This is a genomic window from Pedobacter nyackensis, from assembly GCF_032678475.1.
GTDB lineage: Bacteria > Bacteroidota > Bacteroidia > Sphingobacteriales > Sphingobacteriaceae > Pedobacter > Pedobacter nyackensis_A.
Window position 1 is genome coordinate 1 of record NZ_JAVTSF010000011.1, and the last position, 57,671, is coordinate 57,671.

Below are 57,671 nucleotides of genomic sequence, written 5' to 3' on the forward strand. Positions count from 1 at the left end.
GGTGTAGTCGGTAAAGAGTATTTTTGGTTTGCTGGTGTATATAATGACTGGTTTGACAAAGACGCAGGACAATGGGTAAGAACGGTTGCATTTGCAACTACAGCCGCAAACCTGATGATGCAGCAAATTCACAATTCAAAAAAACGTATGCCAACCATCTTGACAGATGACCTAGCCTGGGAATGGTTAATGGAAGAACCCAGCGAGGAACGTCTGACAGAAATTGCCTTAACACAAATACCTTCGAAATTAATGGAAGCATGTACGATTGATAAGGACTACCGATATGCCGGGGAAGCAAAGCCCGTAGAATATCCAGATCATCCTGCACTGGACTTAACTTATGTGGATCAGGAAAAGCTGGACTTTGATTACTGGCGTGTTGCCTAGCAGCTACGCATAGTGACCATCAATAGCAGCCCCAATAGCATCTACCTGTTCCTGATCCATATTGCCTTCTAATAATTTCCAGCAATGGTCGGCATCCGGACGAAGCACAGCTATCGTTTTTTTGTCCCGCATCACCTTGAAATTCAATATGTTTTCTGGCGTTCTGGTATCCTCAAAAGGACTGATGCTAAAAGTTAAAGGTTCAAGCCCGTGATTGATATCCACCGCTATTTCAAATATTTCTTCTTCTTCCTTCATCACTGTAAGTTTATTTTTTAGAATAACAGTTTGATAATGAAATTGTTGGTTCCTTAAATGGAAAATTAATTGATAAGAATCCCGTACTTTTCCTTATGCTGCCAGCAGTCGTTAAATCCTTTAATTTATGAATACACCACATTTTTATTTTCTTCAGCAGGAATTTCAGACGGTAAGTAAATTTGTTTCCTGTATTTTTCCCGAATGAATCTGGCAAGTTCTTTACCTTCTAACTTTTCAGATGAAGAAAGGTTCCTCACATATATATGTTCCGATCGGTTTCCTAAATCGTCTTTTAATAAATAAACCTCCTCTACACTAGGGCTAACCTCTATAATTAATACGTCGCCTTCAGGGAATTTTAAGAATTCTTTTGATAATAAAATTGATGAAAAACTATCTCCAAAGTATTCATTTAATTTTGCATCGAAGAATTTGCCAAATCCGTCTCTAGATCTGTCCTCTTGCTTAAAGGTATTGTAATCATCCTGCAGGCCGTAAATTTTCTTGTCGTCAGATACACCTAACAGTAGAAAGCCTCCGGATGTGTTTGCGAATGCAGCAATTGTTTTAAAAGCGCTGTGGATGATTGCTTTTTGTGCGGTTAAACCATTAATCTCCTCAATTCGTTGTAGAATTGAGGAAGGGTCAGCGGCTGTTTCAAGGCTTTTTGTTAGCGAATCTATCTGAGCTTTTCTTTTTTTGTCGGGAACTGGTTTGATAAAAGTAGACTTGAACTCTAATGTAGCACTCTCATCTTGACCAATTTTGTCTTTCCAGTATTTTCGCTTGACTTGTTGTTCACGTTCAAGCCGATCTGATTCCGATTCATTCAAAGAAAATATTCCATTCCTAATAAAGTCCCCAATTCGTTTTAGGTTATTTTTTGAAAATTTATCATCTTTAAGCGTCTCAGACAACATCAAATTGTTCGAAAGAGTGATCTTTGCAATTGTTGTTAGAACAGTCTCATCATCATTTTCGGAGTATTTATTAATGTACCCAATAAGCTCATTGAAGGAATCATTTGTTGTTTCATTAAATAAGGTTAGGATATTGATGAAATAAATTAAGCGGTCTATTCTTGAAAAATTTTCAAGGGTTTTAGGCTTAATTTTATTTTTTACTTCATTTAGCTGTTCTTTAAGTCCGTTATATCGTTCAAATGAATAATTATTTATAATTTCTTCAAGCAGTAAAATGCTATTGAAATAGTCAATGTATATATTTAGAAGATATGACCTTGCATTTTTGTGATTGACATAGAATTGCTTTGCAAGTTTGATGTAATTAATTTTTTCGTTTAAATCATTTAATCCTGCAGCATATTGTTCTAAAATAAAACCTTTTTCGGTTTCCACTTCATAGCTGGGACCTGATGCTTCTCTGTCAGGAATATCCTCTTCATCAAATTGGATATCAAATAAAAGTGATTTTATTCTTTTTTTAAGAGTCAGATACTCTTCCTTATAAATAGTGTCTGAAAGCGCCATGACGCTAAAGCTAAGCTTTTCAGTGCTTGCAATTTGAACTTTCAGTTCATACCCAGGTTTAAATAATTTTTTGAGTTCTGGCTCTTTTAAGGGCTCAGAATAAATTTTACTATTATGCAGTAAACCGTCCCCGTATTTAGTTGAGAGGAAGACACCATAGTCAACAACAGTCTTTACCGCGGCGTTGACTATTTCATACAATACTGGTTGGTTTTTAAATTGATTTTCAGAATAGTAATTAGTATCTTCTTGGGGCAGTTGCCTTGCTACGAAATATTTGAACTCTTTGGAATAATTGATCATCTGGACATTTGTCCTCCAACTGATTTCTCCGATTAGATGTTTTTTTAGCTCGAGATCTGTTACATGGTTTGATGGAAGAAAACCTGTCAGACCTTTATAATTAATAACGAAACCGTTAATATCTTTTGAGTTGATAGATACTTCTAAGAACTGACTATTAGTTAATTCTTCAATTATTTCTAAATTTTCATTTGAAATATTTTTTGGCTCGAAGTTCTTGAGTAGTCCTTGATTAACCTTTAGAGAACGGTTACTTAAAATTAGGGGTAAATCGAACTCCTCATTGTTATACTCCGTAAGTATTTGAAAAGCACAATGTAATAACGAATTTCTAAGTGACGGTTCTGGCTGGATAGCGGCATAGGATCGCAATAACTGGGCTTTTAGAATATTTGCTTCACTTCGATTTTGTAAGTGCTGAAGTAGCAAAACCTGCAGATAGGTCCATTTATTATAGTGATCAAAATTTGTGTTGTTTGATATATCTGTTTTCTCGAAAAGAGCTAAAAAATCTTCTTCGTTCCGTTTGGTTAGAAACTCTCTTTTTCTACTCCTAAGTATAGCATTGAATTTTGTTAATACTGAAGTCCTAGACTCTAAATCTAAAGAATCGATGGATGTTAGTCGAGACTCGATAAATTTAATGAAATCTATAGCGTCCAATAATCTGATATCTGAGTATAAAAATATGTAGTATGCAGATTCAATGGTCGTTTGTAGGTCTGTGACAATTTGTTTTATTTTCCCATTTTCTATTGCTGGTAGTATTTTAGCTCTTACTTCAGCTCGCTCTATGGAATATTTCACTTTTTCCCGGGTTGTCTTTCTTGTTAACTCATTCGGGAAAGCTTGAATAATGCCGTTTTTTAAAATCCATTTTTCAATATCGATTATGAGTTGATTTATCTCAATGGCACTTTTATAATCGCGCCTGTCTATTGCATTTCTAAATAGATTTGGTAATATTTTATTACAAAATGTTAAAATGTAAAATCCACTTCTAGATTCGTATTGTCCGCGCATCTGAAGTGTGTTGACATCATTAGTTTGTAACTCGAATTGAGGTGAAAAGTATTTTTTTTGATGGTTACTGTTTTGAATAATATTTTTGAAATCGTAAAAATAGGGATCATCATGAATAACTTGTTTAAGGTGAACATGATGGCTAATACGCTCCACGCGGCAATCAATGTGTTCCCCTATTTTTAGCTTTTCTACTTGATGTGGAAGTAGTATGACTTCGTGACTGTAATTATACTTATCTTTTAATGTAATCAGGCGGATTATTGGTTCCCCTTCTATTTTTCGCTCCTTAAAACCTGTCACTTCAAACTTGATTATGTCACCAACTTCAAAATAGGGGTGTCGTTCATCAATGTTATGTACTTTGGGAATTTCTCCTTGAAAATAACCTGAAATTTTACACTTTAAATTTTTGTATTTCCATAGTTTCTCAGTTTGCCACTTTTTAGCGCGCACTTGAATTTCATTGTCATTACGATCTTTTAATATTACTGTATTAACTGATAGCCCTTTCTTATCAATAAATGTCCCAAACGTAACTATGTCAAATAAATAATCATTGTCAAGTAAATAATGATGATTATCAAAGTCAATATTGTTTAATATTGGTTTACCAAAGCGGTAATTTATAACCTGGCACTTGATTGTTCTGTGTTGTGATTGAAAACTTAAAGATTTAACCTTTAGATCCAAACCTAGATCGTTTTCTAGTATGAAGAATTTTCCATTATTAAGATTTAATGTTTCTTTAATAACTAGTTCCTTTGTTTGGCCGATTTCAAAACCTGGTTGTATAAAACTAATTTTTGGCCCTTGACCAAGTCCGTTGTGTTCTTTGTAAAACTCATAGGTTTGTCCTTTAATAAGTTTTGCATTATGAACTTGATTGATTGGTAAACGATATTCATACTTCGTATCCACCTCCCTTAATTCTAAAAGTTCATTAACACCACTGCAAGTGTCTTCCACTACACAGTAAATTTTTTCAAGTTGCGTCATTTAAGTTTGTCGGTTTGGTTAATTATGAAGATAATAATAATGAAGTGCAAACAAAATTTATAAAAAAAATAGTTCCATTAATCTACGTATTGATTGGGCTGGGGCTGTCTAAATCCCGGTGCAGTTTTGGGAAATATAAAAACCTAAAGGCTTATTCACAAAAACCGTATAATTTTAAACATTTCATTATTTACTAACAAAATTAGCTATATATTTGTTGTGTAATTAAAATGCTAAAATAATTAGTTGTTTAGTTGGAGGTGGATCATGGATGCTAAAAAGGAAATATTAATCAAACTGCAGCAGGATATCCTGCTTTGGCAGGGATTTAAGCCACAGGCTGCGGCTAAAGCCGAAAGGGTTGGACTTGGTGAAATAGAGCAGGCATTTCCCGGCGGGGTATTTCCCAAAAGGGCTATCCATGAATTTATCACCGTTTTGCCAGAGGATTCAGCATCCAGCGGCGGTTTCATTGCTGGGTTGTTAGCTGTTCTGATGCAGGATGGCGCGGCTTGCGTTTGGGTGAGTACATCCCGCAAGTTGTTCCCCGCTTCTCTGAGTACATTCAATGTTGAGCCTGAACGGATCATTTTTATGGATGTCAAAACGGAGAAAGATGTGCTTTGGATTACAGAAGAGGCATTGAAGTGCGAAGGGCTGGCAGCAGTAGTTGCTGAGTTAAATAACCTAAGTCTAATAGAATCCCGCAGGTTACAGCTAGCCGTTGAAGAAAGTGGAGTAACTGGTTTTATTCTTCGAAAGGATGCAAGTAAAGCAACCAGTACAGTCGCAACGGCAAGATGGAAGATCAGCCCTTTGCCAACGGACACGACCAGTGGTCTACCCGGTTTGGGGTTTCCAAGATGGCAGGTAGAGCTGCTGAAAGTACGCAACGGTAATCCGGGAAGCTGGGTACTGGAATGGGCAGGAGAAAATTTTGCAGCAGTTAATAAGGTTAGCGGGCAATCGGTGTGGACAGAAAAAGAGAAGAGAAAAATTGGATAGGTATTATGCAAAGGCGTTTTGTTTCCATATGGTTCCGCCAGCTCCTGGCTGACTGGCAGCTGATTCGCAGGCCTGAACTCGCTGATGTGCCCTTTGTATTTGCTGCGCCTGATCATGGTCGTATGATGATCACCGCGGTGAGTTCGCTAGCTGCCGAATCCGGTGTGGAACCAGGTATGCGGGCAGCAGATGCCAAAGCGATTTGTCCCGGACTCGAAGTTTTAGACGATAAGCCAGGCAGACCATATAATTTACTTCGAGGGCTTGGGGAATGGTGCGTGAGGTATTCACCTATTGTTGCCATTGATGAATTTGGTATGGATGGTCTGCTGTTGGATATCAGTGGCTGCGCACACCTCTGGGGTGGAGAAAGAGAATATTTAAAAGAGATCGTTTCAAGGTTAAAAAGTAAAGGCTATACCGTTCGGGTGGCGATCGCTGACACCCCAGGTGCTGCATGGGCGGTTTCCCATTTCGGAAAAATTACGCCTCTGATTCCTGTAGGAGGTCATCCTGAAGCTTTACTTTCTTTGGTGCCTGAGGCTTTGCGCTTAGAAAATATGGCCCTGGCTAAACTCGGTAAGCTCGGATTTTACCAGATTAAAAGTTTTATTGGCATGCCTCGGTCCGTACTGCGCAGACGTTTCGGCGAAGGTTTTTTATTGCGCCTGGCTCAGGCCTTGGGAACAGAAGATGAGGTGTTAATTCCTTTGCAGGTTCCTGTACCATTTCAGGAACGCCTGCCTTGCCTGGAACCGATAAAAACCCGAACCGGGATCGAAATCGCCATCACTAAAATGCTGGAAAGTTTATGTAAGCGTATGCAGGCTGAAGGAAAGGGGTTGCGGACAGGGGTGCTAACTGGCTACCGGATTGATGGAAAGATTGTTCAGGTGGCGATTGGAACCAGCGGTGGGACGCATAGTGTGAGTCATTTATTTAAGCTATTTCAGTTAAAGATCGACCAGATTCGCCCTGCGCTGGGAATTGAACTTTTTGTTTTGGATGCGCCAAAGGTAGATGATGTGGAAGTTCCACAGGAAGCAATGTGGACCACAAAGCCCGGATTGGACGACCAGAGTGTCATCAGATTATTAGACCGGGTTGCGGGAAGGGTTGGTGCTGAGGTGATCCACCGGTACTTACCTGCGACACGTTACTGGCCGGAGCGTGCAGTTTTACGGGCGGGATCAATTGCAGAAAAACCTGCAACGGATTGGCGGGTAGAGCAGCCTCGTCCAACCGAATTACTGAAGCGACCAGATCCGATAGAAGTCATGGCACTGATCCCTGATCATCCGCCTAAGTTTTTTATTTACAAAGGGATCAGGCATCAGGTGATCAAAGCTGACGGCCCGGAACGCATTGAGCGGGAATGGTGGCTGGATGTAGGAGAGCATAGGGATTATTACCAGGTGGAGGATGATCAGGGTGGACGGTACTGGCTATTTCGTTCAGGCCACTATGGTGGTGATCAGAAATACCAATGGTTTATTCATGGTTTTTTTGCCTAAAGGAATAGTGTTATGGAATATAGTGAATTACAGGTGACTTCTAATTTCAGTTTTTTGCGCGGTGCTTCCCATGCGCATGAGCTGGTGACTCAGGCTGAAACTTTCGGGTATAAAAAGATCGCCGTAACAGATCGGAATACATTGGCAGGTATTGTTCGTGCACATGTGGCTTGTCGGGATAAGAACGTAAAACTGATCCCAGCTTGCAGGCTGGATCTGCTGGATGGACCTAGTCTACTGGCATACCCAACAGATAAGGAAGCTTATGGAAGACTATCCGCTTTACTCACATTAGGTAACATGCGGGCAGAAAAAGGTTCCTGTCATATTTCCCGCTCGGATGTATATGCGCATAGCAAGGGGGTAATATTTACTTTGGTGATGCCAGGAGTCCTTAACCGCAGGTTTGAATATGACGCAAGTTTCATTTCAGCAGCAGCGCAATACCGGGAGGCGCTGGGCGGACAACTCTACCTTGCAGCCACCAGAACGTATCTGGGCAATGATGACAAGCTCATTTTTCGAACCAGGCAGCTTTCTGAATTTTACGGAATCCCTGTCGTAGCCACTAACGATGTACATTATCATGATCCATCCCGCAGGGAATTACAGGATGTGCTGACCTGTGTCAGGGAAAAGTGCACCATTCAGGAAGCGGGATTTCGTTTGCACCAAAATGCAGAACGCTATATGAAAGAGGTGGCCGAGATGCAGCGCCTATTTCGTAAGCATCCTGAGGCCATTGAAAATACGATGGTCATCGCTGAAGCCTGTAATTTCTCTTTAGATGAATTGAAATACGTTTATCCCGAGGAAATCAATCAAAGTGGGCGCTCTCCTTTGGAAGAGCTCGAATACCTCACCTGGAAGGGGGCACATGAATTTTATGGAGAAGTGATTCCTGAAAAAGTAGTCAACATGATCAATCATGAAATGGCTTTTGTCAAGCAGATGGACTATGCCAATTACTTTTTATTCGTAGAAGATATCGTTCGTGAAGCCAGGTCCCGGGGAATTCTTTGTCAGGGCAGGGGATCGGCAGCAAATTCTGCGATCTGCTTTGTCTTGGGCATTACTTCGGTTAACCCCATGAAATTCGATCTGCTTTTTGAAAGGTTTATTTCTCCAGCCAGGAATGAGCCTCCCGATATTGATGTGGATTTTGAGCATGAACGCAGGGAGGAGATCATTCAATATATTTATAATAAGTACGGACGTGACCGTGCCGCCATCGTAGCTACAGTTACCCAACAACACCAAAAGGGTGCGATCCGGGATGTGGGTAAAGCGATGGGATTATCCGTAGATACCATCAACCGGCTTTCAAGTTCATTGTGGGAATATTCCAATGAATGGTTTGAAGGTGAACGTGTAACCGAATCAGGACTAAACCCCAATGATCCGCACTTGAAAAAAACACTGGAGCTGACTGCTCAAATGATGGGTTTTCCAAGACAGTTAGGCCAGCATACGGGTGGTTTTGTAGTTACCCAAGGCAAGCTTACCGACCTTTGTCCGATCCTGAACGCCAGAATGGAAGACCGGACAAACATCGAATGGAATAAAGATGATATTGATGCCTTAGGTTTTTTGAAGGTGGACGTATTGGCTTTAGGAATGCTGACCTGTATACGAAAGGGCTTTGATCTTTGCCGGGACCATTATGGTAAGCAGTTTACGCTGGCCAATATTCCGCAGGACGATCCGGATGTATATGATATGATCTGTCTGGCAGATACGCTGGGCGTATTTCAGATTGAAAGCCGGGCCCAGATGTCGATGCTACCCCGGTTAAAACCCAGAGAATTTTATGACCTGGTCATTGAGGTTGCGATTGTGCGTCCAGGGCCAATCCAGGGAGATATGGTGCATCCATATTTACGAAGGAGGAATGGAGAAGAGCCTATTGTTTACCCTTCGCCGGAATTGAAGGAGATTCTGGGTAGAACGCTCGGCGTACCACTGTTCCAGGAGCAGGCCATGAAGATCGCGATTGTTGCGGCAGGTTTTACGCCTGCAGAAGCGGATGGCTTGCGAAGGAGTATGGCCACCTTTAAGTTTAAAGGGGCTGTCAACCAGTATGAGCAGAAGCTCATTGATGGTATGGTGGCCAAAGGATATACGGTTGAATTTGCAAAACGAATTTTTAAACAGCTGGAGGGATTCGGAAGTTATGGCTTTCCGGAATCTCATGCAGCAAGTTTTGCCTTACTGGTCTATGTTTCCTGCTGGCTGAAACATTATTATCCTGATGTTTTTGCTGCGGCACTATTGAATAGCATGCCGATGGGATTTTATCAGCCTGCACAGATTGTCATTGATGCGCAGAAACATCATGTCGAGGTTCGTGAGGTAGATGTCAACCATTCTTTTTGGGACAACAAATTGGAAGAGAAATCAGGAAAGTATTTCGCGCTTCGCTTAGGATTCAGGGAGATTAAAGGAATCCGTGAGGATGAAATGGAGATTCTGGTGGAGGTCAGAGGTGATGGTTACAAGTCTATAACTGCTTTGCGAGATGCAGGTGTATCTCTCGGTGCTTTGGAAAAACTAGCTGATGCGGATGCCTTCCGGTCAATGGGAATGGATCGACGGAAAGCATTATGGGAAGTATCCGCTTTACAGGATATGCCGGTTGAATTGTTCAAAGGACAGGCCTCAGAAAGTGTGCTGGAAACTCAGGTAGAATTGCCATTGATGAGTAAGGGTGAACATGTCGTGCAGGATTATGCAACCATCGGATTGTCGCTAAAAGCGCACCCTGTAAGTTTCGTTCGGTCTCAGCTGGATATGTTAAATATCCGCACTTGTCATACAATTAACAACGATTCTACAAATGGACAGCTGGTAAAAGTAGCCGGCTTGGTATTGGTTCGTCAGCGTCCAGGAACAGCAGGAGGGGTCTGTTTTATTACGATTGAAGATGAATCAGGTTATTCCAATCTGGTGGTGTTTGAAAAACTGTTTGAAACCTACAGAAAGGAGATTCTGCATTCGAGATTGCTAATGGTTGAAGGCCGGTTGCAGCGGGAAGGTCATGTGGTACACGTGATTGTGAGTAAGTGTTTTGATTTCACCAAAATGCTGGGTAAACTGGTACAACGTGAAGCAGATGACCTGCCTGTATTGACTTTAGCCCGGGGTGATGGGAAGACGACACCTTATCCGGGTCACAATAAAAACGAGCAAGATTCTGAAAATGTTCCAAAAGGCGCGTTTCACGGGGGCAGGAATTTCAGGTAATATGCAGCTAACATATATGAGGATGAACGAGATTATCGAAAGGTAACCTTTGCGTGTGTCGCTTACTAGAAGAATTAATTGTTACTTACAATTTCATCGTAGGCCAGGCAGACTTCACATATTTCGTCGTTTGTCACAAATTCACTCAGGTTGCCACAGATGGTGCACATTCTATCAGGGACAATTTTAAATTCTCTCAAGACAATTTTGACCTTTGGATCTCGTAGCTGATGAAAAATGAAGTTGTAGGAGCAATGGTCGCAAGAAAACACTTTATCGGGCGACCCTACATCTATAAGTTCGTCACAATTGGGACATATTATATAGTGTGTGCCACAGTCGCATTCATATTCCCTTATTTCAATATAAGGGTCTTCAAGATTCACTTCTAGGTCGTTAAATAACGGAAGTTGCTTCTCGTCCATGCTGCCACCCTTAACTTTAGATGGGTCGAAGACCCTGATAGGCTTGGAAAAGTCGTCCTTAGATATATCAGCATCGCATAGATCGCAGTACCACCAATATTCTGCGTTTTCGATCTGCATTTGTTCTTCGTGACTGAGCAAAGTGTTTTCAATTTGAATTACCAACTTATTGAGTGCATATGAAAACTCAATAAGTTTGCTTTCAAAAATGGGGACGAGATCTGGATGCAGCGTTTCTCTATCATCTTTCGCTGAAAAATCACCAGAATTACTAGATACAAAGAAAGCGTCAATAGCCTCGGAGAATAACTCTGCATCTTTATCTTCTTCTTGCCGGACTTTATCCATATAGTCGATGAAACTAAGTAGATGTAGGGCATCTGCCATACTATTTTTCTTTTCTCCGATAAAAGGAGCCTTTTTAGCAAGAGCCATTTCGCTGGCTGCTATTTTATGATCATTTGTGATCGGTATCAGAAAAGTCTTATTAATCAAGAAATCTTCAACCTCAATTATATGATCTTCTAAATGCGATATTCGTGTAGCAGCCTTTTTCAGAATTTTCTCTGACACAATTTTTACTTCCAAATCGTCACCTTCCAAAAAGTCTGTAATTGGCTTCAGACTTCCGATATAACCTTTGATTTTTTGATTAATGTCTTTGATTTTAGCTTGTGTCTGGGACTTATTTCTATCAAATTCTTCAAGAATTATTGAGTTTATCAAAAAAATAACTTCACCACTAAGAGCCCTATTTTTAACGAATTCGAAAACTTTCAAATGCACATCCTCGTGTTTGTTCGAATATGGATTGAATCCATTTGCAAGGTAAATCCAATTGTTTGTATCTAGGAAAACGTAACTAATCATCTGAACGGCTTTTAACAAATATATCTAATTCGGTTTAGAAGTAGATTTGCCAGAGCTTGTTTAAGTCTTTCTAATTTTTCTGCCGTCATTGTAATCGCGTTTAATTTATATAAAGGTAAGAATTCATTTTGGTAGTATTTGAAAGGGGGTCGCGTTTGAAAATGAGCCCATGGATATTCATAATCAATTCCATTGTGAAAGGACATACACATTGAACTTGAGAAATGATTAAATTTGTTAATCAGCAACGCTCAAACAAAATGGTAAAAGGCAAGCAAAAAAATACTTCCAGAACTACAGAAGAAATACAGGAATCCGGCAATATACTACTCGACAACGTACTGGAAAGCGTTAGAGCAAAATATCAGGACCTGAAAATTAATAAAACCTCTGAGGAACATCAAAAAGATCGTGGAGTGGATTTTCAAGTCGAACTCATCGGCAAGCCAAACGAGAATACACTGGATATGTTCAAATTACAGGTTAAAGCAACCGATGAGCCTGTAAAACTTCTAAAAACAACCACTAATAAAGGATTGATTTCTTTTCAGATTGATAACCGCCATATCCGCTATTATCAGCAGGAAATGCCCTGGGCGCTACTGTTTCTCCTTTGCGACAATTCAACAAAAACCGTGTATTGGCATGCCATTCAATTGGACAATTCTCTCGAAGAACGCCTCAATGAATCGATTGCTAAAAAAAAGGAATCCATACAGATTTTCATAGACCCAAAAAATGTCCTAGAGCCAAACAGTTTCCTGGATTTTATCAGGGATGCCGAAGAGTCAAAGTCACTTCAGTTTTTTAGGGCCTCCGAAGGAAATGAAAATGCGCTGACTGCTGGTTCAGACTTCCAGGTTGACCAGAACAAACCGCTTCTGGAGCAACTGTTTACCTTGCTTGAATATCTATTTGAGGAGGTGCAATACCTTCCAGTCCATCTGCTGAGCCAATACCGACCATTCAAGGTTTCAGAAGTTCAATCATCTTTCTACCAGCAGTTCAAGCTTTACACTGAAAATGATGACCTCGTGGCGATGCTCGACACGTTCAAAGTCCAACCTAATGGAACGATCACCTTCACCAATCCTTCGTACATCCAGGATGTTGATGAATATGAAAAAAAGGCGATAGCCATACTATCAAAACTTAGTCAAAATCACATTTATACGATCATCTCTCAAAAGTCAAGGAAAGAGGTTTCAACCCGTTACTTTACACACGGTAACTGTAATTGTGTCGCCTGCTGCTATAACAGACTAGACATCCCGCAGACCATTAAAAAACTGCAGGAACCAAAAGACAAGTCTCTGGATGATCGGATGAAGACTGCTTACATGCACTATGAAATGGGCAATTATCTAAAATCAGCAGAGGCTTTCCAGAGCATCGGTAAGCAAGCAACTAAGGAAAACAAAAAGACGTTGTTCCTGATTACCCAGTTTAACCTGATCAAGCTAGGGAGGTTAATCAAAAACAATTATTATGATTACGAAACGATTGAGTTCGGAAAAACTTTAATGAATATTAATTTGGATAGAGCTGTCTATTCTGCCCGAAATAGAAGTCATCATCGCAAGCTCTTCAATTACATTAAAGAGGTCCGATTTTATTCTGATAGTGCTTATGAAGTCCAGACTAATGTGTCAAAATTAAGAAACGAATACCAGAGTTTTATAGGTGGTGGGATTTTCAACACACACTCTTATGACCAATTGCTTAATGGTTTTGCCAAACTGAACTCCTTTATTGGTGGAAACCGGATCGTTTACGACCGCTTTGGTGAGTTCAGCCTGCAGATGGATGGATTCACTGAGGGTGTATTTATTGCTCTAGCACTTCGAGAGACCAATAGTTACGTAATTTCCACGTTTAATGACTATCATATCCAGCGTCTGATCTTCGATGGGGAACATAAAGTTACCTGGCGTTATTTCAATAAATACCTTTTCAAATCAATTCCCTATAAGGAAAATGATGGAAAATTCTTTGCCATGATTAGCAATCTGCTAGCTAATCATCACCTAGTTAATGACGCATACAAGGCCTATTCACCAGACGATGGTTCATTTTGGCGGAACCAGTACCCTGAGGTCTTTGCTAATTGTCTATGTCTTGCAGCAATGATTGAAATGACTGATAAACAGGCAGAAACAATCAGTAGGGAAATTATGGATTGTTATTCTAAGGCAGATTTACCAAGCCCAGATGCTTATAGTCAGGTCAACAGCTTTTTCAGAGGGAAACGCAGTCAGTTTTCTACAGAACTCCTGAAGGAATTTATCACATTTTTTCTACAATATAAAGATATACACCTGGAAAAAAGGTTGAGCATTTTCACCGCAGAATTGAAGACCAGGAAACAGACTATTAGCCTTTCTACTGTACAGCGCAAACAACTATTTAAATATGCATTTGGAGAAGATAGAGATGAATTGCGTTATTTTAATACTCTGGCACTTTTTCATCCGGTAGCGGATAACTCACTTAAAAAGGAAATAGAGAAACGTATTACGGCACAGCTTCGTGCTAAATTTGATGCCTACCACTATTATTACGCAGTGATCACCGATACATTGCCGTTCCAAGGATCCGAATTCTTGGATAAATTTATAGAAGAAACGTATCCAGATCCCAGTAAGTATTCCTTCAGAAATAACTTTTACGGTCCTCAAGATAATGAATACCCATTGTTTGATATGTTTTTCAACTTATGTTTCAAATTTGGGCTACAACCTCGAGAAATTACCGATAAAAAAATGGATGGCTTCGGAGATTATTACGACTGGTTACTTGATATCGGTGGATTTGACTATAGTAAGTTTAAAATATCCTGGTTGGGCTTATATCCTACAAAATTCTATTTGCAGGAATTTGCAAAACCTCTAATCTTAAGAAAAACTGTAGAAAAATACCTCCGGAGTAATCGAGACTTTCAGATGGAGCGGCTATATTTTGACATTTATAACCCTCAGATAGACGAAGTTGAAGCAGACTACGAATAAAATTAATAGGTTATTAGCCGAATATAGTAGAAGCCTTTATCGAGGTCCTGCCCCAATTCCACACCCCAAAGTGATGCTTGGATCTAAAACCGTGTATGAAATTCACTTTAGGATGCATTATGAAAAGAGATGTTTTTTGGATGGAGAGTAGTCAAATTAAGTTTACTGGCAACGTTTTGAAGTCGCCTAGAAAATAACGAGTGAAAATTGGAATAGCTTTGATTATTAAATAATGCTTTTGAAGAAAAATATGAAAAGATTATACTTTGACGAGTCCGGATTTACTGGTTACAATCACCTTGATCGGGAACAGCCAATCTTCGCTCTTGCAAGCCACGATCTGAATGAAGAACTCGCCCAATCGATTATGAAGAGATCCTTTCCAAATTATAAAGGTGAGGAATATAAATTTTCAAGTCTTTGGAAATCCAGTAAGCCACAGTTTCTAGGCCTAGCTAAAAATTTAAAACCCTTCACTAACGGAATCCGGTTTTGGATCATTGACAAGCATTTTGCGGTACTGGTGAAAATGGTCGATTTTCTCATCGAACCTGCCACAACGGCTTCTGGTTACAATTTCCTTGCAGGGGGATTTGGAAGGAAATTGGCCAATCAAATATATTACAATTTCCAAAGTAACGCCACGCCAGGAATGCTTGATGAATTACTAAACCAGTACCAGTTTTTTAGTCGTAATCCTTCAAAGGAAACACTAGCCACGTTTTTAACAAACATTGAACATCTCTATAATAAGCAATCACTCGCTGTAAAGCACCACCTGGCTTTGATGGTTGAGGGGGTTAGGAACTTTGAGCATTTTAATAATCTTGACACATTTAAATCCACTAATGATCTCCAGTTTACCGCTATGCTCGCAATGATCGTTGATTGGCGGAAAGCGACATCAGAGGATTTTACAGTCATTCACGATGCGTCTTCCAATTTTTTAAGACAAAGACAGTTGTGGGACCAGATCACCAGTCATGATGTGATATCACAAGATTTTCCACTTGGTGATGGATCAACGGTAGCTTATCCATTAAGGGTATTAAATACAAAGTCAGTTAACTCAAAAGACAGTTATGGTGTACAGTTATCCGATTTGCTTGCTGGTTATGCTTCAAAACACTTTGACCTAACCCGCCCTAAAGAAGAACGTGAGACTTTAGATGGGATGGTTACTGCAGGATTGTACGGTAGTAATTTTAATAGCATCAGGCCGGCAAAAGATTTTCCTTCCGGTGCGCCCAGTAAGCTAACTGGGCCGGATGCGGTAGATCTGCTCATAAATATTATGAAAAAGAATTAATCACCTACAGTTTGATTTTGATCATAGGCTTAGATGCAATAATCAATATCTATACTAGAGATCCCGATTTTTTCGGGGAGTTCTTGTAAATAAGTATGTTTGTTAGACTGATCGCCATCTCATGAGTAAACCAAAACGACATCACTACATCCCAAAATCATATCTAAAGAATTTCGCGTTAAATCAAGATAGTAAATTCTTTGTCGAAGCAAAGCTTACCCATGAGGGCAAGATTAAACCTGAACTTATCAGCACTGTAGACATGTGCGTTGGTAAAAATTTATATACTATACCAAATGTCGAAGGAGACGATAAATACGCTATTGAAAGATATTACGCTAAAGAAATTGATGAAATATATCCTGATATTTACGAGCTATTAGTCAATAATGAAATTTCTGAATTGACAGAAGACCAGCGTAGAAAGGTTATTCTTACAACAATGAGCCTGTTTTTCAGAACACCTAAATTTCTCAATCTTAACGCAAAATATTTAGATGAAATATTGGAATATGCCGTTGCAAATCATATGGATTCAAATGGCGAGGTAAAATTTAAGAACGATACCTACGATTTGAATTTCCATATTTCAAGTATTGCTGAAATTAGAGAAGAACTAGCTATACAAAATAAGCTGGATTTCCTTACCAATCACATGAACGACTTACATGATTTCGTTGAATATAAAATGCAAGCGGGAATGATGGTAGTAAATATCACAAGCGATATAGATTTGATCACTTCGGATAATCCAGTGATCATGAGAAGTCATGTTGGTAATGAATTTAATCTATTTGATCCGACAAATATTATACATATTCCAATTGACAATAAGCATTATCTGATGATAGCTCCGAATACTGAAGGTGCGCTGCGAGATCAAGTTTTTAGGGCTGTTCATTGCGATGTTATGTTTGCACTTACTACTAATCTGCAAGTGGAACAAAATGCCGAATCTTGGATTTTTGGTAAGCCGGGAACGGTTTTGGCACATATAAAAGATCAAGCACAATATGGTGAATTCACACCCGAGAACTTGAATCATGTGTCAGAAATGGAAGCAAAGTCCAAGAACCTTAAAAAACTTGGTGAGATGCTAGATAATTTTGGAATAACAGATCAAAGGTCTATTTCATTTTTAGAAAAACTATTAAAGGATCCGCTTCACAGAGACGATCCCAATCTCCTAGACACTCATCGCGAATTGAGAAAACTGGGGTGGATTAATTAATCGAAATTATTATGGAGGAACTACTGACCGAAAATGAAATTGTAAAGATTTTAGAGGAAGCTAGAAAACCAGAATATCAAGAGGATTATCTATTTTCTCTGACTTCTGATAAGCTACACATTTTCAAAGTTTCCAAAAAGGGTTTAATTTTCATTCATGGAGATAATCACACTGGAATGGAACATATCCAATTGCGTCATAGTATAACCTCTCGGAAATTATTTGAAAAGGATGGGAGTTTTGATAATCCAACGAAATTTAACCTCGCGCCAGTTGAGTATTCTTTTGTTGCTGATTCCATTTATGTTCCTGAAAATCTTAACAGCGAGAAGAATGTTCGGCCGGAAATGTTTGATTTATATATTGGAGACTTCAAACAACGCGACGGTAAAGTCTTCAGTTATAGGTTAATTCTTTATAGGTCGACAAAAATTGTTCATACTTTTTTTCTGACTAACAGTTCAAAACCCTTTAATAAAAAAATCAACTTACCGGTCAGGCAAGGCTGGAGTAGCGGCAAATGGGACACTATGAGTGGTTTGCAGACATTTTCAATCAATTATTTAGATTTGGCTAACATTGTTAGGTTTACTATATTTTTACGGTGTATTCCAAAAATCAGAAAGGAACGTTGGTATCTTATTGTCAATGATCATTTTGGAACACCGACTTTTACCCATTATTTACATGAGGAGGATATGAAAAATATTATAGATACTCCATTCCGAATGGAGATTTTGGATTTTCAAGACCTTTCTGCAATAGATAAAAAAATCAAAAATATCATCAAGGGAACGTATGAATTTGAAAAGAACTTTAGTCTTTACAGTGAATACAAGTATCAATAAAAACCTCCGCTTTATTAAAGAAGGTCCTAGATTTGTATAGCAATCAGCTCAATTAAAGCAAATTTAATGGACCAGTGTCAAAGTTTTCAAGCTTATCTATATTGGTATTCTTATTTCTACCTGTAGTGGGATAGGCCGTGGCCAATAGTTTTCTTGTTCTTGGTGTACCATATTTCTCAATAGCGTGCCCTAGTGAATGCTGATCTAAGCTCATCACTTTTTTAAAGACCTTTTCAAGTATTTTCGGTTGATCTTCTGCCAGGTAATCCAGGTTATTGATCAGATCAACTATTAGAAACTCCTTGCTTGGTTTCTTTGGAAAGGCTGATTTTTTTTTGAAAGTGAATAATTTGTTACCTAGTTTAATATCACCACTACGCAGATGGTTGTATACGGTCTGTGTATTATACAGCTGTGTAGTTCCCACACCCAATGCATTAAAGGAGTTGAAGGAAGTAATCAGAAAATTGTCGTTGTCCAAAAACTTCTTAATCAGCAACTGATCAGAAGGCGGCTCAAAACCGAAAGCGTTCTTCTTCGGAAAATGGTATAATCCCGGGCCAACCTTTTTCAAAATACCATCGCCCGTGAGCTCAGAAAGATGTCTATCAATAGAACTTGACCACTTTTGCAGTTCATCCCTCTTGTAGATATTTCCTTTCTTTAAATGGCTTTTTAAATCATCTAATTTTGACATAAACGTTGGGTGGGTCTATAAGTTGTTATATTGTATATTCGAATATGACAATCGGTAAATTTATGTGTGTAACCGCATCGCTATTCTCTTTTTTACTTCGTTTTGAAGGTCGAGAAACAATGCACCACTAATGTTTTTTAACTTCACTTGCTTTTGCTTTATTGTTAGAAGTTCATCCAAAGCTTTCAAAAAATCCCTATCCTCAAGCTCAAAATTTCGGTCATATGTGCTATATAAAACTACAAAAAGCAATATAATTTTCGACTTCTTTTTATTGTCAGCCTTATTGAATACGTTAAAAATCATTCTAGGGTTAATTCCTGATAAGGAAACATTTCCGTCTTCATTTTTTATCTGTTGCATGATGCTTTCATGGAATGCATCATAATTGTTTTTAAACTCTCGTTCAGCAAATTCTGAATTTCTTTGATTTATGATTTCTCCTGCCTTCCTGTTAACCGATTCCATAACCTTAAAGAGTTGTTCATAGTATATGTAAAACGGTCCGTCTGTAGAGACATGATTGTGTCTCCTTAGTATTTCGGGATGCGTATATCTATAAGTCATTTTTTTAAGTGTACGAATGAATCGATCTGTTAGCTTTTGTAGGTCAAGATTTAGGACATTGCCATCCCGAACTATCAGATAAAAAAGAGAGATATACATTTCTAAGTCATAGTGCCCTGCAAATGCAAAATCCCTTAATTTTCGGGTTAAAATTAGGTATTCATTGTCTGAAAGGTTCTTATATTTAGCTGCAGAAAGGGCGTTGTAAGTTTTATAAGCCTCCGGTATATTATTTGTTCTTACATGATAGATTTCACATAGCTCGTTAAAGAACTGGTTCTCATCAAAATAATCACCTCCGGTAAGATAGTTGAACAAACTTTTAAAATGTAAGTAGTCTTCATCTGGAAAGTAATCTTCCATAATTTGTTCACCATAGTTTTTTGGTGTGGCATTTTTGTTTGATTCATACAATTTCCTTAAGGCATAATCCGCATTATTATCTAGTCCTTGCTTTTCGTTATAATTTAGTTTACCCTTTTTATGCTCTACACAAATCATTAGGCAAAACCTCAATACTTTGAATTGAATTTCATGTTTTACCTCATTCAAGTCGCTAATTGTGAAACCTTTTTGTATATAATGGCATATTGCACCGTAATTTGAAAGAAAATAACTGAGTGTCCTATAATTGATGTGCTGGCCATTCTCTTTCATTAAAAAATTCAAGATCAATGATTCATTTGCACGAAGGTGTTCGACGTAAGCATTCGTTGAGAATTGCAAACCTTTTATCATCGCTTCAAAAGTAGTGCTGAAGTTTTGTTGAAAGTGTATAGTATTTCCAATAATCTTTTCTTTGATTTCCTGGAAACTGGCAGGCATGTTCTTCCCTTCATTAGCCAGGATAATTACTTTTATATTGCTTTCTTCGACAAGGGAATTTATATATCCCAGGATTTGGTTTTCTTTAAGAAGATTTGGATCTGCCCGCTCAAGGTCGTCAAAACAGATAAGTAATTTATCAAGCTGTAGCCAATCTCGTTTTTGTTCCGACATTTCTTCGTTTAAGTCCTCGAAATTTTCATAAGCAGCATCTATTAATCCCTGTCCAAAAATTCTGGTGACATCAACGGATTTTAAGATGAATTTCGCAACTGTAGCTCCAGCTTTTAATTTCTTATTCTCTAGGATTGGATACAAAGCAAGAAAAATCTTGTCTTTCAGGTCGTCTATACTACTCACGCCGAATAGCGAAATTATTAAGCCTTTATAACCAGTATCACTTATTTTAGGTAAAAACGTATTCCTCAGGTAATGCGTTTTTCCAGCGCCCCAACTGGCAGATAACATGACAGCATAGTTTGTTTTTTTATATAGATATTCTTTTAATTGGATCTCAAGGCGATCAACAGGTGGATTAGTCTCTTCGTTCACGTTAATTTGTATTAAGGGCTAAACAAATATACCAAGAAATACCATGTTTAAATAGAATCGGTAGCTCAATGTCATCCACGTATTGTTTTGTTATAAGGTATTCTGTATTTGTTCGTAACTAGAATTAGATAGGAAATGTACGTGATTCATAAGTAGATTTATATCTTTTAATTTTTACTTATTTACTAAAATTGAATCCATATCTTAGTATAGATGAAATCGGTAGATAATATAGCGGTAATGTTCCCTAAAGAACTTTTCTGGGACTTAAACGTGTCTCGGTTAGATATTCAGGGAGATAAGGATCTAATAATCCCTAGGGCACTTTATGCTACAACTGAAAATACATTTTCTCAAGATATCAGCCGTTTAGAGTGTCTTTATAAGCGAAGTGAAATAGTTAAGCAACTTAAATCTACAAAAGAACGGATTAGTAATAAGGTTTGTACTATGGTAGCACAACGCTATCACGTAAGGCACTTTTCTAGGTACTAGTGGTAGCTGTTTATACAGAGTATTTAAAAATTTCATCGAACTTCATTAGCTTTTAAGTCTTAGAAATGCGATAGTGTTCCGCGGAACGGGTCTGCAATTCATTGTGATGATAAGAATTTGTGGATAGAGCTAATTTTCTTTGTGTAATAGCGTGAAGAATTGCCAAAAAAGTGGTCATATGGTCGGAAGATTTTTAGATAGATCAGATGGATAATCACGATGCTTACGTTTGTATGTTAACCAGTAAATCTGAAACTGAAACATTGGTTAACTGCATTGAACACTGACGCAAGCCAGAAATAACAACACAATAATAATCTTATATTTGATAATAAAAACCAGATAAACCACAACAGTACCAATATGGAATTAATACCCTCACAAGCGGCTGCACTGGCTGCAATTGAAATAGCCTTGGACATTGAATTGACAGAGATAAAGAATACCCGTAAAAATGGATTTGAACAAAAGGAGGGTATTATCGTTGAGCTGGTGATCAATGGTGTGGAAATGGAAGTGCTACCTAAAGAACTCGAACAGCTTACCGGACTTGAAAAATTTTCTGCCAGTAAAAACTTTCTGGAATCTATCGGAGCGCTTCAAAATCTGGATCAGTTGAAAGAACTTAACTTGAGTGATAACAAGTTGAGCGACATCAGCGTCTTACAAAACCTGACAAACCTCGATTATCTTAATCTGGATACCAATCAGATTACCGACTTGGAACCGCTTGCACATTTAAACGAATTAACTGCTCTTAAAATCAGTCAAAATTTAATACATGACCTGAGCCCACTCCAAAATCTCAAGATGCTTAACGCATTGGAAGCGTCAGAAAATCGGATTACTGAACTTCCAGAATTGGCTGGATTGCAGAAGCTAGAAATACTGGAACTTGCTACCAATAAGATCAAGGATATTCAGCCCCTTTCTATTCTCCAAAGCCTTCGTTTTCTGAACTTATACCACAACGGTCTCACAGATATCAGCCCGGTCAGGCACCTGAATCAGTTGGTTGCCCTTAATCTTGTGATTAACGATATTGTAGATCTGACTGGACTGGAAAATTGCACAATGATGAAAACTTTGGAGATTTCTTATAACCAAATATCCGATTTAAGGGCCTTGACAAAGATGCAGAAACTGGAAGCGCTGACCATGACCAAATTGCTTATTCCGGATCTTTCGCCACTTGTCGAGCTAAGCTCACTTACTGAACTCGGCCTTCGAGATACCTCGATCCTTGATTCTGCCTCATTAAGTAGATGTACCGGGTTGCAGAAGTTGTATCTCTCGGGTACGAAACTCAGAGACCTACATTTCCTATCATCACTAGTCAACTTGCGAACACTTCACTTAGGTTCCACGGGTATTTCAGACATTAACGCCATCAAAAATCTTAGTCAATTGGAATATCTAGATATCTCTGGTAACCAGATCAGCATTTTTCCAGCTTGGCTCTGCGAATCCGAGATGGAGATCACAAGGGACATTTACTCAGGTTATAATATTGAGAACAATCCAATAGAAAACGTACCCAGCATCTTTTTGCGGCAGAACAACGGCGCAATACTGGATTATCTGAAATCTCTGGAAGGCGGATCAAGAGCCATCAACGAAATTAAAGTCATCATCCTCGGAGAAGGTGCAGCTGGGAAGACCTCGTTTGTGAAATACCTGAAAGGAGAGGAATTTGACCCTAATCAATCTCAGACCCATGGTATTAATATCGCGGAATGTATGCAGGATCTTGCTATCACCATGAAGATATGGGATTTCGGTGGACAGGACATCATGCACCATACCCACCAGTTGTTTCTCACCCAAAACAGTGTATACATTCTGCTACTAAATGCCAGGGAAAAAACAGATACTGAAAAATGGCTAAAGATGATTAAAGTCTTTGGCGGTGACTCCCCAGTAATGATAGTTACCAATAAGATAGATGAACACCCCTCAGACCGTGAAAATATCCGTTTCCTGGACACTAAGTACGATAATCTCAAAGGTAGATATGCCCGCATTTCCTGCAAAACAGGTGAGGGGCTAGATGACGTACAGAAACTACTTAAAAATACCATCTCTGGGATACTGCATGCCCGGACGCTCTGGAGCAACAGTTGGCTTGCCGTGAAAGAAGAACTTGAGGACATGCGCAAAGGAAGCCTGCTGAAAGATTATATCCATTACGATATGTATGAACAACTTTGTGATAAACACGGGGTATTTGAGAATCACCGTGATACATTGATCGGCTGGCTCAATGAACTCGGCGTGGTCACTTATTTTGCTGATGCACAGCTCAATGAAACCAATGTAATTAATCCGTCCTGGTTGACTGAAGCATTCTATGCGATCATCAACTCTAAAACCGTTGCCGGGACTTTTGGACGATTCAGCCTCTCAGACCTTGGTCAGATCCTTGATCCTGTAAAATACCCGCACCGCAAATATGCCTTTCTGATGGCCCTGATGACCAAGTTTGAATTGTGTTACGAATTTGATAAAGGCAATTATCTGATACCTGACCTGCTGAAAAAAGAGGAACCATATATCAACATGAATATGAGAATGCCACTGAACTTCAAGTTCAAATATTCCACGTTGTTGCCGAAAGCCGTATTGCCGAAGTTCATGGTCAGAAGGCATCTGGAAATCTCAGATGATTTGATGTGGAGGAGTGGTCTTGTCATGGGAGACAAAAGTTACGGTGCTGCAGCGCTGGTCAGGTTGGACGAAGAAGAAAAGGAAATTGCGGTCAGCGTCTCGGGCGAGGACAAAAAGGGTTATCTGGCCAGTATCCGCTCAACATTCAACAATATTAATAACCTGTATGAAGGACTGGAATTTGAAGAATTGGTTCCATGCTATTGCAAGTTGTGCGTCAAAAGTACAAAACCCTTCTACTTTAAATATTCCCTGCTCAAACGACTCAGGGACAAAAGCGATAACGTCTGCATGTGCGAAAATTCTCTGCAACGTATGCAGGTAAACGAATTGCTGGGCGTCATGCTCAGCAAGGAAGACCTGGAGAAAGAAGTCAAAAAGATAATTGGAGCAGGCTCATTCTCTATTAAAAAGAGTTTAGAAGAAGGTGATGTTAAAAAGTTCATTAGGAATGTTGAGCACTTGTTTAGTTGTGTTTCTTACTTCTTGTTTGAAAAGAATGAGAAGTCTTATCACGTGCCACTGCTGATGGTATTACGTTCAATATTCAGCAATCAGGTCAAGGGTGATGAAGTTCAGGCAACAGGACGGGCAGACATTATCCTGAATCTTGAAGATTATGTATATATTCTAGAACTGAAGTTGGACGGGAGCGCTGAATCTGCATTGGAGCAAATCCATCTTAAGAAGTACTATACTCCCTACGAAATTGAAGAAAAACACATTGAATTAATTGGAATCAATTTCTCCAGCGAAATACGTAATGTTACTGATTACCGGTACGAGAGATTGCCTAGGACCGTCGATGAAATCGATTTTTAAAAAGAAATTCCTGACAAATTCTTGACTATAATCTTAAAAACGATTAATTCATTGATATGCGGATTGAATAACGTTTTAATGTAAGGTAGCTTGTGGCTATCTTTGCCCGGAGATGAAAAAGCAGCACATTCAGGACACTTTTGGAAATATTGACATTTATTTATTTGACCAGATACTTAAAGGCACTTACGACGATTGTGACATGATCTTAGATGCCGGTTGCGGGACAGGTAGAAACCTGCTGTATCTATTGAAAAGCGGAGCAAATGTTTTTGGCATAGATCAAAGCCCAGATGCCATCACGCATCTAAGAAGCCTCGCAGCCCGATTTCCCCAAGTTGATCCACAAGAGAACTTTAAGGTAGCTTCTGTGGAGCAACTGCCCTTTAAAAATGAAACCTTTGATTTAGTCATAAGTAGTGCTGTATTACACTTTGCAGAAAACCTCAGTCATTTCGAATCCATGCTGCATTCCATGTGGGATGTGCTTAAACCCGGTGGATATTTTTTCTGCAGGCTCGCCTCGGAGATTGGTATTGAATCACTAGTTAGATTTATAGGAAACGGGCGGTATTTGCTTCCGGATGGATCAGAGCGCTTTCTGGTGAACCAGGAGATGCTGCTCAGATTGACTAAAAAAATTGGTGGCGAACTTCACGAGCCCATCAAGACCACTAACGTTCAGAACATAAGAAGTATGACTACCTGGTGCGTGCGAAAAGCGAGTTCAACCTGATTTTTTAAGTTAGGTATATAAACTAAGAAATGGCTTCCTTTGCAATACACACATAATTTCGGTATTTTTGAACTGCATTTTATTTTATAGTGTTTTATGAACCCAATAGATCGTATTTCCAGAAGAATAAATACACTAATTCAATTACCAGAAAATAAAGAAGTAATCTTCATTACTGATCTTAGAAAGGAATATCGTCAGGATCTGAAAAACTTCATATTTGGTGAGACATTAGCAGTCAAGGATGGTAAAATAGTAATTGGGAAAAATCTTTATAAGAGGTGGCTTCAGAAAATTAAGACCAAAGGTTTTGATTATGATGTAAAGTTTATCTAAATGGCTATAGAAGATCAATTTAAAATAATAAACAAACTTCATAAGCAAATTCTTAAGCTTGAGCCGCATCCAGAACTATGGGATAAAGAATATCTAGAGAAAGTAAAAGTCGATTTTACTTATGCGTCGAATAATCTTGAAGGTAACAAAATATCTCACGGACAAACGGTGCAAATATTAAAAGATTTTGTGAGCCCAAAGGATGCTGCAATTTCCGATTATCTGGATATCTTGAATCACAAGAAGGTTCTGGATATTGTATTTGAGAATTATACATCAGAGCAAATCACCGAAGCTAATATAAAGAAACTACACAAAGAGCTAATGAAAAATCCTGCCCAGTGGGGGGATGACGTATATTATGATCCAGGGAAGTATAAAATATTTGAAAATAGAACTTACCGGTCGGACGGCAAAGAGCATATGTATTTAGAGCCGAAGGAGGTAGCTTCTGGAATGGCTTCTCTGATAAAAGAAACAAATGAAGCTTTAAAAAATGTGAATTCCAAAAGCATAGAAAGCCACCCATTAACTATAGCAACTAGGTTTCATTTTGTGTTTTTAAATTCTATACATCCATTTGGTGATGGAAATGGGAGGATCGCACGGATTTTTATGAATCTGATTCTATTACAAAGAGGTTTGCCACCAATTTTTATAAACCAGGTAGATAAAAAAATATATCTGGATTGCTTTACCCAGGAAGAGAAAAAAGTAGGGGCAATGCTTGAGTTTATGGCAATACGATTAATTGAGAGTTTAAAGGCTAAAAGAAAGTATTTGCTTGAAAAAAAGAATATTAATTCCGCTGATCGAAGATAGGGTCTAATAGCTTTCTATTACTTTAGTGATTTGATTTGCAGTAATGTATTTAGTCATCTAAATGTCAAAAATGGAATTATGTTTGTTTAGGTTGCAGCTCTTAAATTACTTATCAATAGTTAGTTATACTTATTAAAATGCTGCTTTTAATTTGTATCTTAAGCTAGTCAAATTATTGATTTTCAGTTGGATTTATTTTTTGTATTGGCAGATAATCGCTGATGTTTACTGCATGATTTACGATAAGTAATGAGGGGCATATGTCATAAATGATAAATTTGAGGATATAATAGATTCTTATGAGAAATACGTTTAAACTAATTGGTATTGGATTAATGGTCGGTGGATGGCTTTGCGCAGGACTGGGATTTACAACTAATATACCTCATCCAATTAACGACATAACGTTGGTTGGTGGATTTATTATGATATATATTGGTGTTGTTATCTTGGGGGTTATAGTTCTTCGGAGCTAAAGATAAATTTGAATTTATAATATGGACGCCTACGAATTATCTTGATTATTCTTGGAGGATTCGCATTTCTACGTTACCGATTAGATATATTCGAGCATCCTTTATTCCCTTTATTTCAAATGGCGTCTTTTGTAGGAGGGATATCAGGAGCAATTAAGTATTATTGGAAACGTAAGAAGAATTCAGTTAACGAAGAAAATATACCACCAGTGAGATAAGAAAATCATGTAAGGAAAGATAACCTGAATAAGCATACCAAGGTTTTCCTCCTCCTTCAAAAAACTAAGTAACTAAGATGACAGACAAAGCCAGAGTAAAGGCTAATGTTGACAAGCAGTTTAAGTGAACCTCTACAGTCTTAATACTGGAATAATTCCATACTTTTAATCAAGTGAAAGAATCAGAGGTAAACTGTTGCTGTTTCTGTCGGTTTGATGTAACTCTTGTGTCGATTCCCCCAGTCAGACATCGCATTTAACATTGGTTTCATCGTTTGCCCGAAATCTGTGAGATGATATTCAACCCGCGGAGGAACTTCGGGGTACACTACCCGTTCAATGATGCCGTCTTTTTGCAACTCACGAAGTTGGGCAACCAGCATTCGCTCGGATATACCCACAATGGATTTTTTAAGTTCGCCATATCGCATCGTGCCGTGGACGAGTCTGCAAAGAATGGCGGGCTTCCATCTTCCGCCAACAACTGCCAGGGCATTGGCCATTCCACAGCCGTCTAAAATCATCTTTTCGTTCAAGGAATTGGTGGAGGTCTCTTTTCTCATTTCTTACTTTTTTGTTAGTACCTAACAATTAGTTGCTTACTTACAAATTTATAGCAATGATGCTAGTTTTGAGTGGTATTAAAAAAATAAATTATGAAAAGGTTAGAAAATAAGGTGGCTTTAGTAACTGGAGGAAGTCGTGGTATTGGTGCTGCTATTGTAAAAAGATTAGCCGCAGAAGGCGCAAAGGTGGTATTTACTTATGGCCGTTCCGTTGAAAAGGCTGAAGCAATAAGTGCCGAAATTGCTGGTACGGGTGGTGTTGCGGTAGCGATTGCCGCTGATAGTGCACAGCCCGCAGAGCTACAGGCAGCAGTGGATAAAACGGTAGCAGATTTTGGTAGGATTGACATCCTGGTCAGCAATGCAGGCATTTATCTGGGTAGCCCTTTTGAGGAGCACACCATTGCCGATTATGATGAGATTATGGCGGTGAACGTACGGGCAGTTTATGTGGCAGCACTGGCGGCCGTAGCGCATATGCCGATAGGTGGGCGTATTATTACTATTGGAAGTAATATGGCTGACAATGCCTTTGGTGCGCAAACTACATTGTATACCATGAGTAAGTCGGCATTGCAGGGGTTTACCCGGGGGCTTGCCCGAGATTTGGGACCAAAGGGGATCAATGTGAGCTTGGTACAGCCCGGCCCGATCAACACCGATATGAATCCTGATGACACTGAACTTGCCGACCTACTGCGCGGTAGAATGGCAGTAGATGAATACGGTACCGGGGAAGACATTGCCGGACTGGTGGCGTTTTTAGCAAGCGGGGAGGGGAAATACATTACAGGAACTGCTATCACCATCGACGGGGGCTTGAATGCCTAACTTTATGGCGTGTGTTTATGACACACGCCTTTTTCATTTTGTCCTTTTAAGCCAAAATCTAACGGCGAAAATTAAAAATCCTGCTATTACAATTGTTCCATATATCCATAAATCCGGAGGCTCTGTTTTTTTCAATTCTTGTTGCTGTTTAGAAACCTGGTTTTTATGACCTCCAAGCTCAGTATGTTTTGCTTCTTGCGTATTTTCAAGGATATGCTGGTACTGGTATAACAAACTGTCTTTCCAAAAGCTGTAAATTTTAGTCTCTTTGTTGGCAGTTTTTAAATCTACACGCCCCAGGTAGGTCTGTTCGTTGCTCTCCTGTCTATTTTGTTGTGTGTTTTTTGTGCTTTTTTTTAACAAGGTACACCCGATACAAAACATTAAAATTACCGAAGCAACTATTACTGGTCTTTTGATATCATACCACATGACATACCTCCATCCTCTTTATTTTTACGTTTTTGTTGCTTATTATGCTCTTTCAAGAGGCGTTCACCTTCTTTTAACACTAATTTGCGTAGTTCCAGCAGCTTAGCAACCCCCTTTATTTTACGCATCCTGTTTACTTTCCGTATCATTGCACTATATGTCATTGTGTATCTCCTTTCTTTTTTGAATTGTTGCTGATCCAGTCAGCATAACGATAAATAGATTTTACATGTCTTAACTTCCTGTGTACACCATTACCTTCTCTTGATCCGCTTAAATTGGTGTTTCCTTCAATACCGAAGATGAAATTGCCCTTAACCTGTTCAATAATGCCGCAATGCGCAATTCTTTTTAAGGAAGGAAAGTAAATACCAAATACAATCCCGGGCGCTGGTACTTTGACCTGTCTGGCCAATGGAAACAGGGCAGGGGACCACCCCGTAACCGGCTGTTCATATCCTGCTTGTTTAAACACCCAGCTTAAAAAGGCTGCACACCAGGGCTCGCCTTTTTTTAGTCCGGTTGCAGCCAGGTAAGCCTCCACCTCAACGCCATCATTATTACCTGTAGCTTCTTTAACTCCTATTTGCGATTGTGCGATGGCAACAATGGGCTCATTGCTTACAACACTATCGCCAGGCAGCCCAGGCCAGTTAGCAAAAGCAAAGCAAAACACGAAAAGTAAAATCCTAACTGTTGCCATAACTTTAATAATTTGAATTGTGAAACCATCAGCCCCAAAGTGGGCAAACCTATAACCATCCAGAAGCGCTGTAAAAGCCACCAGCACAAAGGCAACAATATCAGGAAGCAGATTAGCGCCAGAAGTACCAACAACCAGATAGAAGGATCTATATAGCCAGTGTTACTGTCTTCAAATTGCATTATCTGTGGTGCTGTAAACCATATCAATAGCAGTAACCCCAAAAAAAGAATATCCGGAAGCAGCTTAATAAGCCCGGAACGACCGTGTTTTGTTAAAAATGTAGTTTTCATAATGTCTTTAATTTATTGTGTTTGGATATCCCTTATCAGGGAAGGTGAGGTCTATCAAGACGCCACCTTCCCCTAAAAGGAACCGGTTAATTAAAGCGTCTGAATGCCACCGATGTAGAGGCTGTCACTTACCAGTTTACCGTCTGCGCTTACAAAGCTCATGTAGCATTGTACAGTGTCGCCGGAAAAATCGAGTGGTATGGACAACGCATATTCCAGCGTCGATCTGGTAACAACACCAGTCAGAGAAACAGACTGACCTTTTGTAGGATTAAAGACAAAAAAGATAGCTTTGTCTGTAGGCTTACCATTGCTATCTGATGTAGTTTCCTTCCATTTAAAAGTGATCTCTGCCGGGGTATCAACAGCCAGCTCCATCAGGTAAGGCTGCGCCAGCTTTCCTTTAGTAACCATTAGATTAGGAAAGTCTATCGTATAATTTGGCGATGTGCCCGTAACGGCATTATTTAGGTTATACGATACTGCTGCGTTCATTGCCGACTGCCCAGGTCCTGCAACATTTTTAAAGCCGATGTCGATGATATGGCTTAATCTGCCCAGGAATGAAGTGATTAAAGCCATTTTCAGCCTTGCAGGTAGCTGAGCCTCTGTTGCTGGTCTTTTTACTTTTCTTGGCATGGCTTTAATTAAGTCCATCAGCCTCCAGAAACAGCCGTATGCTGTTCCTAATTGCCCCTGGAATCCGCCCAGGTAGCCTCTTGATAATCTTCCCATAATAATAGGTTTTAAAAAATGAATGAATCTGTTAATTACATGCAGGACTAAGCCTGTATGTTGCAGGTTCTTCCCGGGTGGCTGGCCAGCTAACACCCTGTCTGTAACCTGTAACAAATTGAATCAATATTGCCACCTGATAAGGGGTAAGGGGTTAAGTTAACCCCAGCTTACCCCCCTTTAAATGCACTAAAAACGAAGAAAATATTTTTATTCGGCTTCTATGTCATCCAGCACTTTGTGCATAGTTTTGAGCATTTCTTTCATCCATTGGGTAGTACGCACATTGGGTCTTCTGCTTTTATTTAAGCTCAGTGCGCTGATCTGGTCGGTTCCAATAGTGGTTACATGTTGCGAAAAGAAGTTCATGGTGGTCATGATTTTCCCTTTTTCAATAAGTAATATTTTAGCCCGCATGAAGAGTTCTGTAAAAAGCCCCAGTTGTTCAACACTGAGGTTAAGTGGAAGCTTAAAGTCAATTTTTTCCACCCGTTCGGTTAAATCCTTTACAGGTTGTTTTTCATGAGACTGATTTTGTACTTCCAGCATGTGCAGTTGTTCCAGGTTAATGTAATCGAGTAACAACTCCGAAATAGGTTTTCTGCTGATTTTATAAGCAACATTTGGCTTCAGGTGTATTTTCTTTATCTCCTTTATATACCAGCTAAACTTAGCCGTTTGTGTGGTAAATGTAGGTTCTGCAGATACCGATACGGCAATATATCGTTTGCAATAAGTAATGAAGGTGACGGTATTAAAATTGAGGTAAATCAAGCCTATCATCATCTTCTTGTCCCAGTCAATATCTTTGTTTATGGAAAGTTGTTCAAGTAAACAACTCATGATTAATTTGGTATAAATCAATTGTTTGTAACTACAACTTTGCCTGCTACAGTAGGCAGTAATGTAATTCAGGATGATCTGTTGTAAAGCAGGATCAATAGCTTTGCTCTTTAATTTGGCTGTCAATATATTAAGATTAGCCTTTAAAAGTTCGGCCGATCCTATCCGGTAGGTATCCGGAACACATACGCTCAGGTCAAAATATTTACATTGTTCTTTTTCAATGTAGTTGAGTATGTTTTCAAGTGCTGATATTATAGATTGATATAGGGTAGTAGCTTGTTCATAAATGTTTTGCCCAATTATTCCCTGATCTAAACCTTGTAAATACTGGCTTGTTTTGTCCATTAAATTTATGGCCTCACGTTGATGTGTTTGTATGTATCGTTCCAGATGGTATTCCTCATAATTTCTGCAGGTTACATTTTTAAATTCATTAATAATCCTTTGTGTTTCGATAAAAATTTCTTGTTTCAGGTTATCAATGGTTTTTGTCTGCAATGTAGTCGTAATGTTTAAGGGGGAAAAGTCAGTGCATAGTAGATCTCCAAAGCTTAACAGCTCCAATTTGGTTTGATTTGGCATACGTGGTTTTTTATGTACAATACTTGGTTGATTACGAAGGAAGCGCTTTCTTCGCAATTGAAAAGATTGATATCACAATGCCATTCTCTTTTACTAGTCTTTTAAACATTGGAGATGAAAGCGTTATTGAGAAATAAAGTTAATTGATACAATATATAGATAAAATTTTAATGGTTATGTATCAATGATATGACTGAAGGTTTTTGGGTTGACGGTTCGAACCCGGATGACACGAATTGATGTCCTTTTAGAAAGCTATTCTCGGTTCATATTAAATTCACCGGCAAGAAATAGAGTGAGGTTAATATGAACCGAGAATGGCAGGTGCCTCCAGCCCCAGTAAGTTCCGCTAAAGAGTAGTAAACATTTTCAGATGGAGCAACCAGGTCTGATAGCTTAGATCCTTTTATGATAGTTGTTGCTTAGAAATCGTCTGAAATTTTCATTGATTTATTAAGACTTGCGTTTATTTCGTCCGTTTTTTTTCCAAATCCTTTTAATATAAAATCCAGGAAAGAGATTGTCTCATTATTCGCCGCTATCCATGCGGTTCTTTTTTTTACTTCTTTCGCACCTGATTTTGATCCCACGTCCTGCAAACTAATTGCTTCCTGATCATCTTTTACTCTTGCTAAATATTTGTTTTTAGCAGAAAGTATATTGTCAATATTCCAAGCTGCCTCGTTTTTAAAATCACGAACAGATAGATCTTTAATACACTGAAGTTCTTTCATCATGCTCTCTAGTTGTGTTGCTGGTAAATTATTTACCTCTACCGATCTATCTATCCCTATGGCAGATGTGAAGTTGGACAAGATTGTCCGGTATTTTTTATCTCTACAGTCTATTTTAACGTTCATTATCACTTTGATCTTAGAGTATTCATTTATCCCTGCCGTTCCTGACGGAAGATAAGACTCCACTTTTAAAATTATCGTGCCGTTATCCTTGTCTTCAGATAAAATCTTTTTTTGATAATCGGTTGAGACAGAATTTGCCCAAGCGGTTGCGCTTGACCAAAGGGAATTCTTATTGTTGTTTGATTCTGTTACTGACTCAGTTTTCGTGCCTATGGCTCCTGAGTAATCGTTTTCCTGAGCAAAGGCGCAGATTGATAGCGATATTGTTAAAAGCGTTAAAATTGATTTTTTCATTGTTTGTTTTGTTTAAGGTTCGTTAATTATTCTTACTATATTGACAATTGTCTGTATATCATCAAGTTATTAGGTGAAGCCTTTATCCCTTGTTTTGTCAGGATTGAACGAGCTAAGATGAATAAAACCATCTTCTACTTGTTGATCTATTATAGTTTTACATGTTTATCCCATATTTTCAGTGAAAATAACAAAGGCTCTTCAACTTTGCAAGTTCTTCAACACTTATCAATTTGATATTACACATACACCAGAAGTATTTAACTGAGGCAGATTTGCTCGGAATTATCGCTTTTTTGAGTCCCCTGTAGATAAAAAAATGCTGAGAAAACGCTTCTGGTTATTCAGGAGTCGATGCTTGCAGGTCAGGAGTGGGCTAAACAAATAGGTGAAAAGGTAGCTGGTAAACTTAAACACAAAGGATATTTGAAAGAATAGATCTTAATCAAAATCCAGAATTTCTGATGCTTGAACATCTAAAGCTGTCCCAATTGCTTTGACTATACTAATGGTTGCATTGGTTTCTGCTCTCTCTATTCGGCCAATTTGCCTAACTTCAAGTTCACATAATTCTGCGAGCTTCTCTTGAGTAATTCCTTTTTCTTTTCGAATTTCAACTATTCGCTTTCCAACCTTGATTAAATACTCCTGATCTCTATAGTTTTTTATCACCCAACTAAGGTGAGAATAGAATAAAAAAAATATTAGGACATATGTGTCTTATTGAAGAATATTTGTTATATTTGTTTTAAGCTAATTGATTACGAAATAATCAATTAATATATTTACTTAAGAGTCTTGCGCAAAAACCGCCAGTATGACCGCGAGAGCTTGAGTGATTTGCCCATACCTAAGGTATATTGTATCTTTACGATATATAAAATATATTTACGGTTGGGCTTCACTTTAGTCTTCTGTGGTCAACTTGGATTCTCGTGTAGAATCTAAGGGGTTCCTGGTGGTACCTTGCGCAGAAGCAGTGAAGCCCAATCTTTTTTCAGCTTCCTTTTCTTAAAGGCTCATATTATCAAGTAACCAACTTAAAGTAATATGAAACTGACCCAATTTCCTTACCACGAAATTAATGATGAGTCTACACTTGCTATTCGTGGACCAGACTAATGTATAACATCAAACACTAACTGAACAAAAATATTCAAATGGCTTTTCTCACAGCCGTAACAGCAGTAGTGGATGGTGTAAGCGCTTACGCCATCACGTTGCTTAATAAAAAATGCTGGTTAACATAGCTTGTTTAGGTAGAATTTATAGCTGAACTAAAATGAACAGAGTTCAAAACGGGCTTATTCATTCTATAGCTTATCAGAATTTTAGACCTACAATTCAAAAATTTTATTTTTTTTCAAATAATTCAATTACTCGAAATCCGTTTCATGGTATTTTTCGTACGCGTCAGGATTAGAGGCTGTATCTTTATTTTTGATGTCACAGAGGCAGTTTTTATTTATTTGGTATATGTGTTTAAGCGTTGTTGTCATTAAAATTAGATGTAGTGAATAGTTGTTCAGTGTCAATTTAAAAAGAACAGAATGAATGAGATTTAAATGTTTAAACATGAATAAAAATCAAGTAATTGCAGTACCAATTGGACGTCTAATTCGGTTAGAATATGGGATTAAAAGCTGAATATAAGGGCCTTGCTGACAATCAACTTATTTTGCTATTAAGTAAGGATGATGAACATGCATTTGCAGAAATATTAGATCGGTATTATATCTTGCTATTTTCATTTGCGTATAGGCGTTTAGATGATAAAGAACTTGCAAGAGACTTAATTCACGATGCTTTCACCGCGATTTGGGAAAAGCGGGCAACACTGGTCATTACTGGCGTTGTGGAAGCTTATTTAGTTCAGATAGTTAAGAACCGGGTATTAAATCATTTTAAACATCAGAAGGTTTCAAAAAAATATATTGAGAATTTTGGTAAATATCTTAACGATCCTCAAAATAATACCGATCACCTGGTTCGCCATAACGATCTATCAACATTGATAGAAAAAGAAATTGCTGCACTACCGGAAAAGATGAGGGTTGTATTTGAACTCAGCAGGAAACATTCTATGAACAGACAAGAAATAGCTGAGCACTTGAATATTCCTGAAAACACTGTGAAAACTAACTTACAGCGTTCATTGAAGATTTTACGGACTAAACTTCCATCAAGTAACCTCTCCAGCATATTTCCATTTCTATAGATTTATATCCGAACGAATATCTATGTCGAAAATCAATTAATTAACAATTTTTTAATTTTTTTCGAATACCAACTTAACACAATGTTGTGTAGAGGTTATAATTACTTATTAGATGAAACAACAAGATCCAGAACAATTGTTAAGCAGTTTTCAAGCCGGTGAATGTACACCGGAAGAGTTAGCTCTTGTTGAAGCTTATATTAACTATGAAGGTATAACCAACCAGGATCTTCTTGAGATAGAAGCAGACTTGATCGAATATAAAAACAAAGGGTATCTTATTCCTACAAAATATAAAATTATAGGATGGCCATTTAAAATTCTATTCATTGCTGCTGCGGTTGCAGTAGTAGCTAGTTTTTGGGCCGTTCTCTTTACGAATCCGAGCAATTTACCTACAAGTTATTCTAGTGATGTTAATCCAGGGGGAAATAAAGCTTTGTTAACTCTGGAGAACGGAAAGAAAATTCAATTAAATGATTCAAAAACCGGTGTTGTAATTGATGCCACTAAATTGAGTTACAATGACGGTACCATTATTAATAATGAGCGCCCAGGAAGAATCAAAATTACCACACCCAAAGGCGGAACTTATCAAGTTCGTTTACCAGATGGTTCAACGGTTTGGCTCAACTCAGCTTCAAGTCTAACTTATAATAAGTCTTCAATTAATGGGGTAGAAGCAAGAAGGGTTAATTTGACAGGTGAGGCCTACTTTGAAGTATCAAAAAATAAACAACTTCCATTTATCGTTACCACCAGGAAACAAGTTGTTACTGTACTTGGTACCCATTTTAACATCAGTAGTTACGAAAATCAGGCTGCGGATAAAACAACTTTACTAGAAGGCAGTGTGCGTGTTGAACTCATTGCTGATTCTGGAAAGTTAATGTCTGCCAGAACTGAAATTCTTAAACCAGGTGAACAGGCCATTACTTTAGGAAGTCAAATCCAGGTCGCTCATCCGGATCCTAAAATTGCTAGTTCATGGAAAGATGGTGAGTTCGCTTTTAGGAATGAATCCCTGGAAGATATCCTAAACGACGTTTCAAGATGGTATGACATAGAGGTTGTATATGAAGATCCTGGCCTAAAAAAGAGGCTTTTTGGAGGTATGATGTCGAAACATGAAAAGGTTTCGAAAGTATTACAAATGTTGGAACTGGCTGCAGAGGATGTGAAATTTGATATTCAGGGCAAGAAAATTATTGTTGCTAAGAAATAAGGTTAGCGCTCTCCTAAACTACTAAAACCATGGAAAGATGAAGAAAACTATACGTAGACCGACATAGCACGCGCTCAAAGGTGTAAAAGGGTCGGGAGTGCGGAAACACTCCTGACCAATGCCTGAAATATTAGATAAAAATTGTGAATTCAACTAAAACCAGACAAACAAACTTAGAAAAAATTGTCCAATAAGCGAAATCGTGCTTTTGGCGGTTGCTAAGTGACTTGTCGTAGACAAGATAAAATGAATAGAGTAAGTTTTAAACCCGACATCCCAAAGAGGCATGTCCTTAAAATCCTTTTGATAATGCGCTTAACCACGGTTATTCTTATAGCTACCCTAATGCAGGTTAACGCATCAGGCTTTGGCCAAAAGATAACGTATGTAAAAAAGAACAAGAGCCTCCTGGATCTTTTTCAGGCAATAAGAAAGCAAACGGGACACAAGATCTTTTGGGCCGAAAGTTCCATAAACGTTGCAGAAATTATTTCTGCGAATTTCCGAAAAGTTCCTTTGGAGGAAGTACTGAATAAAGCACTTTCAGGATTACCTGTAACATATGCATTTGTAGATGGGGACATTGCCATAAAAAAAAATGAGCCTTCCTTTCGTGATCAGGTTGTTGGCTTTTTTACTGCAATTGATGTGCGTGGCCGTGTGCTTGATGATAATAATGCGCCACTGGTGGGCGCGATTGTGAAAGTGAAGGGGACAACAAGGACTGTAATAACGGATAGCAAGGGGGAATTTTTATTTAGAGGAATAGATGAAAAAGCTGTACTAACCATTTCTTTTCTTGGATACGAAACCCAGGAAGTATCTGCCTCTAAAGATGTAGGTGTTATAAAAATGGTTTTGAGCAATGATGACCTGGATGAGGTGGAAATTGTGAGTACTGGTTATCAGGAAATACCAAAAGAACGTGCAACGGGTAGTTACACAACAATAGATAATAAACTGCTAAATCGAACAGTCTCCACTGACCTATTGACGCGGCTAAAAGGTGTTACAAATGGATTGCTTACGGAAGGTAATGTTACAATCCGAGGAAGAAGCACTATTTTTTCAGATGTTGCTCCGTTAATTGTAGTAGATAATTTTCCATTTGATGGAGACATAAATACTATTAACCCGGAAACAGTTGAAAATATAACAATTTTAAAGGATGCAGCAGCGGCATCTATTTGGGGGGTTAGAGCTGGAAATGGCGTGATCGTAATTACAACAAAAAAGGGAGTACTTAATCATATTCCAAGAGTCAGTTTGAAGGCTGATCTTACGATAGGAGATAAACCAGACCTATACTATGAACCCCAGCTAACTTCATCCGAGTTTATAGACGTCGAGCAATTTCTATTTGATAGCGGTGCATATACAGGTATAATTGATGATGGATATAGCGTAATCTCTCCAGTTGTAGCCACGCTGCAAAAAATAGAATTAGATCCTTCTTATTCAGCCAAGGGTAAATTAGAAATTGATGCACTAAGAAATATTGACTATAGAAAGCAACAAAACCAATACTTGTATAGGAACAGTTCTGTCCAAAGATATTATGTTGATTTATCAGGTGGCGGTACAAATCAAACCTATTATTTCTCTGGTGGTTATGATAAAAATCTACCTAACTCTGTTGCTCTTTCTGATTCAAGAATAAGTTTAAAAGGAAGCAACAGCTATAGCCTTTTAAATAACCGATTAAAGTTGAATACTGATATAACCTTTTCAAAATCCAAATTAAATACTATTAATCTTGTCTCAGCGAAGTTTTTGCCATACGAACAGTGGTCTGATGATCAAGGAAATGCATCTGCCGTGTTAGTGAGTGGTGGGTTACGAGATTCGTACACAGATGCTGCAGAAAGTGCTAAATTATTGGATTGGAAGTATCGTCCCCTTGATGAGTTGAGGAATAAATATTCAACATCAAATCGGAACTTAACAGATTACAGGATAAACTTAGGTTTGGATCTCAAAATAATTGATCCATTATCCTTTTCATTAAACTACCAGTATTATAATTCCAACTCAAAAACTGACAACCTAAATAGTTTAGAGTCATTTTCTACCAGAGATGTAATTAATCGAGTTACAGAAATTAATCAGGCATCAGGCGTAATAACCAGACCAATTCCATTAGGAGATATATACAATCCAACGTTTCAATCAAGTCAACAGAATATCGGAAGAGGCCAATTCAATTTCAATCGAATCTTTTCTAAGAAACATGAAATTTCTGCCATTGCAGGGTTTGAAATTAGAGAAAATGGTGTTAAAAATAATTCATATTATCTATATGGATATAAACCTGAAATAGAAACGAATATACCAATAGACCCAGTTAATTTATACAAGAATTACGTGACAGGGGGATTAGGTAGAATTGGACAAGTTCCCTTTCAATCATCTATTAAGGATCGATATGTATCTTGGTATGGAAATACATCTTATACCTATAAAGATACTTATACAATTTATGGTAGTTATAGAAAAGATAAATCAAATCTATTTGGGGTAAAAGCCAATCAAAAAGGTGTTCCTTTATGGTCTGCAGGAATAGCATGGAACATACACAAAGAGGATTTCTACGATGTAAAATGGTTGTCATCTGTCCAATTTAAAGCGAGTTTTGGTTATAATGGAAATGTTAACAATTCATTATCTGCATATTTAACTGCAACTCCAGCGTCAGCAGGTTCAACAAATATTTACTTAAATTCTTTATACTACGATATTCTGAATCCCCCGAATGATAATTTACGATGGGAAAGAGTTAAAAACATAAACCTTGGGCTTTACTTTTCATTAAAGAATAACATTATCTCAGGAAGTTTAGAATATTACATTAAAGATGGGATTGATTTAATTGCCAATAGCCCGCTTGCCCCACAGACAGGTGTTTCACAATTTACAGGCAATACAGCTAATACCCATGCAAAAGGGATTGATCTCCAGATAAATTCAAGAAATTTAAACGGCACCGTTCAGTGGCGAACCACTTATATTCTTAATTACAATAAGGATAAAATTACTGAGTATAAGGTAAATGTAGGAACTAACTCAAACGTAGTTTCTCCGATCACGCTTTCTCCATTGATTGGATTTCCCATCAATTCTATGTTTGCCTACAAATGGGCTGGGCTAGATGGTTCTGGGAATCCTCAAGGTTATTTAGATGGTAATATTAGTCTGGATTATACAAAGATAACTAACTCAAACGATCGTAATCAGCTTGATTTTTTTGGTTCAAGAACACCTAGAATATATGGAAGTCTTAGAAATACGTTTTCTTATAAGAAATTGGAGTTATCCTTTAACATCAGTTATAAGTTTAATTATTATTTTAGAAGACTATCCCTCAATAATTCTACAATTTATAATGCTAGCGCTGTTAATTTTCTTCAAACAGATTATAGAAACAGATGGCAAAAGCCCGGAGATGAGTCGTCCACGTCTGTTCCATCATTAGTTTATCCCGCAAATAGTATACGTACTAACTTCTATACCAATTCAGCAGTTCTAATTGAGCGAGGTGACCATATACGTCTACAGGATGTTCAAATGAATTATAGTTTCACAAAAAAGCAAAATCATAATCTTCCTTTTGGCGATGTTAATATATATATGTATGCCAGCAACTTTGGGGTATTATGGAAAGCAAATGCTCATGATTTAGACCCCGATGTTAAAGCTGGATATCCTACTCCCTTAACAATCGCACTTGGGGCAAAAGTAAACTTTTAAAATAATGCAAATGAAAAATAAAATAACAATGATACTTTGGTTAATAAATTTTGGAGTCTTACTAAACTCTGGATGTACCAAAGGTTTTTTGGATGCTAAACCTAGCAGTGGCATTTTACAACCCGTTACTTTGGATGAATTTGAAAAAATACTAGACAACTTTTTCAATATAAACAGATCGTGTGCGCTCGCTGTTTTTGCTTCCGATGAGTATCATTATAGCAGTGATGCGCGTTGGCTAGCAGCTACAACCCCAACCGCAAGGAATTCATACATATGGGCAAAGGATCTTTACGAAGGAGAGGAGTCTTTACATTGGAATGTACCTTATACTTGTATATTTTATGCCAACAATGTTTTGGAAGGCTTATCCAAAATTGAAGTTAACGGCAGTAATTCTAGTCAATATAATAGTGTGAAGGGAACAGCTCTTTTTTCCAGAGCTTTTGCATATTATGAATTGATAAGTAATTTTGCCCCAATATATGATGCTTCAACTGCTTCATCAGACTTAGGTGTGCCACTAAGATTAAAACCTTCTATTGATGAGGTTCTTCCGAGATCAACAGTTAGTCAAGTATATAGTCAAATCTTTGATGATCTTTCACAAGCATTAATTTTGCTAGGTCCATCGATTCCAGCAGGACGGAGTAGACCATCAAAGGCAGCCGTCGAGGCTTTATATTCCCGGATCTATTTGAGTATTGGTGATTATTCAAACGCTGAGAGGCATGCTGACGCTTGCCTTAAACTTTATGATAAGTTAATAGATTACAATACACTTAACAACACAAGGGTTGCTCCTTTCCCATATAACCATGATGAACAAATTTACGTAAAGGTCGCATTAAATAATGTTTCATATACAACCAGAGGAACTGCCAATGGTGCTAATACTTATATCCAAATTACTTCTGAACTAATTAATCTATACGAAGCAAATGATTTGCGAAAGTCTATTTATTATGTTCAGCAAAATGACGGGAGTTTTGACATGAAACAAGGTTATGCAGGTCCTGGTATAGCTCCTTTTACAGGACTTGCAACTGATGAGATTTACCTTATTAAAGCAGAGTGCTTGGCCCGACGTAATGAAATTACATCTTCAATGGAGAAGCTAGACCAATTAAAGCGTACCCGTTGGAGTCCAAGTATTACGTCTCCCATTAAACCTTATGAAAATATGACCGCAACAGACGCAAAAGACGCCCTGGCGAAAGTTTTATTAGAAAGAAGAAAAGAGTTGGTTTGGAGGGGGCTGAGGTGGGATGATTTAAAGCGTTTAAATAAAGAAGGCGCTGGAATTACTTTGACACGAACAGTTAATGGCCAAAATTATTCATTATCTCCAAGAAGTCCAAGATATGTATTTCCAATCCCCGATAATGAAATTAGTTTGAGTGGGATTAAACAGAATGATAGATAATTAAACTTAAACTGTATGAAATTTATAATAACAATTAGTCTGATAATACTTGTATTGTTGGATGCAAAATCTAAAAATAATTCGCTAGATACGAATAAAGTAATGATTAAAGGAGTTGTAAGCGACACCATTTTTAACTTAACGCCGGACAAAGAGATTGTTGTACACTTATGGGTTTCAGCTTTTCCTTCTAAAATAAATGTCGCTCCAACCGAGTATTACAGTGTTCAAGTGAAAAACAATGAACCCTTTACATTCAAATTTTCAGCGCCTTCAGACAGGTTTTATGTACATATTGGTTTTACGCCTAATTCTTTTCATTATTGGTCATTTTCAGATAACACCTATATTATGGACAGAGGAGATAAGATATCGTGTAGGTTATCTACTCTTGACTTTTCATTTTCTGGAATTGGAGCGGAAAAATTTAATTGTCAAAGTAAAATATATCACTGCTTGTATCTGTTTACGGCTGCCGATGCCCAATTGGTAAGAGAAGGCCGCTACCAAGAGCTTTTTGAAAATCAAGCAATTGTAAAGGATTCTTTACTAAAAGCAGCTCTTAAAGTTGTAGATGAGTTTTCTATTAAGTTAGGCAAGGAACTAACTGAGACTATGATTGCAAATTGCTTTGGCACTGTATATTATAACGGATTAAAAGGTGAACGAAGTCACGCTCAGGATAAAGAAAGAATAAACGCTGTTTTAAATAGCCGTAGTTTTAACCTTGATATGAAGCAAGTAGATACTCTTAATGCAGGTAGCTTAATTGCTTCTCCGATATACCTTGATTACTTATTTGAAAAAATAGTAATAAAAAGCATTCAGCCAATGAATGACGAAAAAATTGACAGGATTAAGTATGTTTACCGAAGTGTGAGAAACGACTTCTCTGGTATTATCAGAGAGAAAATGCTAACTCTGTTCTTTCTGAACTATGGAAAGAGAAATAATATTCTTGAGTATGCTGAAGATGCACTTACATTAATACGAGTGCCTAGTTATAGAGATATAGTAAATGATGTAATAACCTCAAGTAAGAGTGGCGACCCGTTTTTTCCTTTTGAACTGGAAGATGAAAAGGGAAATATGGTAAAGCTAAATGATTTGAATGATAAAGTGATAGTTCTTGATTTATGGTTTACAGGGTGCGTAAATTGTACATATTTATCGAAAGCAATGAAGCCTGTTTTTGAAAAATTCAAAGATAATAGTAATGTTGTCTTTATCTCTGTTTGCACTGACAAAACAAAACAGCAATGGCTTGAGAGTTTATCGAAGGGTGAGTATACGCATCCACAATCTTTAAATTTATTCGCAGGACTTGGACAGACAGAGAATAAGGGTACAGGAAATCAATTAATCAAAAGATATAATATAACTAGTTTTCCCACTGTATTTATTATAAAAAATGGAAAAATGTTTAATCCTAAACCACCTGATGCAAGACGAGATAAAGGAGCTGGAATGATTAAAAATATTGATGAAGCTTTAACAGCAACAAGGGTGTTGTGATAACACTAGTGGTTATATATTAAAGCTATCAATTGACCTCTAAGGATTTATTATTTTAATTTTTCGCCTGAATGCAGACAAATAGCAATAATTAAAAAAGAGGGTGATCATAATTTATGACACACCCTCTTTTTTAATTAGTTTAACGGACCTGCATATTCGCCAATGTGCTCAGGCACAAAGGTTCCAGGAGTAGTTGCATTAATACTGTCAATTGTTGCTTGGTTAATTGGTAGTGTATAAGTAGCTGCTTTCACTTGAATATATGAACAGGCAGCAGTTGAAAGATCACAATATAGACTTGGGTTGTATGCTACATTGATTTTTTCATATTGACCTGAACTAGTTTGTACAAGTCTATCACCAGGCAGTAATGTTTTAACATTTGTAAAAGCACTTGCGCCTAAAGCGGTAGCAACTACCACTAGGCCGAAAAATAAATTTTTCATAATTTATTGCATTAATAGTTTGATTTAAGGTTGCCATATTTCTTTAAACAGGTTACAGCTTTACCTGCGTTACGCGCGTAAAATTTTCTATTCTTTTTTGTATAGGTTAATGCCAATTAAGGCTAGAATAATAAAACTGATATTAAACCATATATGTGCTTTCCAGGATAATGATGATACAAATCCTCCGCACGTACAACTTAACTTGCTACCCGAATTAATCATGTATATAAGGTATAATGTAAATACTGTCATCAATCCCAAAGAAGCTATTAGACCAATTCTTTTGGTAAGTGGTATAAGTAATAAAGTACTGATAATAATTTCAACAGTCGGAATTAACCAGGCAATTATTGAACTGTAATTTCCTATTAATACAGATCTATGTAAAACTGTCTCAAATTCTCTATATGTCATTATTTTACTTGCAGCAGTATATATAAATAGCGCAATGAATAAATATGCAATCACATCGACTATAATTTTTTTGGTTTTATCTGATATCAATATCCTTGGCTGTTTATTTAATGTTGTTTCCATTTTACGATTTTGATCTTATGATATTTAGCATTTTTTAATTCGTTGCAAGCAGTAAAGAGTTGATCACTTCAAATTTGTAATCCATCTGTGCCAGTATACCCGCAAAATTGCGTGTGTCCGGGATTTGGTAAGTGGGTGTTCAAAGTAACCACACTCTATACTTTCTTGCAGCATTCTCAACCTATTGAGAAAATTTTTTTGGAAAAAAAGACCGGGACAAACGTCCATCAAATCTGCCCACGGCCTTTTTTAAGATTAACAACTATATTTAACATGGATCATTTGCGTTCATTAATTTTTGAGTTTAAACGTGACTGCAACACTTTGTGCCTTTCCCAGGCCAGATCCCATTCACCACTCAAAACCGCTTTGTTTCTGATGTAAATTGCTTTCTTTAAAGCATCTTCCTCGTCATCAGCAAACACCTTCGAAATAAACAGCCCATGATGGCTTTCTGCCCCTCCATAAAAGCAGATATTATGCTCTTCATTTCTACTGGTTTCTATATAGCAACTGCAGTCGCACATAAAAATATCTCTGGGCTCATTACCGGTTTGTTCCAAAGAGATATAAAAAGAGTTGCGCTGTTTATCATTGATGAGACCCGGGTTTAAGATCCCATCAATAATTTCGAGACTGCTATTACTTTTAAATCCACCTACAAACTGCTGCGCTTTTTCCATGCTATCAAAAACTGCATAGACTTCATCCATCACATCATACCTTTTAGGTTTCACGAAATAGAGTCTCTTGTCAGCGTTCATATCATTTTTACAATTAGCGTTTTGTTATATCAAATGTATGTAGTGTTAAAAGAATGTTTTGTTACAATTGAAACAAACCTGTGTTACATATGTAACAAAAGTTAACATGGAGGCACTAGTTGTATTTATTAAGCTTGTATTGGGAATACGCTGTACTAAACCTGCATCTCGACATACCAAGGTGTTGTGCAATAGCGTCTTTGTTTATCCGGTTAATTAACGTAGGATTATGCTTTAGGAATAGGTTAACCCGCTCTTCAACGGTTAACTTCAACAAGTGATGATAAAAAATATAATACTTTTCCCGTTCTATAAGTAAGTAGGGGAAAAGTTTGTGTAGTTCAGGGAATTCGTTGATTGCCGCCTTTAACTGATAATAGCCGATGGAAATGATTTCTCCATCTTCTAACATTTGAATGCTTTCAATTCTATCTTCTTTACTGATAAAGCTGTTTACATCGACCATTATTTCATCTTTTTTCCAAAGACGGGTAACAACGGTTTTACTGCTTAGATCCGGGCAGTAAAAACTACCGGCAATTCCGCTGTATAAATATATTAGATGACCATCTTCATAACTTCCATTGTCTTCTATGTATTGATCTTTAGCTACCTGTTTTAACTTGCTGTTTGAAATAATGTATTCAATACATTTTTCTGTAAAGGGGCCAGCCAGGGCTTCTAGTTTGGGAGCAATTTCTTGCTTGATGATCTTTTCTAACCTTACGCTCTTTGATTCGTTACCATATGCAATCATAGTGTTAGTTCTTAAGAGAAAATGACGATAAAGCATTGGAGCTTTAAGTATTAGTCATTTTACGGGTGAGTTTGTAATTCGTTAATTAACTCAAATTTGGTAACTATTTTTTTTAGTTCAAATGGATTTTATGAGCAAAAACTATGCATTTTAATCAATGTAATTGTCAGTAAAGTCCACCATCTTTTGTCTGCATCTCATGAATTTTATGATCAGAAATGAGCTGCTTTATTGAGGGCGGACGACCACACTGCACTTACGGAAATAACAAAAGCGAAAAATTTCTTTGTAGTTAATTCTGCCGACTTTCTGCCTTCGGTCTTACTAGGGGGTTAGTAGGGCTTTACTAGGGCCTTACTAGGGCGTTGCTTTACCCCCTGGACCTACTAAGGCCCTAGTAAGGCCCTGTTAAGTTTAAGTTAAAGGCTAAGTAAATATAAACTCAGGTTAGGAACAGATCAAACTTTATCTGCTGGTTGTTGTTACTATCTATTCATGAATTAATTGTTTGATGGTTAAACTTAAAAATTAGGTAATATGGGAAAGATGCCAAACGGAATATTAGGACCATTAATCGGGTCGATAGGAAATGTAACAGGCTATATGTTAAATGGGGAGTATGTAACACGAATTAAAAAGAGAAAGATCACCCGTTTCACTCAAAATCAGCGTGGAAACCAGCAACGCATGGCAGTGCTCAATGAATTTTTCAATTTTATGGGGAGTTTTCTAAAAGTTGGATTTGGTCTGGCTGCACTGGGAACCACTAAAAATTATCATAACCTGGCAACTGCTTACAACAAGAAAAATGCAATAAAGGGTGAGTATCCTAATGTTGAAATAGAATATTCGAAAGTGTTGCTAAGCACGGGGGATTTAACAGAAGCACAAAATCCAATAGTAGAAGCGGTAACAGATGGATTAAAATTTAGCTGGGATTTGTTGGATGTAGATGGCCAGAATGGACAAGACCAGGTAATGATGCTTGCTTTTGGCACAGTCTCTAAGAAAGTAGCGTACATTTTGTATGGGCCGAAAAGAATTGATGGAGAAGCCATACTTCCGCTTGAGCCTAAAATGATGCAGGAGCCTTTGGAAACCTATATTTCTTTTGTGTCCCCAGATCGCCTTCAAGTGGCTAATTCTGTTTATACGGGTAGGGTAGAGCCGATTTAATTTTGGCAGAAAATTCCAAAAATATATCACACGAGTATCAAATCTATTTCCTTAGTTGTTAAAACGATATTTTATCCAGGTGAGAAAGAACAGCAACTGGAGTTTAAGAAACAAACAGACTTTTATTTGCGAAAGTTTGAAAAGTGTAGCGATGATGAGCTGGAAGTTATAGTTGGTAATTTGAAGGAGTACCCCTTGCAGCTCAGTATGCGATAAAGGAGATCAATGTCCATTAATTTTCTTTATTTTGTCTTAAATTTAAACTCCATGCAAAATAACGTCCTCAATGTTTCCGAAAATTTCAGAAAAGTAGCTATCAGATCAATCTATTCCATTTTACTTTTCATATTAACTTATATCATTTTAATTGCTTTAGGCATCGGTGTCGTTTTTCTATGTGGCTTAGCAGCTTATAGTGTATTGATGATTCAGCCCTCATTTGTTACTGGCATGATAGCTCTTGGGTTTTTAGGGATGGGATTCTTAATCTTCTTCTTCCTTATTAAATTCATTTTTAGTGGATCAAAGAAAGTTGATCGCAGCCATTTGGTAGAAATTACTAAAGCGCAACAACCAGAGTTATTTAACTTAATATCTGAGATTGTAACTGAGGTAAATACGGACTTTCCGAAAAAGGTATATATATCTGCCGATGTTAATGCATCCGTGTTTTATGATTCTAATTTTTGGAGTATGTTTTTTCCGGTCAGAAAAAATCTTCAAATAGGGTTAGGCCTGATGAATGCCATATCAGCTACAGAACTGAAAGCTATACTGGCACATGAATTTGGGCATTTTTCTCAACGTAGCATGAAAGTAGGAAGCTACGTGCATCACGTAAATAAGGTGATTTACAATATGCTTTATGAGAATGAAGGATATAACTCTATACTTGGTGGTTGGTCTAACATAAGCGCTTATTTTGCACTATTTGCTAAAGGATCTGTATTGGTTATACAAGGCATTCAATATGTTTTGAGTAAAGTCTACACTGTCTTGAATTTAAATTATATGGCATTGTCAAGAGAAATGGAGTTTCATGCCGATGCTGTAGCTGCAAGTGTTGCAGGATCGCAACCTTTGGTTAATTCATTATTGAGGTTAGGCTTTGCCGATCTATCTTTAAATTTAGTATTCAATTATTATGATAATAAAATTCAGCATGCTCAAAAGCCTTTAAATTTATATCCTCAACATTATTACCTTCTCAACAAAATGGCAATATTAGAAGAGTTGCCGATACAAGATGATCTTCCTATTTTATCAGTTGATAGTTATAAAAAGTTTAACAAAACTAAATTGGTACTGGATGACCAATGGTCATCGCACCCAAGTACAGAACAAAGGGTCGAAAAATTAAAAGCTTTAAATGAGCCAATAAAAAATGCCTATAGTGGAATTGCTATAGATTTACTTGTTGATAAGGAAAATCTGCAAGAGCTAATCACAGATCGTTTGTTTTTACATGTTAAATATGAAGTTGCACCAACAACGGTAGGCCTCAAAGAATTTATAGATGATCATATAAAAGACGAAGAAGAGAATTCATATCCTGCTGTCTTTAAAAGCTATTATGATGACCGCGATCCATATAGTAATTATACGGAGAAAGATTTTGAATGCCCGGTTTTAGATCAGCATTTAATCTTTGAGGAATTAATTAACAAGGAGACACTTGTAGATATCAATAGTTTGAATACAGCAAGAACTGATAGAGATACGCTTGAGCATATTCACAATGGCGTAATACAAATTGAAACTTTTGATTATGATGGTATAAAGTATAATGCCCTAGATGCTTATCAACTTGTTACCTTTTTGGAAGCCGAAATAACCAGATATACTGATATTTTAAATAAAAAAGATTATGATCTGTTCACATACTTCTTGAATAAAGCTACACAGCAAGATAAACTGAATGATTTTAAAACACATTCCTTGACTTACCAGGCAAGTGCAAAAAATATACAAGTGCAAAAGGATGTTTATACTAACCTGGTTGAGGCAACTATTTTTATGCAAAATACGACTCCGTTTGATGAGATTATCCAAAATATGGTTCAGGTAAAAAAGGTGGAAAAACTATTTAAAGAACAAATTAAGTTTTTAATGGAGGATGCCTTATATGAAGGGAATATTGATGACGAAATACTTGCAGTATTTGAAGAGTACTTATCAAAGGACTGGAAATACTTTGATAATGATCTTTATTTTAATCAGGAAGTGGATCTGTTATTTAGTGCTATGTTTAATTTTAGTGTCGTGGTGTTTAGGTTGCATTTTAAGTTAAAGAAATCGTTACTTGAATTTCAAGTTTCTATGCTTGAGAACAGCAAAAGCTTAGTGTATTAACTTAAATTTATGCAGAAATGGTATAGGTGTTGTTTCTGTATATCCGATGGAGGCAAAAGAGGTGTAACCCGCCAGATTGTGACTATCTTTGCCTGGAGATGAAAAAGCAGCACATTCAGGACACTTTTGGAAATATTGATATTTATTTGTTTGACCAGCTACTTAAAGGTACTTATAATGAATGTCAGCTGATTTTAGATGCCGGTTGTGGAACAGGCAGAAACCTGCTGTACCTATTGAAAAGCGGAGCAAATGTTTTTGGAGTAGATCAAAACCCGCAAGCCATTGCGCAACTAAGAACACTCACAAGTTCATTTCCTCAGGTGGATCCGGAGGAGAACTTTAAGGTAGCTTCTGTAGAGCAGCTACCGTTTGAAAATGAAACTTTCGATCTTGTCATCAGTAGTGCCGTTTTACATTTTGCAGAAAACCTCAGTCATTTTGAAGCGATGCTGAATTCCATGTGGAGGGTGCTCAAACCTGGTGGGTATTTTTTCTGCCGGCTCGCCTCAGAAATTGGGATCGAATCCTTAGTGAGGTTTATCGGGGACGACAGGTATATCCTGCCAGATGGATCGGAACGCTTCCTTGTCAACCAAGAGATGCTGCTTACACTCACTAATAAAATTGGTGGGGAACTTCACGAGCCAATCAAAACCACGAACGTTCAAAACCTGAGAAGTATGACCACCTGGTGCGTGCGCAAAACTTAATCGTTCCAGGTATAAGATCTATTTTACAATTCAAGAAATTCAATCAACTCTATTGCTGCAGCCCGACCGGCACGATTGGCGCCAATGGTAGATGCTGATGGACCGTAGCCTGTTAAGTGGATACGTGGATCTTTAGCGACTTGTGTGGCTAATTTTCCAGACATTTCAATTCCATTTTTATCATTCATTAACTTTAAGGGGGCCAGGTGATTTAATGAATGACGGAAACCGGTATTCCAAAAAATAACATCAGCATCGAGTGTAGTTCCATCTTCCCATCGAACGCCTGTTTCAATGATTTCTTTAAACATAGGTTTCCGATCTAAAACTCCTTTATTCAACATCTCTTTAATAGCGGGGGTGATGGGCAAGCCTGTTACAGAAACCACTGATTCAGGTGGCAGGCCTTCTCTTACTCTTTTCTCTACTAAAGCTACAGCTTCACGTCCTATTTCTGGTGAAAATTCATAATTTCTAAAATCAGGAGATCGACGGGCTACCCATGTAGTTTGGGTTAATGCTGAAATTTCACCGAGCAATTGAATAGCTGAAATGCCACCACCCACAACTATTACATGCTTTCCGATAAATTCTTTAGCGTTTTTGTACTCGCCAGTGTGCAGTTGCTTCCCTTTGAATTTTTCCCAGCCGGGATATTTAGGGCAGTGTGGGGTTTTCCAGGTACCGGTAGCATTGATCAATCCGCGAGCACTAAATTGAATTCCATTTGTTCGGATGATAAATCGCCCGTTTTGCTCAGTAACATCAGTCACTCTTATGGGACGAATGATCGGAAGCCCAAAGACCTTCTCATATTGTTCATAGTATTTGGGAATTGCAATATTTGCTTGTAATTCTGTTTCCTTAGTATTGACAGCATCGGAAAAGGCCATTCCGGGTAAGTCATTGATGCCATTTACATTGCTTAGTGTTAGAGAATCCCATCGATGTTGCCAGGCCCCACCTGAACTAAATTCATCATCTAAAACAACAAAACCTTTTCCAGGTTTTATTCCCTCTCTTTTTAAATTGTAGGCTGCTGATAAACCGGCTTGTCCTGCTCCAATCACGACAATGTCTACTTTATAAAAAACATTTTTATCAGGTATCATAAACTAATTTTTATAGGCTTTATTCCACCACCTTTGATGCTAAGGTAAAGTTAAGGAAGCTTTTAAAGTATTGCCAAATCCATCCCTATAATTCTATTCTGTAGTTCTATAATTTTAAAAAAGGGAGAAAGGATAGCGAGAAACTCATAAACGGAGCTGTACTGTTTTTGCTTTTATAAAAATAGTCAGCTGGCTTATCATTTTGGTCAAACATCTTTGGCGAGGCTGTGGTTAGGACACCTCCGTTTACCCCAAAGATAAGTTTCCTGGTTAGCAGGTATTCAAATGTTGCACCTGTTCTGACCTCTATAGAGGTGTAGATTGAGTTTTGTGGGATCTGAGGCTGATCAAATTTAAAAAATAACAGACTATTACCTAACTCACTGCCAAATGAAGTCCAGCTTCTTTTGGACAATTGCTTTCTCAAAACGATTCTTGATGGCAGGTCTAAAAACAGTTCAAGTTCCGATTCTTTGTATTTTCGCCAGTAGCTGATAATCGGGACAACGGGAGCAACAGCTGAGGGGTCAATAATCACAACTAAGCCCACAGTTAATGAGGAATATTGCGTTCTGCTTAACGGGACACTAACTGTACCAAGATAATTGACTCTTTTGATAGAAGAAAATTCATCTGTTACTCCTGATATACCGCCCGAATAAATAATCACTTTATTAAATATCGAATCAGAACGGCTATACGTGGCAGTAAAACCTACAGTAGTCTTGGTTAATTTTTGGTCGATGCTTGGGAATTGAGGATCAAAACTTCTAATCTCATTAGTCCGAAAGCGCTCTTGCTGGTAAGATATAGTTCCGGTGATTAAATTTTTGCCCCAATGTGAAATTGGTATGCTAAAGTTCGATCTGACCCTGGTTATACTGGTCTTTCCCTGATAAAGCCCATTTCCGTTTAGTTCTCCTTTTACCGTGCTGTTGCCAATCACATCAGTTGTTATAAAGCCTTGTCTCAATTGCGGGTATCTGATTGCATACTCCGACAAAGCAACAGCTGTTAATGAATCCGTCATTCTTTTAATGGCATCCTCCCTGGATGTTTGCGCATAACTTTGGGATGTTATCGCTGCGAAAATAATAGTATTATAAAGTATTCTGTTTTTCATTGGAGTATTCGAGTTGAATGAAATCTGTAATCGAGTGCAGCTTGATAGGGGATCAGTCCCTGATTTTCTTCGCTCGTGACACCTTGGCTGTAGTTGCTTGTACTTTCTTCGTTTTCTTAACTGAAGGCTTGCTGCTGGAATCTTCAAGTAACTCCATGCATTCCTCTAACGTCCAATCAAGTTTGCCTGGAAGCACAACAGGGAAAATACCAAGCCACATTATTATTTTGTGTTTTTTTATAGGCATGTCTCAATATATTTTATGGCATGACCAATACTTAGAAATGCCTGTTTTTATTGATACAAAAATATATTTGAAGATGCCTCGACTTGGGAATTTCAGAATGAAGTGGGCAAAATGAATTATGAAATGGACAGATTCTAATATAATTAGGAACCTGAAATTTTTATTGCTCCAGCCACTTTAAAAAAGGCTTGGCCTTGATTTTACTGATAATGACTTTTTCTGGAGTTGCACCTTTGGTATTTACGTAAAGCTTACGGTTAAAATAGTGTTCAATATTTTGGATTATTTCGCGATTGATGATATAGTTTCTATTCACCCGAAAGAACTGTGCTGGATTTAGTATTGTTTCCAATTGTTCGAGCGTATGCTGAACAGGGTAACTTTTTTCATCTGAGGTATACACATATACCAGCCTGTTAGATGCATACACAAAATGAATATCCACTACACGGATAGGCAAGATTTTCTCGCCATAATGAACAAGTATGTTTTGCCTGAAGGCAGTATCCATTTGTGCAAGTACTTTATTCAGATTACTTGTGCGTTGGTTACTTTTTATTAAGTGCTCCTTAAGTCGCATATACTTTTCAAGGCTCTTCTGTACTTTATCCTCTTCAATAGGTTTCAATAGATAATCTATGCTGTTGGATTCAAAAGCCCTGATTGCATATTCGTCAAATGCAGTGCAAAAAATTACCGGGGCCTCAATCTGCACTTCCTTGAAAATCTCAAAGCTTAGCCCATCACCCAATTGAATGTCCGAAAAAATAAGTTCCGGAGCATCATTCTCTTTAAACCATTTTATAGCAGAGGAAACTGACAATAAGATAGCCTCAACATTGATATCATGATCAATTTCCTGAAGCATCTCTTTTAGCTCTTTTGCAGTTTTAGATTCGTCCTCTATAATAATTACTCTCATTTTACAATCAATGGGATGGTAACCAAAAATTCTTCGGCATTATTTGAAATATTAATCGTCTTATTCGCTAACAACTTATAACGTTCAATAATGTTTTTAAGTCCGGTTCCCGTACCTTCCTCAAGCATTTTTTTTGGCTGAAAGTTATTTCTAACTGTTAATGCCGGAGTATCATCGGTGATAATAGAAATGTGCAGCGGACGCTCAGGAGATATGGTGTTGTGTTTGATGGCATTTTCAATCAGGATCTGAAGCGAGAGGGGAGGAATTCTTAACTCCAGATGTTCTTCAGATACCTTTATATCTACCTTAAGCGCGTCCTCAAACCTTTCGTTCATGATGTAAAGGTATGACCTGATAAAACTAATTTCCGCTTTAAGAGGTGTTAGGTAATGTTCGTTAAAATTTAACACGTAGCGATATACGCCAGCTAATTGAATAATATAATTTTTGGTTGGTTGATCTTTTGCGATCGTTTTGAGTGTACTGAGAGAATTAAAAAGAAAATGTGGACTGATTTGCTGTTGTAAAGAAATTAATTGAGCACGAAGATGAGCCTGTTCCAGAATCTGGTTCTCGAGTTTGGAATTCTGTAAAGCGTAATTGGTATGCACACTATAAAAAACAACAAAGCAGATTAACGTTAAAAAGAACGCTCCTGTGAAATGTATCTTAAAGTTAGAAATTGTACTGAATTCCGGAGATCTTCCATTCAATGGGTTATCCGGTAAAAACAGGGAAAAGCCATAGGTCAACGCTAGAATAGATATTATAGCAAGCAGGTTGCTTAAAAAGTGTTTAGTGTAATTGTTGATTGATGGGAACTTGTGTAAAAAGAAGTAGCCATGTATCATCCAACAAACGAAAATTTTGGAAAATACATCGAAGGCATAAGCCAAAAATTCCCACCAATGTACATCGTTAAGGCCTTCTTTTCGAAGTAGAGGCGTGCCTACAATCAATATACCCGACAAAATGAAAAACCATTTGATTTGATAGGCTTTATACATTGTACAAATGTATTTTAAAAAAGTAAAATATAACGAACCTTTCTTTTTGATATGGACAATTTTTGCCGTGAAGTGGACCAATAAAGTAATGAACTGTCGAAATTATATCTCCGTTGTTTTGATAAATAGGGAATAGCATAAGCTACCAGTGCCATACAAGTACAGCTGATTGGGATGCCTATTTGAACTCTTCCTCCAAATCAAAGTCATCGTCATCGTCGAGGTCAAAGTCATCCTCTTCCAGATCTTCTCTTGCAGGAAAGTCATCTTCATCGTCCTGTTCATCGTCTTGCTCTTCAGGATCAAATGGTGGACTTTGCTGATGGTAATTTTCTGTTCCATAATTTGATTTGCTTTCCATGTCAATGTGCTTTAGTGTCAACAGAAAAACAACCCTGGTTTAAAAAGGTTTATTTAAGTTTTCGGATTGTTTGGAATTTTACAATATAAGGAAGAACTGTTTCCTACCTTTGCGTGTCGTTTGAAATACTATTTATATGACTGTTGAATCCATCTCATTAACGAAATACATAGCAAGTGACTTCTCAACCTATTATCCACTGGTAAAAGAAGATAATGTTATGCGGTATATCACAGGCAAGGGGCTAACACCAGAAGAGGCCCGAAAAAAATTCGACTCCATGATTGAGATTAACGCTAAAGATGTTAGAATTGGTTATTTCAAAGTTTATAACACTGCCGGAGAATTTATAGGCGATGCCAAATTAGAGTGGAACATGCTGGATAGCTCCCAACTAGAGATCGGCTATATCCTCAAGGAAGTATATTGGGGCAAGGGGTATGGCAGTATGATTTGTACACAATTATTGTCGCTCGCTGAGGAACTATTTTCAAAGGTAGACATCATCGGAATCATCGATCCTGATAATGCAGCCTCGAAAAGACTGCTGGAAAAATTTGGTTTCAAAAGCTACTTTATTGGTATAGAAGATAATTTACCAACCGAAAAACTTATCCTAAAAAAAGCATTTGATTTAGAATAACTCCCAATGTGTTAGGGGGATTCATATGGATAATTTGAGTATTTATTGATCTGACCAGACTGCCAGTTCATTTCCTGATGGGTCAAAGAATTGAAATCTCTTTCCACCCGGGAAGCTGAAAATATCTTTTGACAGCTTTCCACCGGCCTGGATAACATTGGTTTTAGCGAGAGAAAGATCTTCATGGTACAGGATAACAAGGGCACCATTTTTTATTTCCTCGTCACTTTTGTAAAACCCACCATCTAAACCGCATGCCGAAAATGCAACATAGTTGGGTCCATAATCGGTAAAAGACCAGCCAAAGGCAGAAAAATAGAATTCTTTAATTAAAACAAGGTCTTTTGCCTGAAACTCGATGTAATTGATGTGGTTGTTTTGCATAGGGTCCAATTTAGTGATTGTTAACAAGAATTCGAAAGTGGATCTTAACCGATCATAGTACTGGAAAACAGAAAATGGGAGCCAGGGTTTTATTATTTCACTTTCCAGTTGTTGTCGTAAAAACCGGCATACTCTACTTTGTCAACACCATCCGTAAGCATTTTAAGTCTGAAAACCATAATATCAGGAAAACCGCTGCCGCCTGCGAAGTATTGGTTTGCATTTGCGGCGTTCATACCAGGTAATCCACTCCCTGAAATCACCGAGACCGTATTTGCTGAAGTGCCGGCTATTGGCCAGATGAAATAAGCTCCCAGATCATCACCTGTGATTTTTTTGTTTCCTATCGTCACGGTATTTTTATGGACCTGAACGGGACAGTCGGACAGTAAGGTTTTCCATGCGGAATTGGTTGCTGCATTGCCTATTAATACTACATTTCTACCGCTGTACTTTTCCCTGGAATAGTCTTTATCTGCAATGATATCTATGGCGCCGTTACCTCTATAGTACCAGCTTTCGGCATCAAAGCGAGCTTTGGCAATACTCCAGGATTGTTCTTCTTTTGAACCTCCGGTACCATATACGTATACCATGTGTTTATTGAAGCCCTCTTTAAAAGTACCGTAGCGGTGGGGACCCTTTACCTTCATATCAGGGGCCTTTGCAATAGCCCAGGTATTTCCCTGCTTTTCCAGAAATAAGCTGTCTCCACTGGAAACTGTATATTTCAGGGTATTAAGACTGTCTAGCCGGATACTGATTGTCTCGCCTTTCGCAAAATCTGATAGGTTTAGTTTTAGCAAGGCTACATTTTGTAGTGTCCCGCTTATGCTGCGTGAATTTAGGTTTCTGCTTAGAGCGACGTTACTGTATTTAAGCGGTACTACCTGCTGGTAAATACTTGCCCAGTAGCTGGATGCTGATATCCCCGGACTGGCGGTAGTAAAATCAATTGAGTCTACAACCTTCGATAACGGGATTTTGTGCCATTTGAAATAGTCAAAAATTGGCTGCCAGTCTACGCTATGATTGCCATACCAATGAGATCCCCCCGGATATTCGTAATAGCTCATGTCTGGATGAAAACCTGCTAATTGCGACCTCATTTGCCTGGCGTACTTTACAGATACCGTTTCATCTGCGTCGCCATGCAATATATATACACCTAACTTTTTATAGTTATTGGCTAGTTTAGGAACATCGCTCAGTTACTTGTACGCAATAACAGTTCCCCAAATTCAGACGTACTGTTGTCGGGAATCAGGCCATCTGCCGAGCCATAGCCCTTTAGTGTCGGGTATCCGGCACAAGGGGCTATGGCCGCCCATTTATCAGGATAGGTAGCACCCAGAAACCATGTGCCGTGTCCACCCATAGAGTGTCCTGTAAGATAAATGCGCTGGGGATCAGGTTGTAACTGCCTTTTGGCCAGGTCCAATACCTCCAATGCGTCCAGTCTTCCCCAGTCTTCCCAGTTGAAGCCCCTTGGTCTACGGTTGGTTGGCGTTACAATACTGCCCCAATCTTTGGACTCGTAAGCACGGGCCTGGCCAATTGCTTCCACACCTGCGCCATGTACAGAAAAGAATAACGCTGCATTTTTTTGCTCGCCGCCAGTTTGTGGCGCTACAGCATAATACTGCAGACTCCCGTCGATGTTGCTCACAAATGTTTTACTGTATTTATCACCTGCCCGGGCACTTTCTATCT

47 protein-coding genes (1 of these 47 running past the window's edge) are annotated in these 57,671 nt (G+C 37.9%); 23 read left to right on the plus strand and 24 right to left on the minus strand.

Annotated features, from left to right (window positions below; all coding sequences use genetic code 11):
- Positions 1-390: SOS response-associated peptidase family protein (locus R2Q84_RS24435; protein ID WP_316819233.1), on the plus strand; the 390-nt coding region annotated here is incomplete at its 5' end.
- Positions 391-393: 3 nt separating this feature from the next.
- Here R2Q84_RS24435 and R2Q84_RS24440 read toward each other — a convergent pair.
- Both R2Q84_RS24440 and R2Q84_RS24445 read right to left on the minus strand, forming a co-directional pair.
- Entirely contained in the window at positions 394-648 is a 255-nt protein-coding gene (locus tag R2Q84_RS24440; protein ID WP_316819234.1) for a hypothetical protein, read from the minus strand.
- A 125-nt stretch (positions 649-773) separates the two neighbouring features.
- Positions 774-4,466 carry an RNA-binding domain-containing protein gene (locus R2Q84_RS24445; RefSeq protein WP_316819235.1) on the minus strand — a complete coding sequence of 1,231 codons (3,693 nt, stop codon included), beginning with the start codon at positions 4,464-4,466 and terminating at the stop codon, positions 774-776.
- A 267-nt stretch (positions 4,467-4,733) separates the two neighbouring features.
- Here R2Q84_RS24445 and R2Q84_RS24450 point away from each other — a divergent pair, with 267 nt between their 5' ends.
- Genes R2Q84_RS24450 through R2Q84_RS24460 form a run of 3 tightly spaced genes read left to right on the plus strand, consistent with a single transcriptional unit; the run spans position 4,734 to position 10,228 of the window.
- Complete coding sequence (locus R2Q84_RS24450; RefSeq protein ID WP_316819236.1) at positions 4,734-5,471, plus strand: Error-prone repair protein ImuA; 738 nt, start codon at positions 4,734-4,736, stop codon at positions 5,469-5,471.
- Positions 5,438-6,985, plus strand: coding sequence for a DNA polymerase Y family protein (locus R2Q84_RS24455; protein WP_316819237.1), 1,548 nt, complete (start codon positions 5,438-5,440; stop codon positions 6,983-6,985). The genes R2Q84_RS24450 and R2Q84_RS24455 overlap by 34 nt, the downstream gene beginning before the upstream one ends.
- A gap of 12 nt (positions 6,986-6,997) precedes the next feature.
- The gene (locus tag R2Q84_RS24460) at positions 6,998-10,228 is read left to right on the plus strand and encodes an error-prone DNA polymerase (RefSeq protein WP_316819238.1); all 3,231 of its coding nucleotides are present in this window, start codon (positions 6,998-7,000) and stop codon (positions 10,226-10,228) included.
- A gap of 74 nt (positions 10,229-10,302) precedes the next feature.
- On the opposite strand, the gene R2Q84_RS24465 is transcribed toward R2Q84_RS24460, so the two are convergent.
- Positions 10,303-11,523 carry a PIN domain-containing protein gene (locus tag R2Q84_RS24465; protein WP_316819239.1) on the minus strand — a complete coding sequence of 407 codons (1,221 nt, stop codon included), beginning with the start codon at positions 11,521-11,523 and terminating at the stop codon, positions 10,303-10,305.
- A gap of 224 nt (positions 11,524-11,747) precedes the next feature.
- Here R2Q84_RS24465 and R2Q84_RS24470 point away from each other — a divergent pair, with 224 nt between their 5' ends.
- The 4 genes from R2Q84_RS24470 (at position 11,748) to R2Q84_RS24485 (ending at position 17,919) form a co-directional block, all read left to right on the plus strand.
- A complete protein-coding gene (locus R2Q84_RS24470) occupies positions 11,748-14,531 on the plus strand; it encodes a DUF4365 domain-containing protein (RefSeq protein ID WP_316819240.1) in 2,784 nt (927 codons plus the stop codon).
- A 250-nt stretch (positions 14,532-14,781) separates the two neighbouring features.
- On the plus strand, positions 14,782-15,840 hold the full coding sequence (locus R2Q84_RS24475) for a DUF3800 domain-containing protein (protein WP_316819241.1): 1,059 nt from the start codon (positions 14,782-14,784) through the stop codon (positions 15,838-15,840).
- A gap of 121 nt (positions 15,841-15,961) precedes the next feature.
- The gene (locus tag R2Q84_RS24480) at positions 15,962-17,071 is read left to right on the plus strand and encodes a DUF4238 domain-containing protein (protein ID WP_316819242.1); all 1,110 of its coding nucleotides are present in this window, start codon (positions 15,962-15,964) and stop codon (positions 17,069-17,071) included.
- Between the two features lie 11 nt (positions 17,072-17,082).
- Positions 17,083-17,919 carry a hypothetical protein gene (locus tag R2Q84_RS24485; protein WP_316819243.1) on the plus strand — a complete coding sequence of 279 codons (837 nt, stop codon included), beginning with the start codon at positions 17,083-17,085 and terminating at the stop codon, positions 17,917-17,919.
- Positions 17,920-17,971: 52 nt separating this feature from the next.
- Here the strand turns inward: R2Q84_RS24485 and R2Q84_RS24490 are convergent, their stop codons facing one another.
- Entirely contained in the window at positions 17,972-18,616 is a 645-nt protein-coding gene (locus tag R2Q84_RS24490) for a hypothetical protein (RefSeq protein WP_316819244.1), read from the minus strand.
- A gap of 60 nt (positions 18,617-18,676) precedes the next feature.
- Positions 18,677-20,560, minus strand: a complete 1,884-nt coding sequence (locus R2Q84_RS24495) for a P-loop NTPase fold protein (protein WP_316819245.1) — start codon at positions 20,558-20,560, stop codon at positions 18,677-18,679.
- Positions 20,561-20,800: 240 nt separating this feature from the next.
- Between R2Q84_RS24495 and R2Q84_RS25275 the strand changes: the two genes are divergently transcribed.
- From R2Q84_RS25275 to R2Q84_RS24515, 5 genes are all read left to right on the plus strand, one after another.
- The gene (locus R2Q84_RS25275; protein WP_410478438.1) at positions 20,801-21,055 is read left to right on the plus strand and encodes a DUF6922 domain-containing protein; all 255 of its coding nucleotides are present in this window, start codon (positions 20,801-20,803) and stop codon (positions 21,053-21,055) included.
- A gap of 363 nt (positions 21,056-21,418) precedes the next feature.
- Positions 21,419-24,544, plus strand: a complete 3,126-nt coding sequence (locus R2Q84_RS24500; RefSeq protein WP_316819246.1) for a COR domain-containing protein — start codon at positions 21,419-21,421, stop codon at positions 24,542-24,544.
- A 112-nt stretch (positions 24,545-24,656) separates the two neighbouring features.
- Positions 24,657-25,280, plus strand: a complete 624-nt coding sequence (locus R2Q84_RS24505) for a class I SAM-dependent methyltransferase (protein ID WP_316819247.1) — start codon at positions 24,657-24,659, stop codon at positions 25,278-25,280.
- A 96-nt stretch (positions 25,281-25,376) separates the two neighbouring features.
- Positions 25,377-25,616, plus strand: a complete 240-nt coding sequence (locus tag R2Q84_RS24510) for a hypothetical protein (RefSeq protein WP_316819248.1) — start codon at positions 25,377-25,379, stop codon at positions 25,614-25,616.
- Positions 25,617-26,438, plus strand: a complete 822-nt coding sequence (locus tag R2Q84_RS24515; RefSeq protein ID WP_316819249.1) for a Fic family protein — start codon at positions 25,617-25,619, stop codon at positions 26,436-26,438. It begins immediately after the preceding gene.
- Positions 26,439-27,314: 876 nt separating this feature from the next.
- Here the strand turns inward: R2Q84_RS24515 and R2Q84_RS24520 are convergent.
- Entirely contained in the window at positions 27,315-27,695 is a 381-nt protein-coding gene (locus tag R2Q84_RS24520) for a winged helix-turn-helix transcriptional regulator (RefSeq protein ID WP_316819250.1), read from the minus strand.
- Positions 27,696-27,788: 93 nt separating this feature from the next.
- Here R2Q84_RS24520 and R2Q84_RS24525 point away from each other — a divergent pair, with 93 nt between their 5' ends.
- Positions 27,789-28,529: an SDR family NAD(P)-dependent oxidoreductase gene (locus R2Q84_RS24525; RefSeq protein WP_316819251.1), complete on the plus strand. Its 741-nt coding sequence runs from the start codon at positions 27,789-27,791 to the stop codon at positions 28,527-28,529.
- A gap of 404 nt (positions 28,530-28,933) precedes the next feature.
- Here R2Q84_RS24525 and R2Q84_RS24530 read toward each other — a convergent pair whose 3' ends face one another.
- From R2Q84_RS24530 to R2Q84_RS24555, 6 genes are all read right to left on the minus strand, one after another.
- On the minus strand, positions 28,934-29,110 hold the full coding sequence (locus R2Q84_RS24530; RefSeq protein ID WP_316819252.1) for a hypothetical protein: 177 nt from the start codon (positions 29,108-29,110) through the stop codon (positions 28,934-28,936).
- A gap of 11 nt (positions 29,111-29,121) precedes the next feature.
- Positions 29,122-29,664 carry a peptidoglycan-binding protein gene (locus R2Q84_RS24535; RefSeq protein WP_316819253.1) on the minus strand — a complete coding sequence of 181 codons (543 nt, stop codon included), beginning with the start codon at positions 29,662-29,664 and terminating at the stop codon, positions 29,122-29,124.
- Positions 29,665-30,047: 383 nt separating this feature from the next.
- Complete coding sequence (locus R2Q84_RS24540) at positions 30,048-30,692, minus strand: DUF6266 family protein (protein WP_316819254.1); 645 nt, start codon at positions 30,690-30,692, stop codon at positions 30,048-30,050.
- Between the two features lie 210 nt (positions 30,693-30,902).
- A complete protein-coding gene (locus R2Q84_RS24545; RefSeq protein WP_316819255.1) occupies positions 30,903-32,120 on the minus strand; it encodes a hypothetical protein in 1,218 nt (405 codons plus the stop codon).
- Between the two features lie 422 nt (positions 32,121-32,542).
- A complete protein-coding gene (locus R2Q84_RS24550) occupies positions 32,543-33,274 on the minus strand; it encodes a DUF4468 domain-containing protein (protein ID WP_316819256.1) in 732 nt (243 codons plus the stop codon).
- A gap of 441 nt (positions 33,275-33,715) precedes the next feature.
- Positions 33,716-33,946 (minus strand): helix-turn-helix transcriptional regulator, encoded by a 231-nt coding sequence (locus tag R2Q84_RS24555; protein ID WP_316819257.1) that lies wholly within the window; start codon positions 33,944-33,946, stop codon positions 33,716-33,718.
- Between the two features lie 958 nt (positions 33,947-34,904).
- Here R2Q84_RS24555 and R2Q84_RS24560 point away from each other — a divergent pair.
- From R2Q84_RS24560 to R2Q84_RS24580, 5 genes are all read left to right on the plus strand, one after another.
- On the plus strand, positions 34,905-35,492 hold the full coding sequence (locus tag R2Q84_RS24560) for an RNA polymerase sigma-70 factor (RefSeq protein WP_316819258.1): 588 nt from the start codon (positions 34,905-34,907) through the stop codon (positions 35,490-35,492).
- Positions 35,493-35,604: 112 nt separating this feature from the next.
- Positions 35,605-36,717 (plus strand): FecR family protein, encoded by a 1,113-nt coding sequence (locus R2Q84_RS24565; protein ID WP_316819259.1) that lies wholly within the window; start codon positions 35,605-35,607, stop codon positions 36,715-36,717.
- A gap of 309 nt (positions 36,718-37,026) precedes the next feature.
- Positions 37,027-40,464, plus strand: a complete 3,438-nt coding sequence (locus R2Q84_RS24570; RefSeq protein WP_316819260.1) for a SusC/RagA family TonB-linked outer membrane protein — start codon at positions 37,027-37,029, stop codon at positions 40,462-40,464.
- Positions 40,465-40,474: 10 nt separating this feature from the next.
- A complete protein-coding gene (locus R2Q84_RS24575) occupies positions 40,475-41,890 on the plus strand; it encodes a RagB/SusD family nutrient uptake outer membrane protein (RefSeq protein WP_316819261.1) in 1,416 nt (471 codons plus the stop codon).
- 15 nt (positions 41,891-41,905) lie between these two features.
- On the plus strand, positions 41,906-43,405 hold the full coding sequence (locus tag R2Q84_RS24580; RefSeq protein ID WP_316819262.1) for a TlpA family protein disulfide reductase: 1,500 nt from the start codon (positions 41,906-41,908) through the stop codon (positions 43,403-43,405).
- A gap of 137 nt (positions 43,406-43,542) precedes the next feature.
- Here R2Q84_RS24580 and R2Q84_RS24585 read toward each other — a convergent pair whose 3' ends face one another.
- From R2Q84_RS24585 to R2Q84_RS24600, 4 genes are all read right to left on the minus strand, one after another.
- Positions 43,543-43,854 carry a hypothetical protein gene (locus R2Q84_RS24585; protein WP_316819263.1) on the minus strand — a complete coding sequence of 104 codons (312 nt, stop codon included), beginning with the start codon at positions 43,852-43,854 and terminating at the stop codon, positions 43,543-43,545.
- An 87-nt stretch (positions 43,855-43,941) separates the two neighbouring features.
- Positions 43,942-44,394: a MauE/DoxX family redox-associated membrane protein gene (locus tag R2Q84_RS24590; protein ID WP_316819264.1), complete on the minus strand. Its 453-nt coding sequence runs from the start codon at positions 44,392-44,394 to the stop codon at positions 43,942-43,944.
- A gap of 278 nt (positions 44,395-44,672) precedes the next feature.
- Complete coding sequence (locus tag R2Q84_RS24595; protein WP_316819265.1) at positions 44,673-45,158, minus strand: hypothetical protein; 486 nt, start codon at positions 45,156-45,158, stop codon at positions 44,673-44,675.
- A 115-nt stretch (positions 45,159-45,273) separates the two neighbouring features.
- Entirely contained in the window at positions 45,274-45,915 is a 642-nt protein-coding gene (locus tag R2Q84_RS24600) for a hypothetical protein (protein WP_316819266.1), read from the minus strand.
- A gap of 537 nt (positions 45,916-46,452) precedes the next feature.
- Between R2Q84_RS24600 and R2Q84_RS24605 the strand changes: the two genes are divergently transcribed.
- From R2Q84_RS24605 to R2Q84_RS24615, 3 genes are all read left to right on the plus strand, one after another.
- Positions 46,453-47,091 carry a DUF6266 family protein gene (locus R2Q84_RS24605; RefSeq protein WP_316819267.1) on the plus strand — a complete coding sequence of 213 codons (639 nt, stop codon included), beginning with the start codon at positions 46,453-46,455 and terminating at the stop codon, positions 47,089-47,091.
- Positions 47,092-47,358: 267 nt separating this feature from the next.
- A complete protein-coding gene (locus R2Q84_RS24610) occupies positions 47,359-49,443 on the plus strand; it encodes a M48 family metalloprotease (RefSeq protein ID WP_316819268.1) in 2,085 nt (694 codons plus the stop codon).
- Positions 49,444-49,541: 98 nt separating this feature from the next.
- Positions 49,542-50,156 (plus strand): class I SAM-dependent methyltransferase, encoded by a 615-nt coding sequence (locus tag R2Q84_RS24615; protein WP_316819269.1) that lies wholly within the window; start codon positions 49,542-49,544, stop codon positions 50,154-50,156.
- A gap of 23 nt (positions 50,157-50,179) precedes the next feature.
- On the opposite strand, the gene R2Q84_RS24620 is transcribed toward R2Q84_RS24615, so the two are convergent.
- The 5 genes from R2Q84_RS24620 to R2Q84_RS24640 all read right to left on the minus strand — a co-directional run bounded on the left by R2Q84_RS24620 (position 50,180) and on the right by R2Q84_RS24640 (position 54,931).
- The gene (locus R2Q84_RS24620; RefSeq protein ID WP_316819270.1) at positions 50,180-51,268 is read right to left on the minus strand and encodes an NAD(P)-binding domain-containing protein; all 1,089 of its coding nucleotides are present in this window, start codon (positions 51,266-51,268) and stop codon (positions 50,180-50,182) included.
- 106 nt (positions 51,269-51,374) lie between these two features.
- Positions 51,375-52,391 (minus strand): hypothetical protein, encoded by a 1,017-nt coding sequence (locus R2Q84_RS24625; protein ID WP_316819271.1) that lies wholly within the window; start codon positions 52,389-52,391, stop codon positions 51,375-51,377.
- A gap of 407 nt (positions 52,392-52,798) precedes the next feature.
- Complete coding sequence (locus tag R2Q84_RS24630) at positions 52,799-53,560, minus strand: LytTR family DNA-binding domain-containing protein (RefSeq protein ID WP_316819272.1); 762 nt, start codon at positions 53,558-53,560, stop codon at positions 52,799-52,801.
- Positions 53,557-54,570, minus strand: a complete 1,014-nt coding sequence (locus tag R2Q84_RS24635; RefSeq protein ID WP_316819273.1) for a sensor histidine kinase — start codon at positions 54,568-54,570, stop codon at positions 53,557-53,559. The genes R2Q84_RS24630 and R2Q84_RS24635 overlap by 4 nt, the downstream gene beginning before the upstream one ends.
- A 178-nt stretch (positions 54,571-54,748) precedes the next feature.
- A complete protein-coding gene (locus tag R2Q84_RS24640; RefSeq protein ID WP_316819274.1) occupies positions 54,749-54,931 on the minus strand; it encodes a hypothetical protein in 183 nt (60 codons plus the stop codon).
- Positions 54,932-55,067: 136 nt separating this feature from the next.
- Between R2Q84_RS24640 and R2Q84_RS24645 the strand changes: the two genes are divergently transcribed.
- On the plus strand, positions 55,068-55,574 hold the full coding sequence (locus tag R2Q84_RS24645) for a GNAT family N-acetyltransferase (protein WP_316819275.1): 507 nt from the start codon (positions 55,068-55,070) through the stop codon (positions 55,572-55,574).
- A gap of 42 nt (positions 55,575-55,616) precedes the next feature.
- Here R2Q84_RS24645 and R2Q84_RS24650 read toward each other — a convergent pair whose 3' ends face one another.
- The 3 genes from R2Q84_RS24650 to R2Q84_RS24660 all read right to left on the minus strand — a co-directional run.
- A complete protein-coding gene (locus R2Q84_RS24650) occupies positions 55,617-55,958 on the minus strand; it encodes a VOC family protein (protein WP_316819276.1) in 342 nt (113 codons plus the stop codon).
- Between the two features lie 92 nt (positions 55,959-56,050).
- Positions 56,051-57,067 carry a hypothetical protein gene (locus R2Q84_RS24655; protein ID WP_316819277.1) on the minus strand — a complete coding sequence of 339 codons (1,017 nt, stop codon included), beginning with the start codon at positions 57,065-57,067 and terminating at the stop codon, positions 56,051-56,053.
- 98 nt (positions 57,068-57,165) lie between these two features.
- Positions 57,166-57,671, minus strand: the 3' end of a protein-coding gene (locus R2Q84_RS24660) for an alpha/beta hydrolase-fold protein (RefSeq protein ID WP_316819278.1). Its footprint extends 814 nt past the window's final position; the window shows 506 of its 1,320 coding nt (coding positions 815-1,320); its start codon lies beyond the right edge, outside the window; the stop codon is at positions 57,166-57,168.

What these genes read in the sequence shown, in the direction of transcription:
- R2Q84_RS24540 (WP_316819254.1), bottom strand. Translation starts at nt 30,692, where the DNA reads ATGGGAAGATTATCAAGAGGCTACCTGGGCGGATTCCAGGGGCAATTA.
- R2Q84_RS24535 (WP_316819253.1), bottom strand. Translation starts at nt 29,664, where the DNA reads ATGGCAACAGTTAGGATTTTACTTTTCGTGTTTTGCTTTGCTTTTGCT.
- R2Q84_RS24475 (WP_316819241.1), top strand. Translation starts at nt 14,782, where the DNA reads ATGAAAAGATTATACTTTGACGAGTCCGGATTTACTGGTTACAATCAC.
- R2Q84_RS24595 (WP_316819265.1), bottom strand. Translation starts at nt 45,158, where the DNA reads ATGAACGCTGACAAGAGACTCTATTTCGTGAAACCTAAAAGGTATGAT.
- R2Q84_RS24560 (WP_316819258.1), top strand. Translation starts at nt 34,905, where the DNA reads ATGGGATTAAAAGCTGAATATAAGGGCCTTGCTGACAATCAACTTATT.
- R2Q84_RS24460 (WP_316819238.1), top strand. Translation starts at nt 6,998, where the DNA reads ATGGAATATAGTGAATTACAGGTGACTTCTAATTTCAGTTTTTTGCGC.
- R2Q84_RS24655 (WP_316819277.1), bottom strand. Translation starts at nt 57,067, where the DNA reads ATGAGGTCGCAATTAGCAGGTTTTCATCCAGACATGAGCTATTACGAA.
- R2Q84_RS24450 (WP_316819236.1), top strand. Translation starts at nt 4,734, where the DNA reads ATGGATGCTAAAAAGGAAATATTAATCAAACTGCAGCAGGATATCCTG.
- R2Q84_RS24615 (WP_316819269.1), top strand. Translation starts at nt 49,542, where the DNA reads ATGAAAAAGCAGCACATTCAGGACACTTTTGGAAATATTGATATTTAT.
- R2Q84_RS24440 (WP_316819234.1), bottom strand. Translation starts at nt 648, where the DNA reads ATGAAGGAAGAAGAAGAAATATTTGAAATAGCGGTGGATATCAATCAC.
- R2Q84_RS24585 (WP_316819263.1), bottom strand. Translation starts at nt 43,854, where the DNA reads ATGAAAAATTTATTTTTCGGCCTAGTGGTAGTTGCTACCGCTTTAGGC.
- R2Q84_RS24605 (WP_316819267.1), top strand. Translation starts at nt 46,453, where the DNA reads ATGGGAAAGATGCCAAACGGAATATTAGGACCATTAATCGGGTCGATA.
- R2Q84_RS24610 (WP_316819268.1), top strand. Translation starts at nt 47,359, where the DNA reads ATGCAAAATAACGTCCTCAATGTTTCCGAAAATTTCAGAAAAGTAGCT.
- R2Q84_RS24520 (WP_316819250.1), bottom strand. Translation starts at nt 27,695, where the DNA reads ATGAGAAAAGAGACCTCCACCAATTCCTTGAACGAAAAGATGATTTTA.
- R2Q84_RS24445 (WP_316819235.1), bottom strand. Translation starts at nt 4,466, where the DNA reads ATGACGCAACTTGAAAAAATTTACTGTGTAGTGGAAGACACTTGCAGT.
- R2Q84_RS24515 (WP_316819249.1), top strand. Translation starts at nt 25,617, where the DNA reads ATGGCTATAGAAGATCAATTTAAAATAATAAACAAACTTCATAAGCAA.
- R2Q84_RS24485 (WP_316819243.1), top strand. Translation starts at nt 17,083, where the DNA reads ATGGAGGAACTACTGACCGAAAATGAAATTGTAAAGATTTTAGAGGAA.
- R2Q84_RS24550 (WP_316819256.1), bottom strand. Translation starts at nt 33,274, where the DNA reads ATGAAAAAATCAATTTTAACGCTTTTAACAATATCGCTATCAATCTGC.
- R2Q84_RS24600 (WP_316819266.1), bottom strand. Translation starts at nt 45,915, where the DNA reads ATGATTGCATATGGTAACGAATCAAAGAGCGTAAGGTTAGAAAAGATC.
- R2Q84_RS24580 (WP_316819262.1), top strand. Translation starts at nt 41,906, where the DNA reads ATGAAATTTATAATAACAATTAGTCTGATAATACTTGTATTGTTGGAT.
- R2Q84_RS24590 (WP_316819264.1), bottom strand. Translation starts at nt 44,394, where the DNA reads ATGGAAACAACATTAAATAAACAGCCAAGGATATTGATATCAGATAAA.
- R2Q84_RS24530 (WP_316819252.1), bottom strand. Translation starts at nt 29,110, where the DNA reads ATGATACGGAAAGTAAACAGGATGCGTAAAATAAAGGGGGTTGCTAAG.
- R2Q84_RS24470 (WP_316819240.1), top strand. Translation starts at nt 11,748, where the DNA reads ATGATTAAATTTGTTAATCAGCAACGCTCAAACAAAATGGTAAAAGGC.
- R2Q84_RS24510 (WP_316819248.1), top strand. Translation starts at nt 25,377, where the DNA reads ATGAACCCAATAGATCGTATTTCCAGAAGAATAAATACACTAATTCAA.
- R2Q84_RS24650 (WP_316819276.1), bottom strand. Translation starts at nt 55,958, where the DNA reads ATGCAAAACAACCACATCAATTACATCGAGTTTCAGGCAAAAGACCTT.
- R2Q84_RS24465 (WP_316819239.1), bottom strand. Translation starts at nt 11,523, where the DNA reads ATGATTAGTTACGTTTTCCTAGATACAAACAATTGGATTTACCTTGCA.
- R2Q84_RS24640 (WP_316819274.1), bottom strand. Translation starts at nt 54,931, where the DNA reads ATGGAAAGCAAATCAAATTATGGAACAGAAAATTACCATCAGCAAAGT.
- R2Q84_RS24525 (WP_316819251.1), top strand. Translation starts at nt 27,789, where the DNA reads ATGAAAAGGTTAGAAAATAAGGTGGCTTTAGTAACTGGAGGAAGTCGT.
- R2Q84_RS24575 (WP_316819261.1), top strand. Translation starts at nt 40,475, where the DNA reads ATGAAAAATAAAATAACAATGATACTTTGGTTAATAAATTTTGGAGTC.
- R2Q84_RS24490 (WP_316819244.1), bottom strand. Translation starts at nt 18,616, where the DNA reads ATGTCAAAATTAGATGATTTAAAAAGCCATTTAAAGAAAGGAAATATC.
- R2Q84_RS24545 (WP_316819255.1), bottom strand. Translation starts at nt 32,120, where the DNA reads ATGCCAAATCAAACCAAATTGGAGCTGTTAAGCTTTGGAGATCTACTA.
- R2Q84_RS25275 (WP_410478438.1), top strand. Translation starts at nt 20,801, where the DNA reads ATGTTCCCTAAAGAACTTTTCTGGGACTTAAACGTGTCTCGGTTAGAT.
- R2Q84_RS24635 (WP_316819273.1), bottom strand. Translation starts at nt 54,570, where the DNA reads ATGTATAAAGCCTATCAAATCAAATGGTTTTTCATTTTGTCGGGTATA.
- R2Q84_RS24565 (WP_316819259.1), top strand. Translation starts at nt 35,605, where the DNA reads ATGAAACAACAAGATCCAGAACAATTGTTAAGCAGTTTTCAAGCCGGT.
- R2Q84_RS24620 (WP_316819270.1), bottom strand. Translation starts at nt 51,268, where the DNA reads ATGATACCTGATAAAAATGTTTTTTATAAAGTAGACATTGTCGTGATT.
- R2Q84_RS24630 (WP_316819272.1), bottom strand. Translation starts at nt 53,560, where the DNA reads ATGAGAGTAATTATTATAGAGGACGAATCTAAAACTGCAAAAGAGCTA.
- R2Q84_RS24625 (WP_316819271.1), bottom strand. Translation starts at nt 52,391, where the DNA reads ATGAAAAACAGAATACTTTATAATACTATTATTTTCGCAGCGATAACA.
- R2Q84_RS24480 (WP_316819242.1), top strand. Translation starts at nt 15,962, where the DNA reads ATGAGTAAACCAAAACGACATCACTACATCCCAAAATCATATCTAAAG.
- R2Q84_RS24645 (WP_316819275.1), top strand. Translation starts at nt 55,068, where the DNA reads ATGACTGTTGAATCCATCTCATTAACGAAATACATAGCAAGTGACTTC.
- R2Q84_RS24505 (WP_316819247.1), top strand. Translation starts at nt 24,657, where the DNA reads ATGAAAAAGCAGCACATTCAGGACACTTTTGGAAATATTGACATTTAT.
- R2Q84_RS24570 (WP_316819260.1), top strand. Translation starts at nt 37,027, where the DNA reads ATGCGCTTAACCACGGTTATTCTTATAGCTACCCTAATGCAGGTTAAC.
- R2Q84_RS24500 (WP_316819246.1), top strand. Translation starts at nt 21,419, where the DNA reads ATGGAATTAATACCCTCACAAGCGGCTGCACTGGCTGCAATTGAAATA.